At 45.1% G+C, this 57,671-nt stretch carries 49 protein-coding genes and 5 tRNA genes (1 of these 54 running past the window's edge); 26 read left to right on the forward strand and 28 right to left on the reverse strand.

What is annotated here, in order from left to right; all coding sequences use genetic code 11:
* Window positions 1-759: 759 nt before the first annotated feature.
* The 8 genes from F891_RS12450 to secA form a co-directional block, all read right to left on the reverse strand.
* Window positions 760-836: transfer RNA gene (locus F891_RS12450), tRNA-Pro, on the reverse strand.
* Between the two features lie 17 nt (window positions 837-853).
* A tRNA-His gene (locus tag F891_RS12455) sits at window positions 854-929 on the reverse strand.
* Window positions 930-962: 33 nt separating this feature from the next.
* Window positions 963-1,039: transfer RNA gene (locus F891_RS12460), tRNA-Arg, on the reverse strand.
* Window positions 1,040-1,073: 34 nt separating this feature from the next.
* Window positions 1,074-1,150, reverse strand: a tRNA-Pro gene (locus F891_RS12465).
* 151 nt (window positions 1,151-1,301) lie between these two features.
* Window positions 1,302-2,369 carry a quinolinate synthase NadA gene (nadA, locus tag F891_RS12470; protein ID WP_004281677.1) on the reverse strand — a complete coding sequence of 356 codons (1,068 nt, stop codon included), beginning with the start codon at window positions 2,367-2,369 and terminating at the stop codon, window positions 1,302-1,304.
* A gap of 153 nt (window positions 2,370-2,522) precedes the next feature.
* Window positions 2,523-3,743: a bifunctional glutamate N-acetyltransferase/amino-acid acetyltransferase ArgJ gene (gene argJ / locus F891_RS12475; protein WP_004281676.1), complete on the reverse strand. Its 1,221-nt coding sequence runs from the start codon at window positions 3,741-3,743 to the stop codon at window positions 2,523-2,525.
* Window positions 3,744-3,902: 159 nt separating this feature from the next.
* A complete protein-coding gene (locus tag F891_RS12480; protein ID WP_004281675.1) occupies window positions 3,903-4,256 on the reverse strand; it encodes a hypothetical protein in 354 nt (117 codons plus the stop codon).
* Between the two features lie 138 nt (window positions 4,257-4,394).
* Window positions 4,395-7,121: a preprotein translocase subunit SecA gene (gene secA, locus F891_RS12485; RefSeq protein WP_004281674.1), complete on the reverse strand. Its 2,727-nt coding sequence runs from the start codon at window positions 7,119-7,121 to the stop codon at window positions 4,395-4,397.
* A 332-nt stretch (window positions 7,122-7,453) separates the two neighbouring features.
* Here secA and F891_RS12490 point away from each other — a divergent pair, with 332 nt between their 5' ends.
* Window positions 7,454-8,095, forward strand: a complete 642-nt coding sequence (locus F891_RS12490) for a peroxiredoxin (RefSeq protein WP_005263669.1) — start codon at window positions 7,454-7,456, stop codon at window positions 8,093-8,095.
* A 208-nt stretch (window positions 8,096-8,303) separates the two neighbouring features.
* The gene (locus F891_RS12495; protein WP_005263670.1) at window positions 8,304-8,912 is read left to right on the forward strand and encodes a dual specificity protein phosphatase family protein; all 609 of its coding nucleotides are present in this window, start codon (window positions 8,304-8,306) and stop codon (window positions 8,910-8,912) included.
* Here F891_RS12495 and F891_RS12500 read toward each other — a convergent pair.
* From F891_RS12500 to trpA, 4 genes are read right to left on the reverse strand one after another with little or no spacing between them, the layout of a single operon-like run.
* Entirely contained in the window at window positions 8,909-9,952 is a 1,044-nt protein-coding gene (locus tag F891_RS12500; RefSeq protein WP_005263671.1) for an SPOR domain-containing protein, read from the reverse strand. The genes F891_RS12495 and F891_RS12500 overlap by 4 nt on opposite strands.
* Window positions 9,949-11,232, reverse strand: coding sequence for a bifunctional tetrahydrofolate synthase/dihydrofolate synthase (gene folC, locus F891_RS12505; RefSeq protein ID WP_004281670.1), 1,284 nt, complete (start codon window positions 11,230-11,232; stop codon window positions 9,949-9,951). The genes F891_RS12500 and folC overlap by 4 nt, the downstream gene beginning before the upstream one ends.
* The gene (gene accD / locus F891_RS12510) at window positions 11,229-12,125 is read right to left on the reverse strand and encodes an acetyl-CoA carboxylase, carboxyltransferase subunit beta (protein WP_004281669.1); all 897 of its coding nucleotides are present in this window, start codon (window positions 12,123-12,125) and stop codon (window positions 11,229-11,231) included. The genes folC and accD overlap by 4 nt, the downstream gene beginning before the upstream one ends.
* Complete coding sequence (gene trpA, locus F891_RS12515) at window positions 12,122-12,925, reverse strand: tryptophan synthase subunit alpha (protein ID WP_004281668.1); 804 nt, start codon at window positions 12,923-12,925, stop codon at window positions 12,122-12,124. Before trpA ends, accD begins: the two co-directional genes overlap by 4 nt.
* 365 nt (window positions 12,926-13,290) lie before the next feature.
* Between trpA and F891_RS12520 the strand changes: the two genes are divergently transcribed.
* The gene (locus tag F891_RS12520; RefSeq protein WP_005263678.1) at window positions 13,291-14,625 is read left to right on the forward strand and encodes a Na+/H+ antiporter NhaC family protein; all 1,335 of its coding nucleotides are present in this window, start codon (window positions 13,291-13,293) and stop codon (window positions 14,623-14,625) included.
* 49 nt (window positions 14,626-14,674) lie between these two features.
* On the opposite strand, the gene F891_RS12525 is transcribed toward F891_RS12520, so the two are convergent.
* The gene (locus tag F891_RS12525) at window positions 14,675-15,712 is read right to left on the reverse strand and encodes a helix-turn-helix domain-containing protein (RefSeq protein ID WP_005263679.1); all 1,038 of its coding nucleotides are present in this window, start codon (window positions 15,710-15,712) and stop codon (window positions 14,675-14,677) included.
* 142 nt (window positions 15,713-15,854) lie between these two features.
* Here F891_RS12525 and F891_RS12530 point away from each other — a divergent pair, with 142 nt between their 5' ends.
* On the forward strand, window positions 15,855-16,733 hold the full coding sequence (locus tag F891_RS12530; protein WP_005263680.1) for a metal-dependent hydrolase: 879 nt from the start codon (window positions 15,855-15,857) through the stop codon (window positions 16,731-16,733).
* Window positions 16,734-16,794: 61 nt separating this feature from the next.
* Here the strand turns inward: F891_RS12530 and F891_RS12535 are convergent, their stop codons facing one another.
* Entirely contained in the window at window positions 16,795-17,787 is a 993-nt protein-coding gene (locus tag F891_RS12535) for a DUF2804 domain-containing protein (protein WP_005263681.1), read from the reverse strand.
* Between the two features lie 137 nt (window positions 17,788-17,924).
* Window positions 17,925-18,434 (reverse strand): DUF1543 domain-containing protein, encoded by a 510-nt coding sequence (locus F891_RS12540; RefSeq protein ID WP_005252819.1) that lies wholly within the window; start codon window positions 18,432-18,434, stop codon window positions 17,925-17,927.
* A gap of 485 nt (window positions 18,435-18,919) precedes the next feature.
* Between F891_RS12540 and F891_RS12545 the strand changes: the two genes are divergently transcribed.
* Window positions 18,920-21,151: an NADP-dependent isocitrate dehydrogenase gene (locus F891_RS12545; protein ID WP_005263682.1), complete on the forward strand. Its 2,232-nt coding sequence runs from the start codon at window positions 18,920-18,922 to the stop codon at window positions 21,149-21,151.
* Between the two features lie 262 nt (window positions 21,152-21,413).
* Here the strand turns inward: F891_RS12545 and F891_RS12550 are convergent.
* Window positions 21,414-21,500, reverse strand: a tRNA-Leu gene (locus tag F891_RS12550).
* A 167-nt stretch (window positions 21,501-21,667) separates the two neighbouring features.
* Here F891_RS12550 and queA point away from each other — a divergent pair.
* The 8 genes from queA (at window position 21,668) to secF (ending at window position 29,946) form a co-directional block, all read left to right on the forward strand.
* Window positions 21,668-22,702 (forward strand): tRNA preQ1(34) S-adenosylmethionine ribosyltransferase-isomerase QueA, encoded by a 1,035-nt coding sequence (queA, locus tag F891_RS12555; protein ID WP_005263683.1) that lies wholly within the window; start codon window positions 21,668-21,670, stop codon window positions 22,700-22,702.
* A 16-nt stretch (window positions 22,703-22,718) separates the two neighbouring features.
* Entirely contained in the window at window positions 22,719-23,747 is a 1,029-nt protein-coding gene (locus F891_RS12560; RefSeq protein WP_005106091.1) for a hypothetical protein, read from the forward strand.
* A gap of 49 nt (window positions 23,748-23,796) precedes the next feature.
* Window positions 23,797-24,366: a LemA family protein gene (locus F891_RS12565; protein ID WP_004645163.1), complete on the forward strand. Its 570-nt coding sequence runs from the start codon at window positions 23,797-23,799 to the stop codon at window positions 24,364-24,366.
* A 113-nt stretch (window positions 24,367-24,479) separates the two neighbouring features.
* Window positions 24,480-25,322, forward strand: a complete 843-nt coding sequence (locus tag F891_RS12570) for a DUF4303 domain-containing protein (RefSeq protein ID WP_005263684.1) — start codon at window positions 24,480-24,482, stop codon at window positions 25,320-25,322.
* Window positions 25,323-25,452: 130 nt separating this feature from the next.
* On the forward strand, window positions 25,453-26,583 hold the full coding sequence (tgt, locus tag F891_RS12575) for a tRNA guanosine(34) transglycosylase Tgt (protein ID WP_005252828.1): 1,131 nt from the start codon (window positions 25,453-25,455) through the stop codon (window positions 26,581-26,583).
* A gap of 100 nt (window positions 26,584-26,683) precedes the next feature.
* Window positions 26,684-27,013 (forward strand): preprotein translocase subunit YajC, encoded by a 330-nt coding sequence (gene yajC, locus F891_RS12580; protein ID WP_004645158.1) that lies wholly within the window; start codon window positions 26,684-26,686, stop codon window positions 27,011-27,013.
* A 51-nt stretch (window positions 27,014-27,064) separates the two neighbouring features.
* Complete coding sequence (gene secD, locus F891_RS12585; RefSeq protein WP_004281655.1) at window positions 27,065-28,963, forward strand: protein translocase subunit SecD; 1,899 nt, start codon at window positions 27,065-27,067, stop codon at window positions 28,961-28,963.
* A gap of 8 nt (window positions 28,964-28,971) precedes the next feature.
* A complete protein-coding gene (gene secF / locus F891_RS12590) occupies window positions 28,972-29,946 on the forward strand; it encodes a protein translocase subunit SecF (protein WP_171054344.1) in 975 nt (324 codons plus the stop codon).
* Between the two features lie 24 nt (window positions 29,947-29,970).
* Here the strand turns inward: secF and F891_RS12595 are convergent, their stop codons facing one another.
* From F891_RS12595 to cysM, 5 genes are all read right to left on the reverse strand, one after another.
* A complete protein-coding gene (locus tag F891_RS12595; RefSeq protein WP_004281653.1) occupies window positions 29,971-30,654 on the reverse strand; it encodes a S24 family peptidase in 684 nt (227 codons plus the stop codon).
* Window positions 30,655-30,754: 100 nt separating this feature from the next.
* On the reverse strand, window positions 30,755-33,064 hold the full coding sequence (locus F891_RS12600) for a RelA/SpoT family protein (RefSeq protein WP_004281652.1): 2,310 nt from the start codon (window positions 33,062-33,064) through the stop codon (window positions 30,755-30,757).
* 32 nt (window positions 33,065-33,096) lie between these two features.
* Window positions 33,097-34,485 carry a 23S rRNA (uracil(1939)-C(5))-methyltransferase RlmD gene (gene rlmD / locus F891_RS12605; protein ID WP_004281651.1) on the reverse strand — a complete coding sequence of 463 codons (1,389 nt, stop codon included), beginning with the start codon at window positions 34,483-34,485 and terminating at the stop codon, window positions 33,097-33,099.
* Window positions 34,486-34,491: 6 nt separating this feature from the next.
* Window positions 34,492-35,310: a 3'-5' exonuclease gene (locus F891_RS12610; protein ID WP_004281650.1), complete on the reverse strand. Its 819-nt coding sequence runs from the start codon at window positions 35,308-35,310 to the stop codon at window positions 34,492-34,494.
* An 18-nt stretch (window positions 35,311-35,328) separates the two neighbouring features.
* Window positions 35,329-36,258, reverse strand: coding sequence for a cysteine synthase CysM (cysM, locus tag F891_RS12615; protein ID WP_005263689.1), 930 nt, complete (start codon window positions 36,256-36,258; stop codon window positions 35,329-35,331).
* A gap of 362 nt (window positions 36,259-36,620) precedes the next feature.
* Between cysM and F891_RS12620 the strand changes: the two genes are divergently transcribed.
* The 5 genes from F891_RS12620 to rsfS all read left to right on the forward strand — a co-directional run bounded on the left by F891_RS12620 (window position 36,621) and on the right by rsfS (window position 42,547).
* Window positions 36,621-39,428, forward strand: coding sequence for a GacS-like sensor histidine kinase (locus F891_RS12620; protein ID WP_005263690.1), 2,808 nt, complete (start codon window positions 36,621-36,623; stop codon window positions 39,426-39,428).
* Window positions 39,429-39,535: 107 nt separating this feature from the next.
* Window positions 39,536-40,324 carry a crotonase/enoyl-CoA hydratase family protein gene (locus F891_RS12625; protein WP_004645147.1) on the forward strand — a complete coding sequence of 263 codons (789 nt, stop codon included), beginning with the start codon at window positions 39,536-39,538 and terminating at the stop codon, window positions 40,322-40,324.
* A 36-nt stretch (window positions 40,325-40,360) separates the two neighbouring features.
* On the forward strand, window positions 40,361-41,230 hold the full coding sequence (locus F891_RS12630) for an NAD(P)-dependent oxidoreductase (RefSeq protein WP_005263691.1): 870 nt from the start codon (window positions 40,361-40,363) through the stop codon (window positions 41,228-41,230).
* A 39-nt stretch (window positions 41,231-41,269) separates the two neighbouring features.
* Window positions 41,270-42,058, forward strand: coding sequence for a hydroxypyruvate isomerase family protein (locus F891_RS12635; protein ID WP_005263692.1), 789 nt, complete (start codon window positions 41,270-41,272; stop codon window positions 42,056-42,058).
* Between the two features lie 81 nt (window positions 42,059-42,139).
* Window positions 42,140-42,547 (forward strand): ribosome silencing factor, encoded by a 408-nt coding sequence (rsfS, locus tag F891_RS12640; protein WP_005263693.1) that lies wholly within the window; start codon window positions 42,140-42,142, stop codon window positions 42,545-42,547.
* Window positions 42,548-42,813: 266 nt separating this feature from the next.
* Here the strand turns inward: rsfS and F891_RS12645 are convergent, their stop codons facing one another.
* From F891_RS12645 to F891_RS12655, 3 genes are read right to left on the reverse strand one after another with little or no spacing between them, the layout of a single operon-like run.
* Complete coding sequence (locus F891_RS12645) at window positions 42,814-44,259, reverse strand: NAD(P)(+) transhydrogenase (Re/Si-specific) subunit beta (protein WP_005252850.1); 1,446 nt, start codon at window positions 44,257-44,259, stop codon at window positions 42,814-42,816.
* A gap of 3 nt (window positions 44,260-44,262) precedes the next feature.
* Entirely contained in the window at window positions 44,263-44,586 is a 324-nt protein-coding gene (locus F891_RS12650) for a proton-translocating transhydrogenase family protein (protein WP_004281642.1), read from the reverse strand.
* An 11-nt stretch (window positions 44,587-44,597) separates the two neighbouring features.
* Window positions 44,598-45,725 (reverse strand): Re/Si-specific NAD(P)(+) transhydrogenase subunit alpha, encoded by a 1,128-nt coding sequence (locus F891_RS12655; protein WP_004281641.1) that lies wholly within the window; start codon window positions 45,723-45,725, stop codon window positions 44,598-44,600.
* Window positions 45,726-46,708: 983 nt separating this feature from the next.
* Between F891_RS12655 and F891_RS12660 the strand changes: the two genes are divergently transcribed.
* The gene (locus F891_RS12660) at window positions 46,709-47,896 is read left to right on the forward strand and encodes an MFS transporter (protein WP_005263696.1); all 1,188 of its coding nucleotides are present in this window, start codon (window positions 46,709-46,711) and stop codon (window positions 47,894-47,896) included.
* Window positions 47,897-47,911: 15 nt separating this feature from the next.
* Here F891_RS12660 and F891_RS12665 read toward each other — a convergent pair whose 3' ends face one another.
* Window positions 47,912-48,556, reverse strand: coding sequence for a hypothetical protein (locus F891_RS12665; protein WP_004281639.1), 645 nt, complete (start codon window positions 48,554-48,556; stop codon window positions 47,912-47,914).
* Window positions 48,557-48,830: 274 nt separating this feature from the next.
* Here F891_RS12665 and dusA point away from each other — a divergent pair, with 274 nt between their 5' ends.
* The gene (dusA, locus tag F891_RS12670) at window positions 48,831-49,856 is read left to right on the forward strand and encodes a tRNA dihydrouridine(20/20a) synthase DusA (protein ID WP_005263698.1); all 1,026 of its coding nucleotides are present in this window, start codon (window positions 48,831-48,833) and stop codon (window positions 49,854-49,856) included.
* A gap of 52 nt (window positions 49,857-49,908) precedes the next feature.
* On the opposite strand, the gene F891_RS12675 is transcribed toward dusA, so the two are convergent.
* Both F891_RS12675 and coaBC read right to left on the reverse strand, forming a co-directional pair.
* On the reverse strand, window positions 49,909-50,421 hold the full coding sequence (locus F891_RS12675) for a hypothetical protein (RefSeq protein WP_004281611.1): 513 nt from the start codon (window positions 50,419-50,421) through the stop codon (window positions 49,909-49,911).
* A 227-nt stretch (window positions 50,422-50,648) separates the two neighbouring features.
* Window positions 50,649-51,923 carry a bifunctional phosphopantothenoylcysteine decarboxylase/phosphopantothenate--cysteine ligase CoaBC gene (gene coaBC, locus F891_RS12680; RefSeq protein WP_004281610.1) on the reverse strand — a complete coding sequence of 425 codons (1,275 nt, stop codon included), beginning with the start codon at window positions 51,921-51,923 and terminating at the stop codon, window positions 50,649-50,651.
* Between the two features lie 113 nt (window positions 51,924-52,036).
* On the opposite strand from coaBC, the gene radC reads away from it, so the two are divergent.
* Window positions 52,037-52,738: a RadC family protein gene (radC, locus tag F891_RS12685; RefSeq protein WP_005101798.1), complete on the forward strand. Its 702-nt coding sequence runs from the start codon at window positions 52,037-52,039 to the stop codon at window positions 52,736-52,738.
* 65 nt (window positions 52,739-52,803) lie between these two features.
* Window positions 52,804-53,715, forward strand: a complete 912-nt coding sequence (locus F891_RS12690) for a bestrophin family protein (protein ID WP_004281608.1) — start codon at window positions 52,804-52,806, stop codon at window positions 53,713-53,715.
* Window positions 53,716-53,799: 84 nt separating this feature from the next.
* On the opposite strand, the gene F891_RS12695 is transcribed toward F891_RS12690, so the two are convergent.
* Window positions 53,800-54,651 carry a PHP domain-containing protein gene (locus F891_RS12695; protein ID WP_004281607.1) on the reverse strand — a complete coding sequence of 284 codons (852 nt, stop codon included), beginning with the start codon at window positions 54,649-54,651 and terminating at the stop codon, window positions 53,800-53,802.
* Window positions 54,652-54,695: 44 nt separating this feature from the next.
* On the opposite strand from F891_RS12695, the gene F891_RS12700 reads away from it, so the two are divergent.
* The 4 genes in view from F891_RS12700 to mnmC are tightly spaced (at most 39 nt apart) and all read left to right on the forward strand, a layout consistent with a single transcriptional unit that may run on beyond the window.
* On the forward strand, window positions 54,696-55,307 hold the full coding sequence (locus tag F891_RS12700; RefSeq protein ID WP_004281606.1) for a septation protein IspZ: 612 nt from the start codon (window positions 54,696-54,698) through the stop codon (window positions 55,305-55,307).
* 28 nt (window positions 55,308-55,335) lie between these two features.
* Complete coding sequence (locus F891_RS12705) at window positions 55,336-55,638, forward strand: YciI family protein (protein ID WP_004281605.1); 303 nt, start codon at window positions 55,336-55,338, stop codon at window positions 55,636-55,638.
* Window positions 55,639-55,643: 5 nt separating this feature from the next.
* Window positions 55,644-56,153, forward strand: a complete 510-nt coding sequence (locus tag F891_RS12710) for an SH3 domain-containing protein (protein WP_005263700.1) — start codon at window positions 55,644-55,646, stop codon at window positions 56,151-56,153.
* 39 nt (window positions 56,154-56,192) lie between these two features.
* Window positions 56,193-57,671, forward strand: the 5' portion of a protein-coding gene (gene mnmC, locus F891_RS12715) for a bifunctional tRNA (5-methylaminomethyl-2-thiouridine)(34)-methyltransferase MnmC2/FAD-dependent 5-carboxymethylaminomethyl-2-thiouridine(34) oxidoreductase MnmC1 (protein WP_004281603.1). It continues 420 nt past the right edge of the window; 1,479 of the gene's 1,899 nt are visible here — the first part of the coding sequence; its start codon is at window positions 56,193-56,195; the stop codon falls past the right edge of the window.

The following is a 57,671-nucleotide window of genomic DNA, read 5'->3' on the forward strand; positions in this document are numbered from 1 at the left end:
CTTAATGATCTTCTTGCTGATTCGTCACCAGCAAGCTAGGTCGGCTATATTACTCTCTATCTCTAGAAAGTCAACCAGTAATGAAAACTATTTTTCAAACTTATCAAATAAAACCCAACTCAATCAAACTTAACTAAGTCACTGTTTTATCAGAAGTTTTAATCTTCATCACCGCCGATGGATGTGCATTCTACAGCATTCCCGACCTAATACAACCCCTATTTTTAAATAATTCAGCAAAAATATCACGACTGTTTATTTATTCTACAAAAAATACAGGTTTTTCTATTTTTCACTCAAAATTTATTCAATTATTGATGTTTTAAAGTAGTTTATTTACTTATCAATGGGTATTTCTAGTTAATTTAATTGCTATATCTATCTAAAAATTTTTTATTGTCTTTATTTCAGATCAAACACAACAGATGAGTTAATAAAATATATTTACTATGGGGAATCCCTTACCCATTTTAAAAATATAATCCTCATCCATCCATTAAAATTCCATTCAACAAGATAATCACTCTATAGATAAACTCTGGTTAAATTGTTAAATGATTAAAATTAAGAGTGAAGCAATGCGAGAAGAAAGCAATCTTCAATGCACAGTTTTATTAGATGAAAAATAATTTAATAGGGATTCGAGCATTCATCATGATAGCCACCGATAACAATTGTATATTTTTTATTCACATTGAATTTCAGGCATAAAAAAACCGCTTAACGCGGTATCTTTTATCTCGACCATCTTGAAGGAGATGGTCGGAGCAGTAGGATTCGAACCTACGACCCCCTGGTCCCAAACCAGGTGCACTACCAGGCTGTGCTATGCTCCGATTTCAACTTTAAAAGTTGGGGTGAATGACGGGATTCGAACCCGCGACAACTGGAATCACAATCCAGGGCTCTACCAACTGAGCTACATCCACCATCATTTTGATTCTTAACATCAAGCGACCAAATGGCGCGCCTGACAGGATTCGAACCTGTGACCATCCGCTTAGAAGGCGGATGCTCTATCCAACTGAGCTACAAGCGCGTTACTGATGCAAACATCATTTGCCTTGAAGAATTGGTCGGAGCAGTAGGATTCGAACCTACGACCCCCTGGTCCCAAACCAGGTGCACTACCAGGCTGTGCTATGCTCCGATTCATCTCAGCTTTCGTATCGAACATCGTTCGGTACGGTGTGCATTCTAGGCGCGACGCCCGGAGACGTCAACACCTATATTTAAAAAAAACCGAAAAAACGCTTCAAGCGTTTATTTATCAATCGCTTCAGACATTTTTTATACAAATTTTAACGTTTTAGTCCGGCACTAAAGTTCAGCATGCGATCTAGAGGCAGTTTAGCTCGTTCAGCAAGTACCGGATTGACATGCACTTCCTGATCTTTATGCTGTAACACATGCAAGATACCATCCAGCTCGTTCATGGCCATCCAAGGACAATGCGCACAAGAACGACAAGTTGCCCCCTCTCCTGCGGTTGGTGCTTCAATCAGAATTTTATCCGGCACTGCCTGCTGCATTTTATAAAAAATACCGCGATCAGTAGCTACGATTAAACGCTGATTTGGCAAAGTTTGTGCTGCTTTAATTAATTGTGAGGTACTACCCACCGCATCGGCAATCTCGACCACAGACATGGGTGATTCGGGATGTACCAGAACTGCCGCATCTGGATAGAGCGCTTTCATATTGGCAATACCGCGTGAACGGAATTCTTCATGCACGATACAGGCGCCATCCCAGAGCAACATCTCTGCACCGGTTTTTTTCTGGATATAACGACCCAGATGCTGATCTGGTGCCCAGATGATTTTTTCGCCCAGACTGTCCAGATGTTCGATAATTTCCACTGCACAACTTGAAGTGACGACCCAATCGGCTCGGGCTTTCACGGCCGCTGACGTGTTGGCATAAACCACTACGGTATGATCCGGGTGCGCATCGCAAAAAGCGGTAAACTCATCGACAGGACAACCTAAGTCCAGTGAACAGGTCGCTTCCAAAGTTGGCATCAGCACGGTTTTATTGGGTGAAAGAATTTTAGAGGTTTCGCCCATAAATTTCACACCAGCTACCACAAGCGTTGAAGCTGGATGATCGCGACCAAAACGCGCCATTTCCAGTGAATCGGAAACACAGCCCCCCGTCAGCTCAGCCAGTTCTTGCACTTCAGGATCACAATAATAATGCGCCACCAAAACAGCATCCTGTTTTTCCAGCTCTGCCTTGATCTGTGCAAATTTGTCCAATTTTTCCTGCTGGCTCATTTGATGTTCTTGTGGAACACCTAAACGATCTAAATGCGCCTGCACAATCGATTTAGCTTCATTGGCTATTAATTTGGTCGGATCATTCATAACAACTCTTACTCTACCCTCATGGTTCACTATTCAATGAACCTTTCACCCTACATCCCGGTCATCTCTGGCGAAATGCTATTTTTGACCAGTCATTAAAAATCATTAAGTATAAAAAAAGCCCCACAACGGAGGCTTTATAAACAATCTGAATTATGAGCGATAATCTGCATTGATTTTTACGTAGTCATACGACAGGTCACAGGTATAAACCGTATCTTTTGCCTGACCTCGTCCAAGATCAACACGAATCGTCATTTCAGCCTGGGCCATCACACGTGCACCGGCTGCTTCAGTATAGTCTGCTGCCGCACCACCATCTTTGCAGATTTGTACATCATCTAACCAAACCTGAATTTTTGCAACGTCTAAATTTGGCACACCGGCATAACCAATCGCTGCCAGAATACGGCCCCAGTTTGGGTCAGAAGCAAAGATTGCGGTTTTGACCAGCGGTGAATGCGCAATGCTATAGGCAATATCGCAGCACTCTTGAGTATTGCCACCACCTTCTACAGTCACGGTAATGAATTTAGTCGCACCTTCACCATCACGTACAATCAGTTGCGCAAGGCGTTTCATGGTACGTGTCAATACGTCTAGCACCACTGCATAACGTGGATCTTCAGTCGAAGTGATTTCAGCACCACCGGCCTGACCTGTGGCAATAAAAATACACGAGTCATTAGTTGAGGTATCGCCATCAATTGTAATACGGTTAAACGATACATTGACTGTTTCAGTTAATAACTGTTGAACCAGTTCACGGCTGATCGGTGCATCCGTCGCAACATAGCCCAGCATGGTCGCCATATTCGGGCGAATCATGCCTGCACCTTTGGAAATACCGGTCATGGTATAAGTCACACCATCCAGCTCGAACTGTTCTGACGCACCTTTCGGAGTAGTATCTGTGGTCATGATTCCAGTCGCTGCATCGCCCCAGGCATCATCACGCAATGAATCCAGCGCAGGCTGTAAACCTGTAAGCAAACGCTCCATTGGAAGCTGCTCACCAATCACACCAGTCGAGAATGGCAACACTTCAGCAGCCTGTACGCCTGCAAGTTCAGCTAACTTGGCACAGGTGGCTTCTGCATTTGCCATGCCTGTAGGACCTGTTCCTGCATTGGCATTGCCGGTATTGATTACCAGGTAACGTGGATTTCCCGCTTGCAAATGTGCTTTGGATACATGCACAGGTGCTGCACAAAAGGCATTCTGGGTAAACACTCCAGCAACATTGGAGCCTGCAGCCAGTTCAAATATCACCAGGTCACGTCGGTTCTGATAGCGCACATAGGCTTCAGCCGAACCAATTTTAACCCCTTTCACCACATGCATCTGTGGCATAGATACGTCACCAACTGCCATTTTAAAGTCCAATATTGAAGTTTTAGAAAAATACAGCTTAGTTGATCTGGAACAAAAAATCGAGCCAAAGCCTGAGCCAGCCTGAGATTTGTTATGGGTTTTCACAATAAAAAACCAGTCATCAAGACTGGTTTCTACGTTTTTAAAATTAAGATATTTTTAATTTTGTGCAAGTTGTCCAGATTCGCTTAGCAAAGCCTGTTTCGCCTGTTGTTGACTTGCAGTAGAAAGTGCCGGATTTGTAGCAACAATACGGTCTGCATTTGCCGCATTGGCAGCTGCAATCGCAGCCGTCTGCAACACAATCGGACGATTCTGGTTGGCAAAGGTATAACGGATGCCGGTACGTGGGCTTGCTACAGTCACTTGTGCATCGGTACGTTGTACTTGAGCAGTGTTAGTACCCACCGCTTGCTGAACTTTATCAATTGTTGTGGTCGCTGCAGTTTGTGCAAAACTTAAGGCAGGCATTGCCAAAACGGCAATCATGAGCGTTTTTAATACTTTTTTCATTCAGGTTATTCCACTTTGATGTGTTGAATGAGCCATTAAATAGCATTTAATTCCTAAGACTGCAAACAGTATTCAATTTCTGAAAAATCTTCATACATAAAAAAATCAGAGCCATGTGGCTCTGATTTTTAATAGCGTTTAGATCTTGCCATGACATTGTTTATATTTCAGGCCTGAACCACATGGACAAGGCGCATTACGACTTGCCGGTGCTTCAAAGACTGGCGCCACCGAATTTGCCTGAGCATTTTGTTCAGTAGTGTTTTCATGTTCGCCTGCCAGCAAACCGTCAAACTCTTCATGAGATAACTGCAAACGCATTGCCTCAGCCTGTGCCTGCTGCTGTGCTTCCATTTCCGCCAGCTCTTCAGGTGTCGGTACGTGGATGCGCGACAGATCTGTCACGACATCTGACTTGATCGTACCGAGCATGTTTACAAACAGGTTATAAGCTTCTTTTTTATATTCCTGCTCTGGATTCTTCTGCGCATAACCACGTAAATGAATACCTTGACGCAAGTAATCCATAGCCGCCAGATGCTCTTTCCAATGACGGTCCAGAGAATTCAGCATAAAGTGGCGTTCAAGCGATGCTGCAGATTCCTCGCCCATTTGTTCACGACGTGAACGGTAGCGGTTCAGCACTTCGTCGGTAATGCGGACCACCAAGGCTTCTTCATCCAGACGACGGTCCTGCTCCAGCCATTGTCCAATAGGAAGATCCATCGAAAGATCTTCACGCAGCGCCAGTTCCAGGCCTTCAATATCCCACTGGTCATGAATCGATTCAGGTGGAATATAGTTGGCGATCACACCCTGCATCACTTCACGGATCATTTCTTCAATATAATCCTGCAGTGAATTTTCTGCCAGAATGTCATCACGCTGACTATAAATAATCTTACGCTGTTCGTTATTCACGTCATCGTATTTCAGCAAGTTCTTACGAATATCGAAGTTACGTGCTTCCACTTTACGCTGCGCATTTTCAATCGAGCGAGACACCATTTTGTGCTCAATCGCTTCATCTTCCTGCAAGCCCATGGCACGCATCATGCCGACTACGCGATCACCGGCAAAAATACGCATCAAGTCATCTTCAAGTGACAGATAGAAACGCGATACACCCGGGTCACCTTGACGACCGGCACGACCACGCAGCTGGTTATCGATACGGCGTGATTCATGACGCTCGGAACCGATAATATGCAAACCGCCTGAATCCAGCACAGCCTGGTGATTAAAATCCCATTCTGCTTTCAGACGCGTTTCATCTTCAGGAGTCGGGTTTTCAATTTTGGCCAGCAAGGCTTTCCAGTTACCACCCAACAAAATGTCGGTACCACGACCGGCCATGTTGGTGGCAATCGTCACTGCACGCGGCGCACCGGCCTGCGCAATAATATCGGCTTCACGTTCGTGCTGTTTGGCATTCAGTACTTCATGCTGGATCCCTGCCGCTTTTAGCTTATCCGACAGAATCTCAGAAGCTTCAATGGTGGCTGTACCAATCAAAATTGGTGCGACACCAGCTTCATGCACACGCTGAATTTCTTGAATAATCGCGTTATATTTCCCTTCACGATTTAAATAAATTAAATCGTTATGGTCTTGACGAATCATTGGACGGTGGGTCGGAATCAGCACCACATCCAGACCATAAATTTCTTTCATTTCCGCTGCTTCAGTATCAGCAGTACCGGTCATACCGGATAATTTTTTATACAGACGGAAATAGTTCTGGAAGGTTGTGGTTGCCAGAGTCTGGTTTTCCGGCTGGATGTCCAGACCCTCTTTGGCTTCTACGGCTTGATGCAAACCTTCAGACCAGCGACGTCCCGGCATGGTACGACCGGTATTTTCATCGACAATAATCACTTCACCATCGTTGATGATGTATTGCACATTGCGTTGATAGAGATAATGGGCACGGATCGCTGCAGTGACATGATGCAACAGGTTCAGGTTCGACGCTGAATACAAACTCTCGCCTTCTGCCAGCAAGCCCATCTCAATCAGTTCACTTTCAATGGTTTCAAAACCCACTTCAGTAATTTCAACTGAACGCTGTTTTTCATCAATCCAGAAGTGACCGCCATCCGGCACTTTCTCTTCTTTCTGTGCCTGTAATTTTGGTGGAATATTATTGATGGCTGCATAAAGCTGTGAAGAATCTTCACTTTGACCAGAAATAATCAACGGGGTACGTGCTTCATCAATCAGGATCGAATCGACCTCATCGATAATCGCATAGGTCAAACCACGCTGCTTTTTCTCAGCCAGCGAGAACACCATGTTGTCACGCAAGTAGTCAAAGCCAAATTCGTTATTGGTGCCATACGTAATATCGGCACGATAAGCTTGCGCTTTTTCCATCGGATTTTGCATGGAATAAATAATGCCGATGCTTAGACCCAAAAATTCGAATAATGGACGGTTCAACTCGGCATCACGTTGCGCCAGGTAGTCGTTCACGGTAATGACATGTACACCTTGGCCACTCAAAGCATTCAGATAGCAGGCCAAAGTACCCATCAGGGTTTTACCTTCACCGGTACGCATTTCTGCGATTTTGCCTTCGTGCAAGGTAATACCACCGATCAGCTGCACGTCATAATGACGCATGCCCATCACCCGCTTCGCGGCTTCACGACAGACTGCAAATGCTTCAGGCAGTAATTTATCGAGGGTTTCACCCTTATTATATCGTTGTTTGAATTCTTCAGTTTTTGCAGATAAGTCTGCATCGCTAAGGGTAGATATCGTCGGCTCGAGCACATTAATCTTGTCTACGATTTTACGCATGCGTTTGAGTTCGCGCTCATTTTTGGTACCGAAGATTCCTCCGATCAGACTTGCCAACATGAATAGACTCTCTAAATCTTGCTTGTCAAATGAATATGTTCTTAGTCGTTATTATGGTGCTAGAAATTTGAACTACAAGGGTTTTGCTGTAAAACCGCTAAAAAAATCTGATCCTTAGTTCTAGCCCTAAGATCTAAGGCAAAGTAATGTAGCAAATTTTCCCTGTGCAACATAGTCAATTAAGTGACTGATTTTTGCGCTTCTGGATAGATGGATATCCCACTTATGCAATTTACTCATAAAGAAAGCAAAAAACACTATTTTTAATCATAAAAAATTTGATTCATATTAAATCCTATCTCGACATTAAAAGACAAATTGAGGCTAAAAAGATGAGTTTACGTTTAGGCGATACCGCACCGAATTTTGAACAGCAATCCAGTGAAGGCCTTATTAATTTTTATGATTTTCTGGGTGATAGCTGGGGCATTTTATTTTCACACCCTGCCGACTATACACCGGTATGTACGACTGAGCTTGGCTATACTGCAAAACTTAAAGATGAGTTTACAAAACGTGGTGTTAAAGCCATTGCCCTGTCGGTCGATGATGTCGAATCGCATCATGGCTGGATTAAAGATATCAATGAAACCCAAAACACCACGGTGAATTTCCCGATCATTGCCGATCACGATCGCAAAGTTTCTGAGCTGTATGACTTTATTCATCCGAATGCCAGCGAAACGCTAACAGTTCGTTCTTTAGTGGTCATTGATCCCAACAAAAAAGTCCGTTTGATTATTACTTATCCTGCATCGACCGGTCGTAATTTCCATGAAATCTTGCGTGTGGTGGATTCACTTCAACTCACCGATAAACATAAAGTGGCCACGCCTGCGAACTGGCAGCACGGTGATGATGTGGTGATTGTCCCTTCACTGAAAGATGAAGAAGAAATCAAGCAACGTTTTCCAAAAGGTTATACCGCGGTTAAACCTTATTTACGCCTCACGCCCCATCCTGAGCAAAATTAAAAGGACTCCTTTTTAATTTTGCGAAAGACAAGCGAAGTAAAGGATAAGAGAAACTCTATTTTCCACATTTTATGCTTTATCGAATACGACATTGACGTGCCACGGATTCGATTTGTTGATACAGCCTGTCTTCGGATAGGCTTTTTTATATTCAAAATCTCGTATTCACTTTAAACTTGAAATAACAAAAACAACATCTACGCTCTGTATGAAAATCTGCATATTTCCAATTCTCATGAGTGGCTACCTCCTAACCACAGGTTGCATGACTACGCCTGCCCTGCCTGAACCTCAACGTCCTCAGCATTGGGGACAGCCCATTCATCAGAATCATAATTTTCATCAAATCAGCAATTTTGTTTATCGTAGTGAGCAGCCTTCAACTGAACTCATTCCTTTATTAAAGCAGCATCAAATCAATGTGGTTATTAATTTACGTTCACGGGATCAAGACAGCTTTGTTTTGAGCAATGAAAACTTTCAGCTACATCATGTACCCATACATACCTGGGCAATTGATCGGGAAGATTTATTGAAAATTATGCTACTGATTCAGCAAGCACAACAAAATCACCAAAAGGTGCTCCTGCATTGTTATCACGGTTCAGACCGCACTGGTGCAAGTGTCGCCATGTACCGAATTATTTTTGAACATTGGCCGATTGAGCAGGCGCTACAGGAAATGAAACATGGCGGTTATGGCTTTCATGCCATTTGGAGCAATATCGAAAAGTTATTCACGCCTGAAAATGTAAAATGGATTCGCGAGCAACTCAAGAATCCATCTACAGAAACTTTGATTAATACAAAGAATTAACGCTTATCCAGCGGCACCCAGTCATTCACCCAAGCTGATTTCATATTCAGGCTGGCATCAGACGCAATTTTCTTACGAAGTGCATCTGCAGTCTCACGGTCTTTGGACGGCCCCACCATGATGCGTACACCTTTAGAAGTTGAGCTTTTGGTGACCTTATAACCTTTGGCACGCAGTTTGGCTGCTACAGCATCCGCATTGGCTTCATTCGCTGCCAGTGCCACCTGTACCATCCATTGCTTGTCCTCTTCACCTTCCAGTAACTTACGCGCCTGCTCAGCTTCTGCTTTCTTCTTGGCTTCTTCGGCTGTAGCCTTTTTCTTGGCTTCTTCAGCTTTACGTTTTTCGTCAGCTTTACGTTTTTCCTCGGCAGCTTTACGTTCAGCTTCTTTCTTTTCAGCCGCTTTACGCTCTTCCTCGGTTTTACGTTTTGCTTCAGCCGCCTTACGTTCTGCTTCGGCTTTTTGCTGTTGCTCTAACTTGCGTTTTTCTTCAGCGGCTTTACTTTCAGCAGCTTTACGCTCTGCTTCTTTCTTGGCTGCGTCAGTAGAACTATTGGCTTTTTGTTGTACCAGCTGCTGCTGGGCTAACTTTTTTTCTTGCACCGCTTTTTCTTCAGCCAGACGTTTCTGCTTGGCCTGTTCATCTTCCACCAGTTCTGGTGGAATATTATCGGAACTTTGCTGTCCTAGGCGGTGTGCATTCAGGGCAGCATATTCTTCAGCCGCTTTACGTGCAGCATCTACTTCAGCCTGCTGTTGCATCGCTAAAAATTCGGCTGCACGCGCCTCCTGTTCTGCAACCGCTTTTTCGCGATCACGGCGTTGCTGTTCAAGTAAACGCTTTTCTGTTTCTACATCGACCGTCAAAGAACCGAGCGAATGATTGCCTGCCTCTTTATTTTCAACTTCCGCAGCCTGTGCCGGATTTTGCTGACGGTCCTGATTGATTTCATCTTGGCCTTTCAGGAGTAATGCTGCCAATAAAACACCACCACCGAGTAAAACAACACCGCCCATCCAGCGCTGTTTGTTATTCATTGACATTCTTCCAAATACTCCCATACCGCTTCTAAGGTATGAAATGATCCACATACCAAAATCAGCTGATTATTATCTGTTTGATCCAGTGCTGATTTAAAAGCTAATTTTACATTGTCAAATTGTTCTACCGCCTCACCGTTTAAAGCATCAGCCAAAACTGTGACGTCTGCCGCACGTGGAACGGATAATGGTGCAATTTTCCACAATTGCACCGTGTCTTTCAATAACTTGACGACAGAATTTATATCTTTATCTGCCAGCATTGAAAATACACAAATGACTTCATTATATTTTTGATTGTAATTTAAATAATCTCGTAATTGTTTCAGTAGAAATTCGACCCCATGCGGGTTGTGTCCTGCATCAAAAATCACGGTTTTATTCTGGATTTGACGGATTTCAAACCGTCCCGGCAATTTTGCCGTTTGAATGCCTTGTGCAATTGCCTGCTGGCTGACGTTTAATCCGCTCAGCAGAATGGCGGCCACGGCGGTAGAAATATTATCCAGTGCCAGCGAACCTGTTGGGAGTTTTAAGGTCGTACCCGATGAAGCAAAAGCCCAGCTTTGGCCATCTTCAAAGGCTTTATAGAAATAATCACGGTTGATTGCATACAAAGATGCTTTACATTCTTGGGCTTTATTTAGAATGGCTTGCGGGATCTGTTGCTGTCCACCAAATACCACGGGAATATCCGGGCGAATAATTCCGGCCTTTTCAAAAGCAATTTTCTCGATGGTGTCACCAAGCCAGTCAGTATGATCCAGACCAATATTGGTAATCACCGCCACATCCGGATTGACCACATTGACCACATCCAGACGGCCGCCTAAGCCAACTTCCAGCACCCAGACATCACAGCATTGATCTTTAAAAATCACAAAAGCAGCCAGTGTCGTGGCTTCAAAGAAAGACAGGCTCAAACCGCATTCGCGACGAGCCTGATCGACCTGAACAAAAGCATCAATCAGCAACTGATCTTCCACTTCAATGCCGCGTAATTTAACACGCTCATTGAAACGGTACACGTGGGGGGATTGATATAGCCCGACCTTGAAGCCTTGCGCATTCAGGATCGCGGCCAGCGTGGTGGTGGTCGAACCCTTACCATTGGTTCCTGCCACCGTCAGCACTTTGGCCTCTGGAGATGTCACGCCCAGCTTTTCAGCCACAGGAATAACCCGTTCCAGACCTAAATCAATACCCGTAACGTGAACATGGCTCCAATAATCGAGCCATGTATTTAAAGAATCTGTTGCTAAGGGTGCTGTGTTCAATGCAAATTCATCAACTTCGTAACGATACGATAAACTGTATCACGTAATGCATGACGGTGAACAATCTGATCGATTACCCCATGATCAAGCAAATATTCCGCGCGCTGGAACGGTTCTTCCAGTTTTTCACGTACAGTCTGTTCGATCACACGTTTACCGGCAAAGCCAATCATCGCTTTCGGTTCAGCAATATGTACATCACCCAGCATTGCCAATGATGCGGTCACACCGCCGTACACTGGATGAGTCAGTACCACGACATAAGGCAGACCTGCTTCTTTTAAACGCTGGATCGCAGCCGAAGTGCGCGCCATTTGCATCAGGGACAACATGCCTTCCTGCATACGTGCACCACCCGAAGCAGCAAAACAGATCAGGGGCTGACGGGTTTCAATCGCACGTTCTGCCGCCTGAACAAAGCGGTCACCGACCACTGTACCCATAGAACCGCCCATGAAGTCGAATTCAAACGCACAGGCAATCATCGGTACGCCTTTCAGCAAACCTTGAATTACCACCAATGCTTCGGTTTCACCAGTTTTCTTTTGTGCTTCCGCCATACGGTCTGGATAGGCTTTGCTATCGACAAATTTCAGCGGATCTTTGGCTATAAATTCCTGACCCAATTCTGTTTGCACCTGGTCAAAGAACCAGTTCAGACGTTCACGGGCTTTCATACGCAAATGTTCATCACATTGCGGACAGACATAGGCATTAAATGACATGGCAGTACGGGTCACCAATGCATGACATTCAGGGCACTCAATCGTAGGCTCGGTAAATGTCGCTTTATATACCGTTTGCTCATCGGGTACCTGAATGCCCGGAACAGTACGCTCCGTCCATGGGGTCGATGGGCTCAGAATTTTGCCTGATTTCACTTGTTGACTCATACTAACTCATCGAGCGCTGCTCGAAGCTCCTTGACTTTATTCACCGTCGCAATAACGGCTTGTTCTGGTGCGAGCGTTGCAAACTGCTTTACAAACGCACTACCCACAATAACTGCATCGGCAGCAACACCCATCGCTTTCGCAGATGCAGCATCACTGATACCGAAACCTACGCCTACAGGAACATCAGTCACAGCTTTAATCTTTTGAATGCGTGCAGCGGCTTCAGAGACATCTAAAGTTGCTGCACCGGTCACGCCTTTCAGTGACACATAGTAAATAAAGCCGCTGGCCTGTTTTGCTACATGTTGAATACGTGCATCGGTTGAAGTTGGTGCCAGCAGGAAAATCTGATCCATGTCATATTTTGCCAGTACTTCACCCAGACTTTTTGCTTCTTCTGGTGGCAAGTCCACCAGCAGTACGCCGTCTACTCCACATTCATAGGCATAAGCCACAAACTTTTCATAGCCAATCACTTCAACCGGATTCAGATAACCCATCAGTACCACTGGTGTTTCGCGATCTTTCAAGCGAAATTCTTTCACCATGTGCAGGGCATCCAGGGTATTGGTTCCACCTGCCAGAGCACGTTCAGCAGCTAGTGCAATCACCGGCCCATCTGCCATCGGGTCCGAGAAAGGAAGTCCCAGCTCAATCACGTCGACACCCGCTTCCACCATCTCATGCAGCAAAGGCACTGTGACTTCTGGATGCGGATCACCCGCCATGACATAAGAAACTAAAGCTTTACGCTGTTGAGATTTAAGTTGTCCAAATCGTGTGGCTAAACGTGACATAGAGAGGTATTTTCCTTAACGTGTTTCAAACTTGAGGCATTGACTATGTAGAAATACAAGACATCGCATTGTAACGCTATTTTTTGTCCAATGAACAGTCTGCGATACCGACCTCGAGTACTTCATTTCCTGTGCGAAGATTTCAAAACAATTCGGAAGGGTCTATTTACGATTATTTTGATTTTTTTCACAATGATCAAAGATGCCTAATTTTGCTATTACCTAAAATCTTGAATATTTAGATAAACTTATTTTTATCATATAAAAATTAATAAAAATGCAGATGTTAGCGCATTCATTTAAAGTTTTCTGAAATTGCAAAACCTGCTTTATACTAGTCCTATTCTCTTACTTTTTTATCTCCTATGCAGACTGATTCTGAGGCTACAGTGCAGGCACGCGCCATTGCACTGCTGCCGCTTATTGTATTTTTAACCATATTTTTGGGTAGCGGGATCTATCATTCCCTGATCGGAACCGAGTTCGCGTTCTATCAGGTGAAAGCGCCTGTCGCTGCCCTGCCTGCGATTATCTTGGCTGCATTAGTGTATCGCGGCAAACTCAACCAGGGCATTGAGGAATTCCTTAGAGGTGCCAGTCATCCAAATTTAATTCTGATGTTTATGGTGTTTATGCTGGCAGGTGCTTTTGCCAGCGTCAGTAGCGCCATTGGCAGCGTCGACGCCACCGTGCAGATGGGCTTGTCAGTGATTCCACCTACATTTATTCTGCCGATGTTATTTGTGATCTCGGCCTTTATTGCCACGGCGATGGGTACCTCCATGGGCACCATTGCAGCCTGTGCGCCGATCGCTTTTGGTTTCACCCAGGTGACCGATATTGACGTGATTTATGCGATTGGTGCGGTCGTCGGTGGTGCCATGTTCGGTGATAACCTGTCCATGATTTCAGACACCACCATTGCGGCGACCACCAGCCAACGCGTACAACTGCGTGACAAGTTCAGAGTCAATGTCTGGATTGCAGTTCCAGCCTCAATCGTCACTATTTTAATTTACGTGTTAAGTATCGGCAGTAGCAACACATTGGAATACAAGGATTTTAACTGGCTTCTGGTCTTACCTTATATCGCCGTATTTATTTTGGCCTTTAGCCGTTTACACGTTCTGGCTGTACTGACCATTGGCGTACTACTTTCCGGCTTGTTTGGCCTATTTGCCACAGCTGAATTCGATCTGCTCAAACTGAATACTTCAATTTACGATGGCTTTGTCGGCATGTTTGAAGTGGCGTTATTGTCGATGTTTCTGGGTGGCCTGTCGGCGATCATGCAGCGTGAAGGCGGTTTACGCTGGCTGATCGAGCGTATTTATAGCCTGACCCGTCTGTTTAAAGTTGGGAAGCAACGTGCTGGCGAAATCGGGATTAGTTTTTTGGTGGTGTTTTCGAATATCTTTGTGGCCAATAATACCGTGGCGATTATTCTGTCTGGTGATATGGCACGTGAAGTTGCCAAAGAATACGGCGTAGATCCTAAGCGTTCTGCGGCACTGATGGATATTTTCTCCTGTGTGGTACAAGGGTTGATTCCCTATGGCGCACAGTTACTACTGGCCTGTTCCATTGCAAAAATCTCACCGGTTGAACTGATTGGTGGTGTGTACTATTGCTGGATTCTGGCCATTTTTGCGATTGCGGCGATTGCGTTTAGATTCCCTCAAATCAAAGCCAACGCTTAACCTCACCATTTTCTTCAAATAAAAAAGCGACCGATACGGGTCGCTTTTTTTAGCTGCGCTGTTTGTGTAACTGCTTTCTGCGCTCTAATAATGTCTGTCCGGTGGCTGCCTTGTAGGCCCGTGCCAATGCCGACTGGTCAGAATAATCCAGCTGCTCGGCGATTTCGGTCAGACCTAATCCCTTCTGCAACAACAGCTCGCAACGTTTGATCCGCTGCTGTTCCAGCAGTTTTTTACATGAAGTGCCATGGGTACTAAATAAGCGTTGCAAACTCCGTGTCGACATCAATAACTGCTGAGCAAGTTGTTCAACTTTAATCGCCTGATGCTGGGTTCGCAGCTGTTCAGCAATCATTTGCTGCGCCTGTTCCAAATGATTCTCAAGGGGCGACTTGGCGGCAATCGCCTGTTCTGCCTGATGCACCAGCAACTGCAACAGCATCGGATCTGCCTGCTCAGACCGATGTGCCAGTCCTTGTAGATCCAGTTCTATGCCATAGTAGGCTTGGGAAAATATCACCTCGCTGGCGAAAAACTTTTGATAATGCATTTGTCCCCTATCGGGCGCATGGGCAAAGCGTACACAACGGACTAACAGTTGATGATCCTGTAAAATGACACGTCCCAACTGTACCATCGCGGCCATGGTCAGTTCATTGAGCAGATTATATTTTTCGTCCAGATAGGCCCAAAATAATTCAATACTGTGTTCACGCTGCTTCAACTGCAAAGGTACAAACTCACTGCCATCAATCACCAGTCGTTGAAAACGCATAATATGGCGGATCATTTCCGCAACGCTGCTGCTTCGCGAAGCCATATAGCCGAGCACGCCAAAATGTTCTGGACGAATAACCTGCACGATCTCGAAAATTAGTTGTGGACAGTTTAAATGTTGCCGGGTTCTTAACAGAAGCTGATTTAATAATTCCAGCGGCACTTGCGTGGCAAAAGGCTGATCAATCAGGGGGACAAGCGCTTCATGTACATCTTGCAGAAAGTCAGCTTCCAAAGGCTCAATTTGCAGACTGCGCAGATAAGTCGCCCAAAGCTGAATATAACCATTGGATATTTTAATTTCTTGCATGCGCGCTTCCCGCTGCCTGCTTTAGGCTAAGCAGTTTTATTTTCATTTGGCATAAAATGTATAAAAATTGGCAAGCACTGTCAAAACAATTACGGCATTCCCCGACATACTGTCACCATCGTCACAAAAAAGAACTTCTAAGATGAATGCAGTATTAAAATCTTCAATAAAGCCCGTGGTCCGGACCCAGCTTGATTTTAAACTGGATGAAATTCCGCGCTACTGGTTTGGCGGCGATCCCTTTCTGACCCGCATGTTCGATGCCTTGAGCCTGACCTTTCCAGATGGCGAGCGTTATTTTATTCAAAGTGTGCGCCTGTTCCGCGACAAGATTACCAATCCTGATCTGCAAAAACGTGTAGCAGACTTTATCCGCCAGGAAGCACAACACGGCATCGCGCATGAAAAGATGAATCAGGTCATGAAACAGCAAGGTATGCCAGTAGATCAATTTATTCAGCGTTTAAACAAAATTTTTAAATTTGAACTGGAAAAACGTTCACCACAATACAACATTGCCATGACCGCTGCGGCTGAGCATATGACTGCGCTGATGGCAGAAACATTCTATGCCTATAAAGACACTTTGAGAGAAGCGCATCCTTATGTACGTGCTCTGTTTGCCTGGCATGCCATTGAAGAAATGGAACATCGTGATGTTGCCTTTGATGTAATGAAACAGGTAGGCGATGTGCCAGAAAACCTACGCAAATTTACCTTGGCATGGACCAGTGCATTGATGATTGGCTTTACCATTTATCGCGCCAATGTGATGCTCAAACATGATGGTTTCAGTCCCTTACAACGGTTACAGATGAACTGGAAAGGGCTTTCTTGGTTCTTTGGCCGCGACGGGATATTGACCCGCATGGGTCCACAATATCGGGACTGGTTTAAAAAAGATTTCCATCCCAGCCAGCATCCGATCATTGCCCAATACGATGTATGGGTGAAGACTTTAGCAGAAACCAATGACCCGATTCAGGCCGGTGAAGCCTTCTGGCAGGCCGCCAGAGATTAAGCTCAAATCAAAAAGCCTTCAGAATTGAAGGCTTTTAAATTAGGTCTTATGTCCTGCACTTTTACCATTTGGCATAATGCTGCTCAAGCAAGGCATATTCATTCAGTAAAATAATTTCCTGATCATCCTGCTGGATTGTTCCGGAAACCTTGGCCTGCCACTGACTAAACTGGCTCCCCACCAGACGTAAATTCAGATTTTCATAACGGCGCCAGCCTGTACTCACTATCAGATTCAGTTTTTCATCCAGCGACTGAATCGTCCATTGGTTTTCCGATTCCTGTTGAAACAGCACATCGGCCAGTGGATAAATTTTTCCATTGACCCATAGACAGTTCTCGTTGCCAAAACTTTCATTCACGCCCGAAGCCAGATTAAGCCCAATCCGGTTATGGTTCACATCCCAGAAATTACAGGACAGCCAGAACCAGGCGGTTTCCGGGCGTAAAAAGCCACACGTATCATCTAATGAGGCAAAGCTGCGTTCATTAAACTGGATGGTTTGCCCCTGCTTGTTAATGAAAAAGCCTTCACAGCCCAAAGTGGTCAGTTTCTGGGTATAGGTCCAGCCGTTGATGCCAGTCGGACTGCACATACTCAGCGGGTCTGTGCCAGCACAAAAAATCCGGGCACTGAGTTTAATCTCGCCATATTTGCTGACGTTGATATAACGCACGCCGTTGGCATGCTGGATATCGATCTGAAAAGGTGACTTGTGAAAATAACTATGATTAAACAGCGGCTGTTCATCCAGCACAGTGTTGCGTGACAGGAAATTAATCGCATTCCATTCCAGCACTTCATTGCTCATATGGTTATAGACATAGACAAAACCATGCCCTGCCCATGCAATATCGGCAATCGCCAGTCCAATCGTATAATGCTCGTGCTGAATACTACAGAATTTGAATTTTTTATATTTTAGATGCTTACGCCAGCCTGACAGCACATGACCATAAGGATTTTTGTATTGATATGCCTGATAGTCAATACTTTTTGGAAGCTCCTTGAAACGTCCATAACGTGGTTGTCCATTTGCCTGAATTAAATCCATTTAAGACATTCCATCTCAGTCAAAACTGTTTTTCCTTGGCAGTATTATGCCAATTATTAAATTTTGATAAAGAGATTTTTTAAACCGCTTATCGAATCATCAAGCCAGCCGCAAGTTTAATTCAATCGCAAACTGCTTTAAATCGTGAGATAGGTATTTTCCCAGCGATTGCCGCTAAAACTACCCTCTAGCAGTTGGACGTAGTGGCCATAAACCTGATCGATGGCAATACAGTCATCTACATCCAGCACGCGGTCGGTATGCTGTTTTTGCCAGTGCCGGGCGAAGTAAGCTTTACCGCGCTGTTTAGCGACCATAGCATTCTGCGCAACCACCAACACATAACGATGTAACTCACCAAACTCACGTGGATCATAACCACCCAGATTAATCAGCCAAAGTTTTTCATCGGATTGCTGTGGCTGTGCATCAGTAAATTGCAGCACATAGGACTTGCCCTCGAACTCTAGCCCGTTGATTTGCGCCCAGGCATCAATATGCAAGCCTTTCTGTTCCGCAAACCAGGCATTTTTTAATTGCGGATAGGTATCTTCCAGACTCTCCCCCACAGCCAAAACCACATCATGAACTTCTGTATTGGCACGGGCATGACGACCACCGAGCATTACAATAAACAGGCTGGGCATTACATTTCCTTGTTAGTGTCAATCTTTAAGATTCATTTCATTAATGCTTGCCAGTATAGCGCAAAGCTATTCCATGATGATGTAGCCATCTGCCAAGGACAAATTTGCATCATCAGCCTGACTGAATTTGCGCAAAACAGCATGAAGTCATTCGGTACCGATATACATCTCGAGGATCAGTTTAAGTCTATGTCGGACTCAAAAAACCATTTTCAGTGAATACAATTGGCTAGCGAATCATTTCCGATCATTTTCATCAGGATTTACAGCAGAAGATGATTATTTTTTTGTACAAAATATAAACACGGCTAAACCATACAAATCTGTACAAATTTTCACCCAAATTTCAATCTAAAGGCATATTTCGTTGACTGAAATGCGCTGAAAGACGATACTCTCAATGTTTTTATTTAAGCAAATCGGTTCAAAGAGGCTGGGCCAAAAGTTCGGTCCTCAGAAACTCAATCCAACGCAAGGGGCTATATATGGCTGGTGGAAAGTCAACTATCATTTACACACTGACCGACGAGGCGCCATTACTGGCGACTTATTCTCTGCTGCCGATCATTGAGACCTTTACTAAGCCAGCTGGCGTTGAGATCGTCAAAAGTGACATCTCTGTAGCTGTGCGCGTGCTCTCCGAATTTACAGATTACCTAAGCGAAGAGCAAAAGGTGCCTGACACTCTAGCTGAGCTAGGTCGTCTTACACAAGATCCAGACACGAACATTATCAAACTCCCAAATATCAGTGCTTCTGTTGGCCAGCTAACAGCGTGTATCAAGGAACTTCAGTCTAAAGGCTATGCAATCCCTGACTATCCTGAAAACCCGACCACTGAAGAAGAAAAAGCAATCAAGGCACGTTATAGCAAATGTCTTGGTTCAGCAGTAAACCCTGTTCTACGTGAAGGTAACTCAGACCGTCGTGCACCTGCTGCCGTTAAAAACTACGTGAAAAAACACCCGCACTCTATGAGCGAGTGGAAACAGTGGTCGCAAACTCACGTTTCACACATGGACGAAGGTGACTTCTACCACGGCGAAAAGTCGATGACTTTAGACCGCGCACGGAATGTAAAAATGGAATTGATCACCAAGTCTGGTGAAGCGATTGTTCTTAAGCCAAAAGTTGCGCTTCTGGACGGCGAAATCATCGATTCAATGTTTATGAGCAAGAAAGCACTTTGCGACTTCTACGAGAAAGAACTTGAAGACTGTCGTGAAGCAGGCATCCTGTTCTCTTTACACGTTAAAGCAACCATGATGAAGGTGTCTCACCCAATCGTATTTGGTCACTGTGTAAGAATCTACTACAAAGAAGCATTCGAAAAACATGGCAAGCTTTTTGATGAGCTTGGCATTAATGTCAATAACGGTATGGCGGGTCTTTACGAAAAGCTTGAAACTTTACCAACCTCTGTACGTGAAGAAATCATTGCTGATTTACATGCTTGTCAAGAACACCGTCCAGCTTTAGCGATGGTTGATTCTGCAAAAGGCATCACTAACTTCCATTCACCAAACGACGTGATTGTAGATGCTTCTATGCCTGCAATGATTCGTGGTGGCGGTAAAATGTGGGGCGCTGACGGCAAGCCTTACGACTGTAAAGCAGTCATGCCTGAATCAACTTTCGCACGTATTTACCAGGAAATGATCAATTTCTGTAAATGGAATGGCAACTTCGATCCAAAAACCATGGGTACTGTACCTAACGTTGGTTTGATGGCGCAAAAAGCGGAAGAATACGGTTCACACGACAAGACTTTCGAAATTCCTGAAGCAGGTGTTGCGAACATCACTGACCTAGAAACAGGTGAAGTGTTAATGTCTCAAAATGTGGAAGAAGGCGATATCTGGCGTATGTGTCAGGTGAAAGATGCACCGATCCGCGACTGGGTAAAACTTGCAGTTACTCGTGCACGCAACTCTGGCATGCCGGCAATCTTCTGGCTTGACCCGTACCGTCCACACGAAAACGAACTGATCAAGAAAGTTGAAAAATACCTGAAAGATCATGACACCACTGGTCTTGACATCCAGATCATGTCACAAGTACGTGCAATGCGTTATACGCTTGAACGTGTTGCTCGCGGTCTAGATACTATTTCTGTAACAGGTAACATCCTGCGTGACTACCTGACTGACTTGTTCCCGATCATGGAATTGGGTACATCTGCGAAAATGTTGTCAATCGTGCCATTAATGGCAGGTGGTGGCATGTACGAAACAGGTGCAGGCGGTTCTGCTCCTAAGCACGTACAGCAGTTAGTTGAAGAAAACCACTTACGTTGGGATTCACTCGGTGAATTCATGGCGTTGGCGGTATCTTTAGAAGAAATGGGTATTAAAGAAGGCAATGACGACATCAAGTTACTTGCTAAAACTTTAGACCAAGCGACTGGTAAATTGCTAGATAACGACAAGTCTCCTTCTCGTCGTACTGGCGAATTGGACAACCGTGGTAGCCATTTCTACCTGGCGAAATTCTGGGCTGAAGAACTTGCTGCTCAAGACGAAAATGCTGAATTGAAAGCGAAATTTGCACCACTTGCAAAAACTTTAGCTGAAAATGAAGAGAAAATCGTTGCTGAGCTTGCAGAAGTTCAAGGCAAATCAGTAGACATCGGCGGTTACTACGCAGTTGATCAAGAAAAAGTAAATGCAGTGATGCGTCCAAGTGCAACGTTGAATGCTGCTCTTGCTTCTATGTAATGAGTTAAAAAATCGATTTAACCTTAGGTTAAATTGATTAAAAAAACCGGCACTGACGTGCCGGTTTTTTTTTATGTCCAATTCATGCAGCGCAATCACTGAAGCAATCCATTTTTTAAGCAGTTCTATGCAGTGTTATTTTCACAAGCTATCTTTTAAATCAAGAAGATAATTTTGAAGAGCAGATAAAAAGAAACAGGTTATTATTTTTCAGACAATAAAAAACCCCAAGACTGAATGTGCTTGGGGTTTTTTAGAATTTTGGTCCCGAGGGTCGGACTCGAACCGACACGTCATCTCTGACAGCGGATTTTGAGTCCGCCGCGTCTACCAATTTCACCACCTCGGGAGTGGATGAAAGGTATAATACGCGATTTCTCAGCACTGTCAACGCAGAATATTTTCATTTGTTTATTTTTAAAACAAATGGCATTTTTTCGTTTTAAAATCGAGCAATTCCCGCCATAAAAAAGAAAAAAGTTTATACTAGCCGCAGTTTTTTTAGCGTAAATCATCATGCAACTTTCTGATTTTAATTTTGATCTCCCCGATGAGCTGATTGCTCGCTACCCACTGGAAACACGCAGTGCCTCTCGCCTGTTGCACCTCGATGCCCAAGGTCAATATCATGACCATCAATTTACCGATATTCTGGATTTACTTGAAGACGGCGACTTGTTGGTATTAAACGACACCAAAGTCATGAAGGCCCGTTTAAAAGGTAAACGTGCTTCAGGCGGTGCGGTAGAAGTGCTGGTTGAGCGTATGCAAGATCGCTTTATTGCCTATTGTCATATTAAGGCCAGCAACACCCCAAAAGCCGGTGCAGAACTTTTTATTGGCCCGGATGCAGTGAAAGTGACCGTACAAGGCCGTCATGAAAATCTGTTTATTGTAGAATTTTCACAACCAATTCTCGATGTGCTGAATCAATACGGCGCCTTGCCGATTCCGCCTTATTTCAACCGTGAAGCGGAAGAGATTGATACTGAACGTTATCAAACCGTGTTTAATGACCCAACCAAACTGGCCAGCGTTGCAGCACCTACTGCCAGCCTGCATTTTGATGCCGATCTGTTGGCAAAACTGGAAGCCAAAGGGATTCAAAAAACTTTTGTGACCCTACATGTTGGTGCAGGTACTTTCCTGCCAGTGCGTACCGATGATATTCAAAATCACATCATGCACAGCGAATGGTGCGACGTCCCTGAAACTGCGGTCGAGATGATTCGTCAGACTAAAGCCCGCGGTAATAAAGTCATTTCTGTAGGCACGACTGCCACCCGTGCAGTCGAAAGTGCAGCACAAGCACATAACGGTGAACTGGCAGCCTGGACAGGTGATACCCAGATTTTCATCTATCCGGGTTATCAGTTTAAAGTGGTCGATCGTTTGATCACTAACTTCCATTTACCAGAATCGACCCTGTTAATGCTTGTGTCTGCCTTGTCCAATCGTGACAATATTCTCAATGCTTATAAGCATGCAGTAGACAGCCAGTATCGCTTCTTCAGTTATGGCGATGCCATGCTGATTGATCAGGCGAAATAAGCGAGAACCATTGCCCATGCCGATCGAGTCTGTACAACAGTCCATTCATATTCGCCGCAAGAAAAATGCAGTGGTGTTTCAAAATATCGCTCGGCTTTGGGATCTGGGTCAACAGGCCAAAACGCATCAGCAATTGCTGGATGGGCTGCATCCCTGGAATGGCCCGATTACGCTCAAGTTTGAAAATAACCTGCCGCTTGCGCTTGCCGGAATTGGGCTTTTTCTGATTGGCAGCATTTTTATTGCGCCGGGAAATATCTGGATTCAGGGCAGTGTTTTTCTCGGCTGTCTCTGTATCTTCTGGGCCTATATTTGCTATGAACAGCAGCAGCCCTTAGAGGAAGTCATTGCTTTTCTGGAAGAACAGGCACTGGCCAAGAAATATCAGCTTGCCTTTCAAAAACAGCCACTGCATATTTCCATGCCACTCAATCCCCTGCACTTTATCCGGCATTTAAAACAATTATTTCCAGTATTCAATCAAGGTTCGTTGAGTAATGAGATTCAGCGTTATGCCAGCACGGTCTGGGAAGATGAAAATGGCCAGCAACATCAGGTGCTACTGTTCCAATACCACTATATTGATGAAGTACAGGCCCGAAATAAGGAAGGTCAGCCAGTCAAACTGATGCAGGTCCATAAAGACCTGTGGGGCGTATTTGTGTTTGATATCCAGATTCAGGGACTGGCCGTTACGACTTCCAGAAAGAAATTTTATTATCCTTATAGCCATCCCTGGCACAGCAGCGATATTCGCACCAACCAGAGATTAAGCTTTTATGGCAGTGATCCGCTGCAAACTGCCAAATTACTCAGTCCGGGTTTTGTGCTGCGACTGGCCGACTTTTTTGAACAGCGTCAGGGTGATTTACTGTTTCACCCAGAAAATAAGATGCTGTGCTATCTAGGGCCCCATGATTTATTTCAGGTATCGAGCAAGCAGCAGAATATTAGCGATATTTCCACATTGCGCGGCCACCTGAGAACGTTTAAATTAAAACAGCTCGAAAACTTACAACATGATCTGCTGCAGTTTTTAAAATAAATTTTTCGCATCATTTTTAAAATATAGATATAGCTTGGGGAGATCTCGGATGGGATTTTTGATTTTATGTTTGATCATTGTGGCGCTGATTGTCACGATTATCATGATCCGCAACAGTATTGTCCGTCATCACAACGCCACGATTCGCGCCTGGTCGGATGTCGCCAGTTATGAACGGCAAAAACTGAAAATTCTGGATGGGCTGCAACCGCTGGTCGAGCAATACTCGAGTTTTGAAAAAGGCACGCTAGAAAAAGTCACCGAACTGCGTCAGAACATCATGAACCTGAATATCAAGGATGCCGATATTGGACAATTACAACGCATTGAAAGTCTGAACAAACAGTTAATGCATAGCCTGAATGTCGTGATTGAAAATTATCCAGAACTGAAAGCCAATGACATCTATCTGAAAATGATGGCTGAAATTGAAGAACAGAATGAAAATGTCGGTGCGGCGATTACCATTTATAATCGCAATGTCGAGCTGTTTAACAACCAGATCCAGATTTTTCCGCACAACATCATTAATAATATGTTACTCAGAAAAAAAGTGGTACGTCCATTCCGTGATCAAAGCGTGACACAGAATTTTGATTACCGTCCGAACTTTCACTGAGTGAACAGCAAGATCTGATAAAATTTTGCATCCTTGGCGCATTAACTTATTATAAAAATAGCCAAGGATGCGGCTGTACCTATCTAAAACTTATAATATAAAGAATAAAAATTATGCTGGATTATTTAGAGCACTTGCAACAGACGCTGGTCGAGGAATTTTATCGGTTATACGACCATTATCAGGATGATCAAATCTATGCCTGTAGTCTGGTCTTTGACGAATTTTTACTGCTGGATGATCTGGCCATTTCGACTGAACGCAGTATTTTTAAAGATCCGGAATATCTTCAGCAATATCTGGCGGAACAGGATCGCTGGAATGTCCGGAAATGGCGTTATCGGGCACATGCTTTGCCCCACTCTGGACTCATTCCCTTTAAAACCTTGCTGGCCGATTATTTTAAAACCCAGCACAGCTTTGGCCATCCGGTATTGGCACAGCAAAAACAGCTGCACGCGACGCATCTGGATTTATTGCTGGATAGTTTTAAACAGGCCAAATATCGTCTTTCTGAGGCTTATGGTCTGGATCTGAATAGCATCCTGTTTTTCATGAGCCTGCCGACCCAAGTCGAATTTGAATGCCAATCCGCGCAGACACTTAATCCGGCCCATATTCATTTACAGAAATTTCTGGCATCCAGACAAACTACTCATTTACCTGCCATGCAGAAACGCTTGAAACTCTCGCAAAACGACAAGGATATTCTGATTGATCTGGAGCAGATGCTGGTGATGGAACCTTATGATTATCTGCAAGTGGCACAAGATGCCTATTTGCTGACCTTGGAATCCTATTTTGTCGATAGCAATATTTATATCCAGAAACTGATCCAGCATATCGCCGCAATGGCCTCGGAACCGGATGGCAGCTGTGCCCTTAGCCGGGAAGATATCCAGCAGCGCTTGCAGCAGTTTTCTGTACATCCACCCATTTCTACGGATGTTCCCTAGCTTCAGCGATAAATAAAATTACAGAGCGAATGCTCTACAATGCTGGCGTTTAGTGTAAGAATCAAGGAAAATAGCGCCCTTTAGCTATAACAATCAGCGAACTGTTTTTTCGCCTTGATGTGGAACTCCTATGAAGTTTGAAAAATTAGGTCAGTCGGGCCGTGCCCGTCGTGGTCGTTTAACGCTTGAACATGGTGTGGTGGAAACCCCGATGTTCATGCCTGTGGGTACTTATGGTACGGTCAAGGGCCTGTTGCCACGCGACATTAAAGAGATCAAATCTCAAGTCATTCTGGGTAATACTTTCCATTTGTATCTACGTCCAGGACTGGATGTAATTCGTGAACATGGCGGCCTGCACGGCTTTATGAAATGGAATAGTCCCATTTTGACCGATTCAGGCGGCTTCCAGGTCTTCAGTCTGGGCGCAATGCGTAAAATTAAAGAAGAAGGTGTGACCTTCCGCTCGCCGATTGATGGTTCAAAAGTATTTTTATCTCCTGAAATTTCAATGGATATTCAGCACACGCTGAACTCTGACATTGTAATGATTTTTGATGAATGTACCCCGTACCCTGCGACGCATGAAGAAGCGCAAAAATCGTTGCAACTTTCTTTACGCTGGGCCAAACGCTGTAAAACCCAGCATCATGACGTGCTGAAAAACCGTAATGCGCTGTTCGGTATTATTCAAGGCGGCATGTATGAAGATTTACGTGATGAATCTTTAAAAGGCCTGCTAGAAATCGACTTTGATGGTTATGCGATTGGCGGCCTGTCCGTTGGTGAGCCAAAAGAGGAAATGATCAAGGTACTGGATTATCTTCCAGAAAAAATGCCTGCAGACAAACCGCGTTATTTGATGGGCGTCGGCAAGCCTGAAGATATTGTGGAAGCGGTGCGTCGTGGTGTCGATATGTTTGACTGCGTAATGCCAACCCGAAATGCACGTAACGGTCACTATTTTGTGACAGACGGCTTGGTGCGAATCCGTAACAGTAAATACCGTCATGACCAAAGCCCACTCGATCCGCATTGCGACTGCTATACCTGCCAGAACTTTACCCGTGCCTATTTATTCCATCTTGAGAAATGTGGGGAAATGCTCGGCTCTATGCTCGGTACGATTCATAATCTGCGCTATTACCTGCGTTTGACTGAAGCAATGCGTGATGCATTAGACAACGGTACATTTGACGAATTTGTTCATGACTTTTATGCCCGCCGTGGCCTGGAAGTGCCACCTTGTCCGCAAGATTAATCCATCAGCATTTGCGCTGAGGAAAAAGACAATGTAAATTGCAAGAATATGTCAATTTATTATCGAGTTGATCACCAGTTTTTTATTTTAGGAAAATGTAATGAGCCTTTTTATTTCGACTGCTCACGCTGCAGGTGAAGCTGCACAACAACCAAGCATGATGGCGAACCTTTTGATGATTGCTGTTTTTATTGCAATCTTCTATTTCTTGATCTGGCGTCCTCAATCTAAACGTGCCAAAGAACACCGTGCTTTGGTCGACAGCCTTGGCGTTGGCAGTGAAGTGGTATTTGCAGGCGGATTAATGGGCAAAATCACCAAGATTGAAGGTGACTTCGCAGTGGTTGAATTGAGCCGTGGTGTAGAAGTCAAAGTTCAACGTGCAAGTGTGATTTCAGTCCTCCCTGAAGGCACTTTAAATAACCTTTAATCAAAAATAGTCGTGCCCTCGCACGACTTTTTCATTTTAAGAAGAAAACGAATGCGTTACCCAGCATGGAAATATGTACTGATCCTGGTTGTCCTGGTGATCAGTACCTTATATGCCCTGCCAAGTTTGTATCCAGATGAACCTGCTGTACAGATTTCGGGTGCCAAAGCCGGTACTCAAATTGATGCAAGCATCGTACAAAAAGCAGAGCAAATTTTAAAAACTGAAAATATTGCCACCCATGACAATAGCTTTGGCAACAATGCAGCTTTATTACGTGTAGATTCAAGTGAATCACAGCTTAAAGCTAAAGAGGCTTTACGTCGTGGTTTAGGTGATGATTACGTGGTTGCATTGAACCTTGCCCCGACCACCCCAGAATGGCTGCAAAAAATTGGTGCCAAACCAATGAAGCTCGGCCTGGATTTACGTGGTGGTGTTCACTTCTTGCTTGAAGTGGATATGGACAAGGCCATTTCCCAGCGCATGGAAACCTCTGCGACGGATCTACGTCGTCAGTTACGTGATAACAACCTGAAATTTAATAGCCTGAATTTAAGCAACAACACCATTGTGATGCAGTTTGCCAACAATGATGATCGTTCTGCAACGATGGACTTCTTGCGCCGTAATGGCAATGAGTTTACCCAGCAGGCTGTTGCGACCGAGACCGGTTCGACCTTACGTCTAAACTATACTGATGTGCGTAAGCAAGAAATTGAATCTTATGCTGTCAATCAGAACTTGACCACTTTACGTAACCGTATTAACGAGTTAGGTGTGGCAGAAGCACTGGTTCAAACTCAGGGCAGCAACCGTATTGTGGTTGAGCTTCCTGGTGTGCAGGATACCGCTGAAGCGAAACGTGTCTTAGGTCGTACCGCGAACCTCGAGTTCCGTCTGGTGTCTGACCTGAATGATCAATATATTGATCCATATACCGGTCAGGCAACGGGTGCATTGCCACCAGGCACAGAAGTCTTTGCTTATGAGTCACTGGACAGTGGTCGTCAGCTCCTCTTGAACCGTAACCGTATCTTAACCGGTGAACGTGTTCAGAATGCATCAAGTGGCTTTAGCCAAGACACAGGCGGTGCTGAAGTTAACATTACCTTGGACAGCGCAGGCGGCAAACTGATGTCGGATGCCACCCGTAATGCGGTCGGCAAACGTATGGCCGTCTTGTTCATCGAGAACAAGCAGCGCATTAATTATGTGGAAGACCCTGCGACCGGCACTCAGACTGAAGTTCGTACCCCGTATACTGAATCTGTAGTCATTAACGCTGCAACCATTCAGGCAGTACTGGGTTCTCAGTTCCGTATTACTGGCCTGGACTCGCCGCAAGAAGCTGCTGAACTTGCCTTGATGTTGCGTGCAGGTGCGTTGGCTGCGCCAATGTACTTTGTAGAAGAACGTGTAATTGGTCCAAGTCTGGGTCAAGAAAACATCGATAAAGGTGTACTTTCAACTCAGATCGGTTTCCTTCTGGTTGCCATCTGGATGGTGGTATTCTTCCGTGTGTTTGGTGTGATTGCTAACTTTGCGCTGGTCTTTAACCTGGCGATGATTCTGACAGTCATGTCCTGGATTGGTGCTTCCCTGACCCTTCCGGGTATTGCCGGTATCGTGATTACCATCGGTATGGCGGTCGATGCCAACGTACTGATCTGTGAACGAATACGGGAAGAAATGAAATGGGGGGCTTCGCCAAAACAGGCGATTGTTGCTGGTTATGATCGTGCCTATAACACCATTTTCGACTCGAACTTAACCACATTCCTGGTGGCATTCATTCTGTTCGCGATTGGTACAGGTCCGATCAAAGGCTTTGCCGTAACCCTGATGATTGGTATTGTCTGCTCGATGTTTACTGCAATTACAGTAACGCGTGCCGTGGTACAGCTCATTTATGGCAAAAAACGTAACTTGAAAAAGTTGAGCATTTAAGGAGATCACTGATGACTGAAAATACTCAACTGAATCAAAAACAGTACGGTCGCCCGGAAGACGAACGCATTATTCCGTTTATGAAGATTGCGATGCCTGCGGCATTGTTTTCAATTCTCTTAACCGTTGCGAGTATCTTCTTTATTGCTACTAAAGGCCTGAACCTCGGTTTGGACTTTACCGGTGGTGTGGCAGCCGAGCTGAACTATACCAATCCGGTCAAACCTGAAGATGTCTCCAAGGCATTGAACCAGGCAGGCTTTAATGATGCTGTGGTTCAGACTTTAGGTTCTGAACGTGATCTGATGGTGCGTATGCCGGTTCAGGAAGATATCGAAGCTGAAGACTTGACCAAGGCTGTTACAGCAGCGGTTCAACTGCCAAATAATGCGGCAGAAGTACCCAAGGTCGATGTCGTCGGTGGACAGATCGGTAACGAGCTCTATGTCCGTTCTGGTGGTGCTGTGGCATTGGCACTCCTGCTGATGCTGGTCTATGTCACTATCCGCTTTGAGTTCAAGCTGGCCATGGGTGCCGTGTTGTCACTATTCCATGACATTATCGTCACCCTCGGGATTTTTGCGATGATGCAGTGGCCATTTGACCTCACTGTACTTGCAGCACTCCTTGCAATCATCGGTTTCTCACTGAACGATAATATCGTGGTCTCTGACCGTATCCGTGAGAACTTCCGTAAGATTCGTGGTGCAGAACCGGTCGAAATCATTAACATTGCCCTGACTGAAACGCTGCGTCGTACCATTCATACCTCTATGACCTTATTGCTGGTGGTGCTTGCCATGATGCTGATGGGCGGCGATGGTCTGAAATGGTTCTCGATCGCGATGTTTGTTGGTGTCTTTGTCGGGACCTATTCGTCCATCTATATCGGTACAGCCTTTGCCTTGTGGCGTGGTCTGAACCGTCAGGACTTTATTGTTCAGGTGAAGCCAGAATTTGAAGACGAGAACCAGATTCCATAATCTGTTCTGTTTCATGTTCATCGTTCAGCCCGTCTTATGATGGGCTGAATTATTTCTGCCGTTTGAATATATGGCAGTGGGAATAATCGCAATGACTGGATGGATTTTCTCAATATCAGTTTTTTGGAAAATCACCTGTCGATGTTCATCCAGGCTTTGGAATTCATAATGATCTTGAGCTTCGCTCACCAACTGCAAAATGAGCTGCAGGCCATTAACCAGATACACACAGAGTATGCCTGCAGTGGATAACTCGGCCTGTTTGTCACAGATCAGCCACCAGCCCGGTTTTAAGCTGGGAAAATAATACGGCCCTGCTACCTGAATTGCATAATGCTGTGCTTGCAGATGAAAAATATCCTGATTGAATGAAAATGCAGAATCTATAGGAATAAGTGCAAATGCCTGCTGTTGCACCACCTGCATCTGAAATAATACGCCTTGCTCTGGAATTGGAGCTAATTCAACTTTTGGCTCAGCCGACTGATCTAAAATAAGAGTATCCAGACCCAGTTGTTGTTCCAGTTCCCTTGCTGCCTTCTCCCCGATCTGGCGTTTGCTATTCAGCAATTGCGCAATATATGAAGCAGATAAGCCAAAATGTTCACAGATCTCTTTGCCGGTTTTAAATTGCTGGGTCTCGATCAGCAGATCAATCACCTTGGCCAGATTATTCCGTCTACGTTCAAATATTTCGGTCGCACTCATCTTGGGTTTCTGGTCTATTTTTTATGCATGTGATTCAAATACCTTACAATAAAAAAGCCCACAATTAAATTGCAGGCTTTTTAAACTTACATAACGGGAATTAAGTGCCCTGTACCAGACGGCGTGCACTGATAATTCCCGGTTGCTGCTCAAGACGGGCCAGCAGTTTGGAAAGTTGTGCCAGACCTTTGACTTCAATCAGCAGCTTCATATTGGCAATCCCGTCCGCTTCCGAAATGGTATTCACCTGACGGATATTGATCTGATCCGAGAAAATGACTTGAGTCAGATCCTTCAGCAAGCCGCGTCGATCATAAGCTTCCACTACAATCTGTACGCTCTGACCGCGAGTCGGCTGCATTTCCCAATCAGCTTCTACAGCACGTTCAGGCTCTTGAGTGATCATGCGAACATAGTCCGGACAAGCGACCTTATGAATGCTCACTCCACGATTCAGAGTGATATAGCCAGCGATCGACTCACCATGCACCGGTTGGCAACATTGCGCGACATGCAGTTCCACGTTATCCAGACCGTCGATCAGAATCCCGTGCGCTGACAGTGTATGACTGGCACGCGGATTCAAGGCAGGTTTCAGCACCAGTTCAGGTTCGTCCTGATCCAGATGCATGTGACGGTTCACCTGATTAATCAGGGCATGCAGGCTGATATCACCATTGACCAGATTCACCAGAATGTCATCACCGGTTTTGACATTGAAGTGGTTGCAATAATCACTCAGATCAATCGATTTCGGGTGAATTGCCAGACGTGACAATTCTTTGTTCAGTACTTCACGGCCAACTTCCAGGTTCTTGCTACGATCCTGCTGACGGAACCAGTGACGCAGCTTGTCCCGCGCACGGGCAGTCTTGATATAACCTAGCGAATTAACCAACCAGTCCCGATTAGGTTCCCGGTCTTTTTTGGTCAGAATCTCAACCTGTTCACCGGTTTTCAGGGTGTAGGTCAGCGGCACATAGCGCTGATTTACCCGTGCGGCATAGCACTTGTTCCCGACTTCGGTATGCACATGATAAGCAAAGTCGAGCACGGTCGAATCACGTGGTAGCTCTTTGATATCGCCATCACGGCTAAACACATAGATCTTTTCAAAGCCTTCAAAATCTTGAATATGCTCAAAATTCTCTATTTCATCTTCAGATTCTTTATGTGCACTGCTTTCATTGCGCTCTTGATAATGCTCAAGTACCGCACGTAGGGAATGCAGACGATGGTTAAAGGAGCGATCTGTGGTTTTTGCGCCTTCTTTATAATTAAAGTGTGAACATACTCCCAGCTCTGCTTCTTCATGCATGCTATGGGTACGAATTTGCACTTCAAGTGACTTGTTCTCGGCAATCACCGCAGTATGTAAAGAACGATAACCATTGGCTTTCGGATTGGTAATATAGTCATCAAACTGATGCGGAATATGGCGCCAGATCTGATGCACAATACCTAAAGTGTGATAACACTCCGGTACACTTTTCACCAGTACCCGTAAAGCACGAATATCATAGAGCTGGTCAAAGCTCAGGTTCTTGCTTTTCATTTTTCGATAAATCGAATAAATGTGTTTCACCCGGCCATTAATTTCAGCTTCGATGCCATGCTCGGCCAATTCATTGCGTAATTTATCAATCACAAACTGAATATACTGTTCACGCTCGAGACGCTTTTCATTCAGTAAGGACGCAATTTCTTTATAACGTTCCGGCGCAAGATAACGGAAAGCCAGATCTTCCAGCTCCCACTTTAACTGGGCAATACCTAAACGGTGTGCCAGTGGCGAGTAAATGGTCAGAATTTCTCGGGCCACCCGTTCCTGACGCTCACGTGAGGAATTGGCCAGTTCACGCAAGGCATAGGTACGTTCGGCCAGCTTGACCAGAACAACACGTACATCTTCGGTGACCGAGATCAGCATTTTGTAAATGCCAGACAGATGTTCACGCTGGTTATTATTGAAATGATCTTCCAGGCGTTTATTTTTTTCGATCAGCTCAGACAGCTTACCCATGGCAAGCGTACCTTTGACCAGGCTATGCACCTGTTCGCCGAACTGTTCCAATACTTCACTGAGTGGCATGACGCCTTCACGAACAGCACGATACAACATGGCTGCGGACAAAGTATCTTCATCGACGTGCAGATGCGCCAGAATATCCGCCATCTCAATACCGGTATAAAAGGTATTGGAGCGGTGCTGAACCGTACTTTGCAGCTCTCTTTCTAATGTTAAGTGGGCGACTTCTTCGAGCTGCGTTAAAGGTGCGCCATCTAATATGCCACGAACCCGATCCAACCATTCAGTCAGATCCTGGTGTGCTTGTTCGGCATGTTCTACAGTCGTCTCCTGTGACAACTCATTGAGTCGCCCAGGGAGTTGCTCACGTACTGTGACCATACCCGTCTCCTACTTTTAAAAACATCATTTCTTTAATCGTTTATTTGATTTTCTTTTTCGAACAATGCGATTGATTCAACATGTCCAGTATGTGTAAACATATCCATCACGCCCGCTTGGGTGAGACGATAGCCCTGTTGTACCAAGAGTCCTGCATCTCTGGCGAGTGTCGCAGGATTACATGACACATAAACGATTCTTTTAGCTCCAAACTGAGGGATATAATGCATGACTTCTTCTGCCCCGGCACGTGGCGGGTCGATTAATAATGCATCAAAACCTTGATTTGCCCAAGTGTGGTGCGAGAAATCTTTGGTTAAATCTTGTGAATAGAACGATATTTGTGCAATACCATTGTTTTTGGCATTTTCCGCACCACGTCGAACCATTTCATCACTTCCCTCGACCGCAATCACCTGACCCGACGCACCAACACAGCGCGCCAGCGGCAAAGAAAAGTTTCCTAATCCACAAAACAGATCCAGAACCCGTTCACCCTGTTGTAGCTGAAGCAAATCACATGCCAATCGTACCATTTGCGGATTGATGCTTGAATTTACCTGAGTAAAGTCCAGAGGATTAAAGCCGAATTTCACATCAAAGTCATCAAGACCATAGTGTAAGCGTGCAGATGCTTCTGGATCATCTATCCGCGAGAGCGTTTCTTTGCCGGCAGGCTGCAGATACAGTTGCCAGCCTTTCTGTAACGTAAATTCGCGCAATTGGTTGACATCATCGGCAGATAATTTTGCAGTTTCACGCACTAGCAGCGCAATGTCCTGATCCCCCATGGCCAATTCTATATGACCGATGTCAGCCTTACCATTGAGACCTTGCAGCAATTGTTTAAGACCTGTAACCGAGCCAAACTCGCGATCCAAGATCATACAGCGATCAATCGACGTGAGTTTGTTGGACTGATTTTCACGAAAGCCCACCACCAGCTGATCCTTGGAAGGCAGATAACGCACCCCGATTCGCGCTTTACGGCGATAATCTTCACGTTGTGAACGTAAAGGCGGTAGCCATTGATCGGGCTGGATTCCAGCAAAATGCTGAAGATGCGATTTCAGCACATTCTGTTTCAGTTCAATCTGCGCATCCGCAGCGATATGCTGCATATTACAGCCACCGCAAATCCCAAAATGTGGACACACCGGCTTCACGCGAATCTCAGAAGCATCGCTCAACAATTCAAGACTGTCGGCTTCTTCTAGCTTCTTAACTTCGCGGGTAATGCGGGCACGCACGGTTTCACCCGGCAAGGCATAACGGATAAAGACTTTCTTGCCATGTTTATGCTGCGGATGATCCGGATGTGAACCATAATGAGCGATGCCACGTCCCTCATGCGATAGTGACTCAACCTGAAAAATGTACTCGGGTTGCTGGATAGGACGTGCTTGTGCTCGATGTTTCATGAAAACCTAGGGTGTGGAGATGGGAAAATCAAATTGGGTAAATTCAGTTCGTTGCGAAGTCTCACGCCAAACTGATAAAAAGTCCGCATGCTGCGGTTGAGTATGCAAATATTGAATCGTGCTTTGCAGCAGATGCTGATAATCCGGCAGTAACAGCTGGCCTTTTAACAGCAACCAGCGGATATACACCAGCCAGGTATTCAGGACATCACCTTCACAATAAGACGTCAGTTCGGTCCATTGCTGATTGCGGACATATTCCGGAACCCGATAGGCTCCGTCACCGCGCTTGCCTGGATAGCCCAGCAAATGTGCAACATCATCCAGCTTCTGGAAATGACGGGCATGAAACATGGCCATCACATCCATCAGGTCAACATGACGATGATGGTAACGATTCTGGTAGTTATTATAACGCTTTTGCGTATCAATTTCGCCCTGATCGAACAGACTCGGTGCAGAGAGCCCATGATACATGGCGCGGTATAAAATCACTGGTAAATCAAACTGTGAGCCGTTCCAACTCACTAGAGTCGGATGGCGCTTGTCAAAAATCGACAAGAATTTTTTCAAAATTTCTGCTTCAGAATGCTGTTCTCGGCTAAACGAAAACAGCTTGATGCCCTGCTCATCCATCCACAAACCGGAAATACAGACGATTTCATGCAGCGGCAAACGCTGAAAATCCGAGCCTGAATCCTGACGGCGTAATTTGGTCAAGGCCTGATCCAGATCTGCTTCGGGCAGGTCCAGACCAAACAGATGCGCGCCTGATTTGAGATCGGTTTGGGTTTCAATATCGAAAGTTAAAACAGGCAGGCGCATAAAACAGTGCTCAAATAATTATTCAGGATCTTGTACAGAGAATAACCCTGTAGACAAGTAACGGTCACCACGGTCACAGATAATACACACAATCACTGCATCCGGATGTTCTTCCGCCAGTTTAATCGAGGCCCACACTGCCCCACCAGAAGAGGTTCCGGCACTAATGCCTTCTTTCTGTGCCAGCTTACGCATGGTTTTTTCAGCTTCGATTTGTGGAATATCAATAATGCGATCGACTCGGCTGCGGTCGAAAATGGTTGGCAGATATTCTTCTGGCCAGCGACGGATTCCGGCAATGCTTGAACCATCAGATGGCTGTAAACCGACGATCTGAATATCAGGATTCATTTCTTTCAGGTATTTCGACACACCCATGATGGTGCCGGTGGTACCCATAGAACTGACAAAATGGGTAATTTTGCCACCGGTTTGCTGCCAGATTTCTGGACCCGTGGTCAGGTAATGCGCTTCGACATTGTCCGGATTTCCGAACTGATTCAGCACCAGACCCACACCATCATTCTGCATTTGAGCAGCAAGATCACGTGCACCTTCCATGCCCTGCTCTTTGGTTACTTCAATTAGCTCGGCACCATACGCACGCATCGCGTCCTTACGTTCCTGACTCATATTATTCGGCATGATCAGCTTCATTTTATAGCCACGCATTGCTGCGACCATCGCCAATGCAATCCCCGTATTTCCGCTCGTTGCCTCAATCAGGGTGTCACCCGGTTTGATCTGCCCACGCTTCTCGGCCTGCATGATCATATTATAGGCCGGACGGTCTTTGACCGAACCTGCTGGGTTATTGCCTTCGAGTTTCGCGAGTACTGTAGCTTGAGTGTGACTTGCCAGACGCTGTAAACGCACCAGCGGCGTTTTGCCTACACAATGGTCTAACAAAAATTCATCTGCTTGAAAATCAGGGATGGTATTACTCATTATTTGCACCTATATCGAGGTGCGGCTATTGTATGAAAAAATGCTTTTCCCTGCACCCATTTAGCAAGGCTTTTTCAGAAAACTCACTAAAACTCACACACTATCAAGCCATAAACTACATTTCCCGATAATTTAGCCAGGTGAAGCAGCTCGCTAATGAAGATGAAAATACTATTTCAGTCTGGCACTTTTACAGATTGAAATTTCGTGCGTCTTAGTCTTGCTGTACCTGAGCAAAATTAACTGAAATCTCTTGTATTTTTAACTGCTAATCCGAAGCTTTATAAAAATTATGCTTAAATTTTAACTGTCGATTTAAAGCATGCTAATATGCCAGGCATAAAGAAAATACTGCTTAAATCATGTCAACGATCAACAAAAAGCTGTTTAAACGCCTACACTTAAATCATGCCTATGGACAGCTGATTGCGCTGATTTTTGTGCCGATTACCATTTTGGCCTGTGTCGGTGCCATGCTGGTGTTGACTGAGACCTCGAATGCCGCACGTGCCCAGCAGAAGCAGATGGCCATTGCGATTCTCACCCGTTTTCAAGGCACCTCAGAATATGCACTGGATATCTTGAATCTGTATCCATGGCAATATGACCAGGCTCACAACGCCATGCAGAACATGCTGAATGAAAAGCATCTGGTTCGGGCAGCAGTTCTGGATGAAAATGGCAAGAGCCGTTTGGGCATTGGTTTTCAGGAACAGGCGCCTTGGCCAGAATTTGAGAAAAGCGGCAATTTTGTTGGTCCGATTCTGCATCAAGATAATCATATCTATGCCATTAAAGTGAATGAAAACACTTTTTCTACCGGCTGGCTGGCGATCGAACTGGATAACCAGCCGCTAGCAATTGCCCGTTACCGGGTACTGATCGTACTGATTGCGACCGGATTACTGACCTTATTATTGTTATTACTTTGCTTGAATTTCTACTCACGGCGCTGGATCGCCCCAATGTATGAGATTCGCATGCAATTGCAACGCCTGAATGCCGATACCCTCGGCCAGCATATGGTGATTAATAGCACCGGAGAGCTACGCTTATTGCAACGTGATATCGCCAATGTGGTGAAACGTCTGCATTTCAGCTTTTTGGAACTACGTGAACATACCGAACAGACCGAAGATGATTTGCGCCGTACCCTCGACACTTTAGAAGTCCAGAATATTACCTATCGTCAGGCACGCGACCAGGCGATCTCGGCTAACCAGGCCAAGTCGGTGTTTCTGGCCAATATTTCCCATGAACTGCGTACCCCGCTGAACAGTATTGATGGTTTTATTCATCTGTTATTGCGTCAGGGCAATCTCAGCAACGAGCAGAGCCTGTATTTGCAGACCATTCGTAAGTCTTCGGCGCATTTGCTGGCACTGATTAATGATGTCCTGGATTTTTCCAAGATTGATGCCGGCAAACTGGAATTAGAAACTGCACCTTTCGATCTGGAAGAAGCGATTTTTGATGTGATGGACATGCTCTCGCCATTGGCAGCACAAAAACATATTGATATGGCCTTCTATTATGCAGATGGTGTGCCAAAACACATTATTGGTGATGCGCTACGATTTAAACAGATTCTGACCAACCTGATTTCCAATGCGATCAAATTCACTCCGGATGGAGAAATCATTGTCCGGGCACGCATGGAACATGATGGAATGGATCAGTGTGTGCTGCATTTTAGTGTACAGGATAGCGGCATTGGCCTGAGTGGTACCGACCGTAAAAAGCTGTTTGAGTCCTTCTCGCAGGGTGATACCTCGGTGACCCGTCAGTTTGGCGGTACCGGTCTTGGTCTGGCAATTTCCAAACAGCTGGTCAGCCTGATGCATGGCCAGATTGGTTTTGAAGACAATCAGGAACGTGCTCCAACCGAAAAAGGCTCTACTTTCTGGTTTACTGCCCAGTTCCTGGTCGATGAAGATACCGTGATTGAGCATCCAGATTTTAGCGAATTGACCGTGGTGTCTTATCTTGCACATCCGGCAACTGCGAATGTGCTGCGGCATTATCTGGAAAATTATCAGGTTAAACATATTGAATGTGCATCAATTCTGGATCTGTTTAGCCGTCTGAATCATTTACAGAATAGCGAAAATACCTGGCTGATCGTCGATCATAGTGGTGACAGTGAAGTCTTGTTACGCGAAATCCGTTCACGTTATCAGGGTCATCTGGCTGTCTATGGTTATCAGATGCAACTGGATCCAAGCATGCTCAATGACCATCGTGCCCGTGCCCTGCATCAGCCACTCAGCCGCAGCGCGCTGATTCAGTTACTCGGCAATCAGCCGGTCTTCGACCAGGAACAGCATGAAGAATTTAATGGTCAAGGCCTGCATATTCTGGCCGTGGATGATCACTTACCCAACCTGATTGTTCTGGAAGCCCTTCTGGGCGAACTGAATGTCACCACGACCAAAGCCCTCAGCGGACAGGAAGCGATCGATATTATTCAGCGCCGTTATGAACAGGAACAGCCGGCGTTTGATCTGGTCTTTATGGATATCCAGATGCCAGTCATGTCCGGGATCGATACCACCCGTGCTATTCGCTCGCTGGAATCGACCTTTGAAAATCATAGCCGCCTGCCGATTATTGCCCTGACGGCGCATGCACTTTCTGATGAAAAGCATAAACTGCTGCAAAACGGTATGGATGATTATGTCACCAAGCCGATCCAGATCGAGCAGATTATCCAAATTTTGACGCACTGGACCACCGAGCATTTTAAACGGATTCCGGTACTGGAACGTGCCAATGTGATTGATGCCCTAGATCCAAATATTCTGGACTGGCAGCAAAGCCTGCAACTGGCAGCCAATAAGGAAGATCTGGCAGTAGACCTGTTACGCATGCTGGTGGACAGCTTTGCAGATGAACTCGATGAAATGCAGCAACTGATTGAACTGGAAGATTTTCCACAACTGGAACATGTACTGCATCGTCTCTATGGCGCGACCCGCTATGTCGGTGCACCGACTCTGCAGAAAGTCACCGGTGGCTTTGAGCAGTTCGTTTCTACCTTGCGTAAAGAGCGCCGTAAGGCCGATGAAAGCTTTGTTCAAGAGGTACTGAAATATTTTGATGAACTCAAAGCCGTGGTTGAACAGGTTGAACAGGCTGCCCAGCAAATTTTGAAGCAACATTTAAATTAAACCTCTGAAGCTGCTCAGTTCTTAACTTACTCAAGTGTGACTGAGCTGTCATGCAAGCCTAAAGGCTGCATGCTATGCTCAAGCCAGGAAAAATAAGGAAGAATGACATGTCACTCGTGCGCTTGGAAAAAAATAACGGCATTGCCACTGTCACACTGAATCGTCCGGATAAACGCAATGCCATGAGCTTTGCCCTGCTGCGCGAACTGGTCGCGACTGCACAAAAAATCAAAAAAGATAAAAGCATCCGATGTGTGATTTTAACGGGTGAAGCTCAAGTCTTTAGTGCCGGTATTGATCTGGCCGATTTAAATAATCCTAAAAATCGTGCTTATGCTGCCTGGGAGCTGATTCGTCCGGGTCAAAGCCTGTTTCAAAAAGCATTTCTGGTCTGGCAAGAATTGCCCGTTCCGGTGATTGCCGCGATGGAAGGCTTCTGTTTTGGTGCCGGGATGCAGCTTGCCCTGGCCGCAGACATACGCATTGCCCATCCTGAGACTAAAATGTCAATTATGGAAACCCGTTGGGGACTGGTGCCAGACATGGGACTCAGCCGCTCACTGAAAGGCCTGATTGGTATTGATCTGGCAAAAGAGCTGACTTTGACTGCCCGGATTTTTGAGGGCGAATATGCCAAAGAAATCGGTCTGATCACCCATGTCGATGAACAGCCACTGGCAAGAGCACAAGCCTTGGCTGAAGAAATGCTGCAACGTTCCCCAGATGCGCTGATGGCCTCTAAATTTGTACTGGATGCCATGCAGCATCGTCCGAACAAATCCCTGCGTATGGAAAAAATCTGGCAATTGAAATTGCTGCTGGGTAAAAATAGCCAGCTGGCCCGTAAAAAAGACAAGAACCCAGAGGTTCAGTTTGTACCGCGCCAATATAAATAAGTCGAGTCTGAGTCAAAGCAAGGAATAAGAGAAAGTATGCAGTTGAATCGCGATACTAAAATTGCCTTTTTAGGTATGGGGCTGATGGGCACTCGTATGGCCACACGTCTGCTTCAGGCAGGTTTTCAGGTGGCGGTTTGGAACCGTACGCCAGCGGCCTGTGATCCCTTGCTGGATCTAGGAGCAACTGCACTGTCTTTAGACCAGATTGCGAATTATCCAGTGATTCTGACTTGTCTGGCAGATGATCATGCGGTGCAATCTGTTTTTGCTCAGATCGAACCGTATTTGGTTGCGGAGCAAGTGATTGTGGATTTTTCCAGTCTTTCGGTACAGCAAACTCAAACACTTGCCGCGCAAGCACAGGCCAAGAAAGTAATCTGGATTGACTCTCCGGTTTCAGGCGGTACCGCCGGAGCTGAACAAGGCAGTCTGGTGATTTTTGCCGGTGGTGATGCCGCGACGATTGAAAACCTTGATCCGATCTATGCAGTACTTTCACAGCGCGTGACCCGCATGGGTGATACGGGCACCGGTCAGGCGACCAAAATCTGTAATCAGCTGATTGTGGCTGCCAATAGCACCCTGATTGCAGAAGCGGTTGCCTTGGCTGGACTTGCGGGGGTGGATACCCGTTTACTGGCGCCTGCGCTGGCGGGTGGTTTTGCCGACTCCAAACCTTTTCAGATTCTGGCACCGCGTATGGCCACGCAAACTTTTGAACCGGTGCAATGGAAAGTACAGACCTTATCCAAGGATCTGAATAATGCCGTGCAACTGGCACAAAGCTTTGACCTGGATGTTCCGGTGGCGACTCAAGCTTTAACGCAGTTACATGCTCATCAAGCCCAAGGCTTTGCCGAAGCAGATCTGGCTACTGTAATCCAGCAACTAAAACATTCATAACGCTTGATTGATGCGGCCTTGAATATTGAAGAGAAAGACATGATTAAACTTGCCGTCAACCTGTCGATGATTTTTACCGAAGTGCCGCTGATCGAACGTTTCGCGCTGGCTCGTGCACAGGGCTTTAATCATGTGGAAATCCAGTTTCCTTATGAACTTACGATTGGCCAGATTCAAAACCAGCTCAGCACCCATCAGCTAAACTTGTGCCTGATTAATGTACCGGCAGGTGATTTAATGCAGGGCGGTCATGGTCTGGCTGGCATTCCAGGACAGGAAATCGAGTTTCGTCATGCGGTTGAGCAGGCCATCCAGTATGCCACGACGTTGAATGTACCCCGGGTCAATATCCTGGCAGGAAAACAGCCCTTGGACTGTGATCTGTTGCCCTGCCTGAATACGCTGGCGAGTAACCTGAAAATGGCCTGTTCAATGCTGCTTGAGCATCAAATTGAACCGGTCTTTGAAATGATCAATGGCATCGATATGCCACGTTTTTTGATTCAAAATGTTGCTCAAGCACAGGAAATGCTGGAAGCGGTACATCATCCGGCCTTAAAAATGCAGTACGACTGTTACCACATGGCAATGATCGGCGAAGATGTCTTAGAAACTTTGCAAGAAAATATTGCCTCGATTGGTCATATCCAATTTGCGGATTGTCCGGGACGACATCAGCCCAATACGGGCTCAATTCGATATCATGATATATTTCAGTGGTTAAAACATAGTCAATATCAAGGTTATGTCGCTGCCGAGTATAAACCCAGCGGACATTCCAACGATTCCTTTGACTGGAAAGCTGAGTTCTTTCCGGAGCATGACTGAGTGGACTGCGGCTTCATTTGAAATTCAGGACTAAAACCGCTATATTAGACCATGCATAATTGTTAGGAAATTACACTCCCCATGAATTTAGAACCATCGCCCAGCGCTTCTAATTCTCACGATCTTACTATGAATTCAAATTCTCAAGCTGTACAGGACTGCTTAAAAGTCGTACATGCTGCACTTGAAGATGTAAAAGCAAAAGAAATTGTTGAGCTTGATGTCAGCGGTATCAGTAATGTGGCTGATGCTATGGTCATTGCAAGCGGTTCATCGACACGTCACATCAAATCATTGGCCAATAACGTTGCTGAAGAAGCACGTAAAGCTGGCTTCCGCCCTCTTGGTATTGAAGGCGAACGTGATGCTGAATGGATCCTCATCGACCTTGGTTATGTTGTGGTTCATTGTATGCTTCCAACAGCGCGTAAATTCTATGACCTAGAAAGCTTATGGCGCAATCCTACAGATACTGACTCTGTAGCGTAAAAACCAAATATTCAAAAAAGCGACCTGTGTAGGTCGCTTTTTTATTGCCTGTTCATCTAACTTTATAAGCATTAATACAACTCAATCTGTTCGCTATTTTTTAATTTTCATCTTGTCTTATGCACCGATTTGATTGGTTTTTTAGGATCAATTCATCATAAACATAGACGTTCGATGACCACTCAATCATCTTTTTTCCAAGATATAAAATAAAAAATCCCCCTTTATTAAAGGGGGACTTAGGGGGATTCTAATGATTTAGATGATTAGTGACCTGTACCATTAATGGCTTTGGTCATATCTTCCACCACTTTCTTGGCATCACCGAAGATCATCATGGTCTTGTCATTATAGAACAAGTCATTGTCCAGGCCCGCATAACCGGTTGCCATAGAACGCTTGATCACCATAATCGTACGTGCTTTATGCGCTTCCAGAATTGGCATACCATAAATTGGCGATGTTGGATCATCTTTCGCTGCAGGGTTCACTACATCGTTGGCCCCAATCACCAAAACTACATCTGTTGCCGGGAAGTCCGAGTTGATCTCATCCATTTCCAGGATGTCTTCATACGGTACATCCGCTTCAGCAAGCAATACGTTCATATGACCCGGCATACGACCTGCCACCGGGTGAATCGCGAAACGAACCGTTACGCCCTGCTCTTTCAGCAAGTTAGCCAATTCTTTTACCGCATTCTGTGCACGGCCTTGCGCCATACCATAACCCGGTACAATCACCACGCTGTCTGCATTTGACATCAGGAAGCCTGCGTCATCTGCCGAGCCAGAACGGTGATTACGTTGAACCTGTTCACCAGCCCCTGCTGTTGGCGCAGCTGCACCGCCCATCGCACCGCCAAACAAAACGTTGATGATTGAACGGTTCATCGCTTTACACATGATGTAAGACAGAATGGCACCTGAAGAACCCACCAGTGAGCCTGCAACGATCAACATGTTGTTTTCCAGGGTAAAACCAATACCAGCTGCTGCCCAACCCGAGAATGAGTTAAGTAGAGATACCACCACTGGCATATCACCACCACCGACTGGTGCAATCCACACCCAGCCGAATGCCAGTGCAAGACCTGTCATTGCCCAGAACGAGGTCATATTGCCAGTCAGGAAGAAGTGAACACCAAAACCTAACATTGCAATAAAGATGATCGCCTGAACCGGTTTCACCCACGCACCTGAAATGGTTTTTGCCCATTTCTTTGCAGCCAGTTTGCCGTAAGCAAAGACTGATGCAGTGAAGGTAATCGCACCTACGAAACAGCCCACAAACAGTTCAAATAAATGAACACGGCTCATTTCATGGAAATTCACACCATTGGCAGCCAATAGGTCTGGACCAAGTTCAATCAGTTTGTTGTTATGAATAATCGCCGCTACTGCAATCAGGACTGCAGCCAGACCGACCAGTGAGTGCATAAGTGCTACAGTTTCTGGCATCTGGGTCATTGGAACTGTACGTGCACGGGCAATACCCACGATTGCACCCAGCACCATTGCGCCAATGATCATCCAGACGACTGGATTCTCAGCCACAAAGAAAGTAGTCACGACCGCAATGGCCATCGCGATCATCCCGTAACGGTTACCGGCAATCGCAGTTTTAGGACCTGATAAACCACGTAGCGTCAGGATAAAAAGAACGGCACCAATCAGGTAGAACCAATCCGCATATTCTCGAATCATTTCCATGGATTAACCCTCTTTTTTCTTTTGCTTAGGTTTAAACATTTCCAGCATACGTGCAGTCACTGCAAAGCCACCAAAAATATTGATACTGGCCAGGAACACCGCAATTGCACCAAGCACGCTCACCACATTAATGGTCTGGAAATCTACGCTACCTTCAACGCCGATCACCGGCAGGCCAACGGTCTGAATCATCGCACCGACAATAATAATCGATGACAAGGCATTGGTGACCGCCATCAACGGCGTATGCAATGCTGGCGTTACACCCCACACCACGTAGTAACCTACGAAAATGGCAAGGACAAAAATCGTAATTGTTTCAACCATGAGTCTTCTCCTTAACCACGTTTCAGCAGCACTTGGCCGCCATGAGTGACAAGTAGGGCTTTTTGAATTTCTTCTTCTTGATTCAGGACAAAATTCTTATCTGCATCAAATAGTGTTTCAACGAAGTTAAATACGTTACGAGCGTATAAAGCAGAGGCTTCAGTTGATACAGTCGATGGAATATTTGGAATGCCGAGAATTTTGACACCGTTGTCGGTATGGACTGTTTCACCACATTTCGAACCTTCGACGTTGCCGCCAGACTCTACTGCCATGTCCAGAATCACTGAACCTGGTTTCATTTTCGCAACTGTTCCAGCACGGATTAAACGCGGTGCATCACGGCCCGGTAAAAGCGCTGTGGTAATCACGATGTCAGCATTTGATACCGCTTTATCAACAATTGCAGCCTGATCGCGGATGTATTCTTCACCCGGCATCCAGCCATAACCATTTTTGGCAGCATCTGCAGCTTTTTGCTGCTCTTCAGCAGACATCGGTACGTCTAACCATTTACCGCCCAGAGATTCAACCTGATCTTTGGCAGTTGGACGCAAGTCCGTGGCTTCAACGATGGCACCTAAACGTTTTGCTGTTGCAATCGCTTGCAGACCTGCTACGCCGACACCCATGATCACCACACGAGCCGGTTTAACCGTACCCGCAGCAGTCATCAGCATCGGGAACATGCGCTGGTATTCAGCCGCAGCCAAAAGCACCGACTTGTAACCTGCAAGGTTGGCTTGAGAAGACAAGACATCCATGTTCTGCGCACGAGACAAGGTTCGTGGCAAAAGTTCCAATGCAAATGCAGACACGTTTTGTGCCGCGAATTGGTCAAGCTCAGTATTACGGTAAGGATCAAACATTGCCACGATAGTGGTGTTCGGGTTGAGTTTTTGAATTTCATCACCTTTCGGTGCACGAACTTTTAAAATCAACTGACTGCCGGTATAGGCATCATCCGTAATTTTGGCACCAACTTGTTCATAGGCACTATCGATATAGGCAGCTTTAACCCCTGCACCACGTTCGATAATCACGCTATGTCCTGCGCTGATCAATTTCTTTACTGTCTCTGGCGTCGCAGCGACGCGATTTTCACCGACAACAGTTTCGGCTGGAATTCCGATCTGCATGAGCGTTCCTCAAGCTAATTTTTCTTAAGTAAACATCGTGTAAACGATGCTTCCCCTCAGGATGTGTTCTTGTTGAATTTTTGGATTCTAATCAAACTGTTTGAAATTACCACCTACTATTTATTTAATAAATACCTATATTTTGAACTGATGATTCATAAAAATGATGCTGTGATAGCACATTTATTTAATTCAATGGCTATTCATATTAGATGCTTTCATAAACGATATTCATTCCGCTGAACGAAATATCTAGATTTTGCTGGCGTAAATAAGCGCAGATTTCTGATTTATTTTGTTACATTGATGATTCTGACAATGATTGCTGTATTTCTTGATTCAGAAGTAGATTTTCAATTTCTCTAGTCCCTATAGATAGCGGCACTTTAGCTGTGCTGTTTTTTTAGCTTTGACTTTTTTGACAGATTGGGCACTCAAGCAAGATCACTGGTTTTAGATGTTAAAATCTTATTTTATGAAATGATAGAATTTGTTTTGAGCAGATCTTCATCAGACAAAATTGATAGATCTGACAAAAAATAATCGCCAAAATTTTATAAGACTCAGGTCTCAAACAGTCAGATAAAGGGTAGAAAAAAAGCTGGAGGACTATTTATTATATTAATGTACTGAACTTGATTCAAAATGGAGAATCCTATTTTCGCACCAAATTTGCGCAACAAAATAGAGTAAATATTCCGCTTTTTTAGCCTGAATGCTCCTTTTTTATTGTTTCTACCTCGAGCTGCGCTTTAATGAAGCAACCCCATCATCAAAAGATGAAAAGTTCTGCAAACATTCACTCATATTTTCTATTTAAAATTGCACTTCTTTCTTTAAGCTGCCTGAGTTCTGACAATTTTCAATGCTGGCAATATTTCTCTACTTTTAAAGCGGGAACTTCTGGCCTATAGTGCCCTCAATTTGAACATTATTCTCATTCCTCATTTAAGTTCTTCTGGTCTGAATACAAGGTTAGCCCTATGTACACGCCTCTCGATATTAGTCAAAATAAGCCCTTATTATGGCTGATGGCGATTGCATGCGGTTTATGTGCTGGTGCGAACTATTATTGCCAACCATTGATTTCATCGATTCAGCAGTATTATCAGGTACCTGAATCACAAGTGGCGCTTACCGTCACTTTTGCTCAAATCTCTTATGCCTTGGGCCTGCTGTTTATTGTGCCTTTGGGGGACATGCTGAATAAAACCAAACTGATCCCTTTCCTCATGTTGGGTGCAGCAGCAGGTTTATTTATTTGTGCCAGTGCGGTAAATCTGCCAATGCTCTGGGTCGGCACTATCATTGCCGGACTGTTTTCCGTAGCTGCACAGATTCTGATTCCCTTGGCCACCATGGCGGTCAAACCGGAAAAAACCGGAGAAGTGGTGGGCTTCCTGATGAGCGGATTACTGGTTGGCATTCTGCTCTCGACCAGTATTGCTGGATTACTTTCCGACCTGTTTCACTGGAAAATGATTTATATCGTCAGTGGCATAAGCATGCTGGCCTTAAGTTTTTATTTGAGAGGAAAACTACCGAGCCTGCCACGTCTGAGAATCAGCTATGCAACAATTTTTAAATCTATGGGGATATTACTCAAGCAGGAACCACGACTGGTTTTGCGTTCACTTACAGGTGCGTGTGCTTTTGCTGCCATGAGTATGTTGTTCTCCACCATCGCTCTGCTGTTGACACAGGAACCTTTTCAGCTTTCTGATGTCATGGTCGGACTGGTCACGCTGGTCGGTGTATTTGGCGCACTTTCTACGCAGTTCATTGGTAAATGGGCCGATCGTGGCCATATCAAAATACTGAGCTGGATCGGCTGTTCTATCCTGATGGGGAGCTGGCTGTTTTTATACTTTGGTGCGGTATCCTTGCTCAGTTATATTCTCGGTTATGGACTGATAAATCTCGGGCTCGCAATTACGCACAGCTGTAACCAGAACGTGATTTTCCGCCTGCGCCCGGATGCCAAATCACGGGTCAATTCACTGTATATGACCTTGTATTTTATTGGTGGTGCATGTGGTTCAGCCTTAGGGGTTTATGCCTGGCATCACGGTGGCTGGAGCATGACCTGTCTGGCAGGACTCGGGCTAGCTCTGTGCGCTACCTTATTTGCCCTGCTGGATCAATGGTATCAGGCCCGGACAACTGCATAAGTATTTTGACTATATTTAGCTGACTTGCGCCGCCGGATAATAAGGCTTATTCAGATCAAGAGTTTGTGAATTTTCCAATAAAATACAGATAAAAATCGGCAATAAGGCTGCCAGAATCCGGCAGCTTTCCTCTAATGATTTATAATTCAGCGAGCTGTGATACGTGGCGCCACCCTGCATTATCTGATGGTGCAAGGTAGATAAACGCTGAAATATTCCAGCTAAAATTTCAACAGAATTTCGTTCTTTTAAAGCATTCTCTATATTCTGTTTCTGTGTTTCCAAGTCAACCTGACAGCTTTCCAGGCTAATTTTCTGATGACGATAATCCCAAAAGCTTTGTTCCACATAGGGATTGGCCAAGAGTGAGCAGATCGGCTGGCTGTATTTTTCCCAAAGAATATGATTAATTTTCTGATCCAGATCCTTTTGGCAGAGTGTTTCCAGAAACTGCTGCAGCTTGCTTTGATCTTGAACTAGATCACTCTCATCTGCATAAATCGCCTGAAAGCTGATCCACAGGCTGATAAACTTAAAATCCAGATCCTGATCCAGATCTAGCGATTTTTTAAACCAGCCTAAGCCCCGATGAATTCTTAAATTAAAATGTGCCGAATTTTGTGCTTTATGGCTTTTATAAATTTCCTCCAATAACAACATGATTATTCTCCTTATTTCTAGCGTTTTTATCTTCATCTTTCTCCTATCAAAATATACCATTCCAACCTGACTGGGAATTCCAATTTTATTTCTTGTTTCATTCCCTGGATTTACCGGGCTAGCTCAAGTTCGCCGGGTGGTTTTTCTGATTTTATGCTAGTATTACGCCCTCTTTTTGCGACGTCAGCCGATCCAGTTTAAGCCAAAAACCAATAGCTGAGTGATCGCATGAATTGCTTCTTCTTTCTTCCATTTCGTTAAGGCGTGATTTTGAATGACTGATCTGACCACCATTGAAAATAAACTTCAACCACGAATCAGTGTTGCGCCAATGATGGATTGGACCACCAAAGATTATCGTTTCTTTGCACGTCTGTTTAACCCGAATGTGATTATGTACACTGAAATGGTCACCACAGGTGCGATCATTTATGGTGATGCCAAACGTCATTTGGACTTTAATGCGGAAGAGCAGCCAATCGTTTTGCAACTCGGCGGCTCGAATCCAAAAGATCTGGCAATCTGTACCAAGATGGCGCAGGACTGGGGCTATAACGAAGTCAATTTAAATGTAGGTTGCCCAAGTGACCGGGTACAAAATAATAAAATTGGTGCCTGTCTGATGGCGGAGCCTGATCTAGTCGCAGAATGTATTGCTGAAATGCGTCATGCGGTGGATATTCCAGTGACCGTAAAACACCGGATCGGAATTGATGATATGCAATCTTATGAAGAGATGCTGCATTTTGTCGATACCGTAGCCAAAACCGGCTGCAATAATTTTATCGTGCATGCGCGGATTGCCTTATTAAAAGGTCTATCACCTAAAGAAAACCGCGACGTGCCACCCCTACGTTATGAAGATGTCTACCGTTTAAAACAGGAGCGTCCTGATCTGCTCATCGAGATCAACGGCGGGATTAAAACCTATGCCGAAACCTTGAAACATCTCAAACATGTGGATGGGGTGATGATTGGCCGCGAAGCCTATCATAATCCTTACTTACTGGCTGAACTGGGCCAGTTATGGAATCTGAATGCACCAGACCGTTTTGACATTATGCAACAGATGCTGCCTTATATTGCCCAGCGCATGGCCGAAGGTGCGCCATTATCGATTATTACCCGTCATATTTTAGGACTGTTCCAGAACTTGCCAGGTGCACGTAAATGGCGTCAGGCTTTAAGTGGTGGTAATGCTAAAACCTTGAAAGATGTAGAAACTGCACTCTTTAATATTCAGGAAGCCATGCAGCGTACCGAAGATTATGTACGTGAGCATCAACAAGTGGAATCATAAACAAAAAAAAAGCACCGATGATCGGTGCTTTTTTATAGCGATTGCGCATGAGTTATTGCGTATACGCAGTGATATTACCGACCGGAATCGGCTCTTCCTGATAAGAAACATCTTGTAATGCGGGTTCAGCCACGGGTGTGATCAGAGAGCCAGAGACATTCTGGTTTGGTTCATCTACAGGTTCCAGATCATCCAAGGCTGAGGCCAGTTGCTGTAATTCTCGATCCAGTTGCTGACGATATTTTTCAATTTCAATTTCATCAATAAAAGCAAAGGCATCATCTTCAATCGACCAACTATATCCCCCATCCACCTTAAAGACTTTTACATGAATGGGATATTCTTCACCCTGATAATTCAGATGAGAAATGGCCTGAAACTCATTCCCCTGACGCTGGACAATTTTGACCTTTTTCACGGTAAAACGATAGTGTTGATAATCTCGATTGGAATTAAATTCACGTTGCATCTGCGTTTGAATATTTCTGGCCAGTTCATCCATCGAGACAAAATAACTGCATCCAGCCAGACAGGCGACCATCCATAACATCATGATTTTTTTCATAGCGCCCCCTCTTTTTTCTTTCCACTTCCTGCTTATAGCTGATATATGCAGTATTTTTATCTTTGCTTATTCTGTGATCCATTTTATACTTTTTTGCAAAAACAATAAACAAACAGCGCTTCGATTAAGATTAAATATTTATGGTTTCTATAGTTTTTTTGAATTAATGATAAAAAATTAGCCATAAAAAACCCTGATGAATTCAGGGTTTTTCGATACAGATCGTTTTAAAAATCATCATCACTGGATGGATCACGATGCAGGGCATCATGAATAGCTTCGATCAACTGCTGGGCAATCTCCTGCTTGGAGGCTTTTTCCAGATCACGTTTGTCTAGCTGATAATGCTCGGCAAAGAATACTGTCATGGCATTTTCATCCGAAGCAAATCCGATATCTGCACGTGATACATCATTGCAGGCAATCATATCCAGCTTTTTCGCGACCAGCTTTCCGGCAGCATATTCTTCAATATTGCGGGTTTCTGCAGCAAAGCCAACCATAAATGGACGTTTTTCCTGCTGGGCAATGGTGGCGACAATATCCGGATTTTTCACCAAGGCGACATTCAGTTCATCACCGGCTTTCTTGATTTTATGCTCGGCTACTTCTGCCACACGATAATCGGCTACTGCAGCCGTCGCAATAAAGATATCGCAACCATTTTCCAGCATTTGCATGCTTTCATTCAGCATTTGCACGGCAGAAGAAACATTCTTACGTTTCACGCCATTTGGAGTGTCCAGACTGACCGGCCCTGCAATCAGGGTCACATTGGCTCCGGCTGCATAACAGGCTGCAGCCAGTGCAAAGCCCATTTTCCCGGTACTGTGATTGGAAATATAACGCACCGGATCAATCGCTTCGCGGGTCGGGCCTGCGGTAATCGTGACTTGTTTACCCGCAAGCAGGCCAAATTTTTCCGCAATCGCACGTTGAGCTTTGTGAAAATATTCAGTCACCTGTCGGGCTAAATCTTCCGGCTCAGGCATCCGGCCCAAACCTACATCACCACAAGCCTGTGATCCCGCGTCCGGCATGATCACATGCACACCATCTTCGATCAGTGTCGCAAGATTGCGCTGCGTTGCTTTCGCCGCCCACATTTGCTGGTTCATGGCAGGCGCCACCCAGACGGGTGCTTTCGTCGCCAGATATAAAGTACTTAAGAGATCATCAGCCAGACCTGCGGCAAATTTTGCCAAGGTATCACAGCTGGCCGGCGCTACCAGCAACAGATCTGCCCAACGTGCCAGCTCGATATGGCCCATGCCGGCTTCTGCTTCAGTATCCAGCAATTCGGTATGTACGGGATTGCCCGATAAGGCTTGAAAGGTTAAAGGTGTAATAAAAGCCTGTGCACCGTGAGTCATGACGACCCGCACATCAAATCCGGCATCTTTTAGACGGCGGACCAGAATTGCACTTTTATAGGCAGCAATACCGCCAGTGACGGCCAAAATGATATTTTTATGAGGAATTACACTTAGATCAAAGCTCACGAACAGATTACCTTGCTGTTGCAGTGGGGCTCACAATAGCATTAAATAATCGCATCCCCAAGAGATCAGCTTGCGGGAAAACTGATAATTCATAATAAATAAGTCTAATAACTATGCAATTTTCTATTAAAAACTGGCCGGAACAAGAACGGCCGCGAGAACGCTTAATTCAATATGGCGCAGAAAGTCTGTCCGATGCCGAGCTACTGGCTATTTTTCTACGCTCCGGTTCCCAGCAACATTCGGCAGTTGATCTGGCGCGTTTGCTGATTCAGCATTTTGGTCATTTGACTGCGTTGCTCGATGCACCTTTACAGGAAGTCAGCCAGTTTCATGGCATGGGCATCAGTAAATATACTCAACTGATGGCCGTCAAGGAACTCGGACGGCGTTACATAGCCGAGCACCTGAAACAGGATGCACTGGAACTTACCAATTCCAAGCGGCTGAGAGATTACTTACGTTTTGAACTGCTCGGTGAAACTCAAGAAGTGTTTGCCGTGCTGTGTCTGGATGCCAGTTTAAGAAAAATTGCCTTTAAAAAACTGTTTTATGGCTCCATCAATGCATGTGATATTTCCATTAATCAATTGCTACGTTATGCGATTAGCCAACAGGCGACCTCAATTGTCATTGCACATAATCATCCGCTGGGCCGGCCCTCTCCCTCCAAGGCTGACCTAGTGTTAACCCGTCAGATTCAACAGGCCTGCCAGCTAGTGGATATCCATCTGATTGACCATTGCATCATCGCCTTGGAAGGCAGCTTTTCCTTTGCTGAGCAGCAACTCATCAAACCGGAAATGCAGTATTGAATAGCACTTGACAAAGCAGGCACAACTCCACAAGATCATGAAAAAAATTGTGATGATTCCAATAAATGATCGTACGTGACCAGCCGACTGTTTTTAAACTGCTGTTTTCCTGGCGGGGGACGATTTTACCTAAAGTTTTGCCACCTTTAGGCGTAGTGATGCTGATGTCAGCCATCATCGGTGGCTTATCACATATTGGTTATTTTCATTTTCCAGAATTACCCCTGGTCGGCTTTACCCTGATTGGAGTGGTACTGTCGATCTTTCTCGGATTTAAGAACTCGGCCTGTTATGACCGCTGGTGGGAAGCGCGCAAACTTTGGGGCATTTTGATTGCCAATTCACGTCATTTTGACCGTGATTGCCGGATGCTGTCTCAAGGTCGCCGTGAACGTGTAATTCAGCATGTGATTGTCTTTGCCAATGTCCTCCGTGACCGGCTACGCCATCAGACAGCCAATCCGACGGAACTTGTGGAAACCAGCGGCATGAGCCAGCAGGCTGTGACCCAGCTCTATCAGCAGGCCAATGCGCCGCAATATACCTTAAGCCTGATTCAATGGGAGTTAATGCAGGCGCTCAAAGAAGGTGAAATCTCCGACATCATCTATATGCAGATGAATAATCATGTAGCAGAACTAAGTATTGTCCAGACTGGTTGTGACCGGATTGCAACAACGCCTTTGCCTTTTGCCTATTCGGTCTTGCTCAACCGCACCGTCTATTTTTTCTGTTTTATTTTGCCTTTTAGTCTGGGTTCAACGCTTGGTCTGTTTACGCCTTTGCTGGTCGGAATTTTGGCCTATACCTTTTTGGGACTGGATGCTTTAAGTTCGGAAATTGAAGAGCCTTTTGGTACTCAAAGCAACGACTTGCCTCTGGACTCGATGGTGCGTACCATTGAAATTGAACTATTAGGAACGTTGGGTAAACCAACGCCACCACCGATTCAGGCCAAAGATCATAATTTGCTATAATTTATAATTCTTTCCTCGCCCTTTGCTATTAGTAGCGAAGGGAAAATCTTCTCTCAAATGAAAAAGATCGAGGTAAAGGAATGACTAAACAAAACTCTCCCAAATTCCGACCTGCCCCGGTTTAAGACTCGGGACATTACCGAGTTTAATCCAGGGCATATGATCGCCATGAAAATCACTGCCAATCGAAACTTTAAGATCATGTTCAGCAATCATTCGATCCACCATCTGCCGGGTGGAACTTGGCTCAATTGCCGGGGGTAGTTCCACCGCATCTCCACCGAACTTGGCAAAGATTTCAATCAGGTAGCGGATATTGGTCGCAGATAAATCATATTTGGTCGGATGTGCCAGCACGGCGAAGCCGCCACTTTCATGAATCACCTGAATCGTGTCTTCAAGACTCAAGCCATCAAATTTGACATAAGCTTTCTTGCCTTCCTTGATGTATTTATCAAAGGCCTGTTGCGGACGGGTCACAATCCCCTTTTCTACCAGCGTTTTGGCAATATGTGTCCGTGTCACCCGATCAGGGATATGGTCGACTTTGGTCAGTACATCAGCATAAATATCCTCCCCAATTAAAGGCACCAGCAGATCACAAATCTGTTTAGAGCGTTCAGCCCGGATTTTCTTTTGCTGATTGAGGGCTTTTTGTAAAGGCTCAGGATTTTGCATATTTAGCGCGACGATATGCACGCCATAGTTTTTTTTGGTGGCAGGACGTGACCACTGGCTGGATATTTCTACCCCAGAAATGATCTTAATCTCATGATTTTTAGCGGCTTCCTCAGCCAATGCCAAACCGTCCATGGTGTCATGATCCGTCAGGGCCAAAGTATGGACAAGTTTTTCCACAGCCGCTTCGACCAATTGCTGAGGACTGAAAGTTCCATCAGAAATATTACTATGTGTATGTAAATCTACGCCGTGCATCTCTATACTATGACATTTATTTGATCAGATTTAGATACTCTAACATGAAAGCACTTTTAGACTTTGTGCCACTCATTATTTTCTTTTATTTATATAAAACTGTAGATCCAAAAGACACTGACCATCAATTGCTGCAATTGATCGGTTCTGCGGGGGGTGTCGACAATAATAATATTCTTGTTGCAACCACAGGTCTGATTATTTCCATGTTGGTCGTCTATGGTGCGTTATTTGTCATACAAAAATTCCGTCTGGACAAGCAGCAATGGATTGTCTTGTTTATGACGGTGATTTTTGGTGGCATCACTCTGATCCTCAGCGATGATTTCTATATTCGTCTGAAAGCCGTGTTATTGAATCTGGTCTTTGCAGGTGTATTCTTCCTGTCCCCTTGGTTTAGCAAGGATAAAAAGCCTCTGATCCAGCGGTTATTTGGTCCAGTATTCAATCTAAGTGAAAAAGGCTGGTTCAAGCTGAACTATGCTTGGGTTGCCATGTTCGTACTGATGTCATTTCTGCATACCTTTTTCGCCTATTTGTGGATGGATGGAAAATATTGGGGCGAATTTACCGCATTCGGTGACATGATCGTGATGTTTTCCTTTATCATTATTCAGTTTATTGTATTGCGCAAATACTTTAAGACCGCTGAATAAGTCCAACTACAAACGATTGAGAGTCATCATGCCATTATTCGTCGTTAGCTGTACCGATCGGGAAGGTACAGTTGAAAAACGCCTCGCGATTCGTCCACAACATCTTGCACGTCTGGAACAGTTAAATGCTGAAGGCCGCCTGATTGTTGCAGGTGCCATGCCTAAAGATCCGGCCAATCCACAGGCCGGTTTTTATGGCAGTACCATTATTGTCGATTTTGACAGTCGTGAAGCGCTGGACACATGGCTACAGGATGAACCTTTCTTAAAAGAAGGTGTGTACGAACACATCGATGTCAAACCATTCAATAAAGCATTCCCTCAAGGATAAGGTTCATGCGTGTTGTTACTGCCAGTATCATTGGCCTATGTTTTATGATTTCTCCAGTATGGGCAGTCGAAGTTGCGCCTGCTCCTGTGACTCAGGAAAATCAGACAGCACAACCTCAAGGGACAGCGGCGACTGCCCAAACCCAGTCTACGCCGAAACCTGCCATTATTCCTGCCGTAGCGACTTCTGCCCAGCCAGTGCCACCTGCCGAGAATAAACCTTTAACTGCAGAAGAAATCGCCAAGCTGAAAGCCCAGCAAGAGGCCAAGGTCAAAGCCTTGGTCAAAGATCAGGCCACCCGTTTGCAGCAACTGGAAAAAGCCAATCTGGAAGCACTATCGCAAAATCAGGAATTGCAGCTCAAGAATGACAACCTGGGCGTTCAGGTACAGGTGCTGCAAAGTGAACGCAGTGCGCAGATGTTCCTCTACGGTGCAGCAACATTGGCTGTCGGTGTATTGCTCGGCTTCCTAATTGCGAGCTATGTTTATACCAAACGTCGTCGTCAATGGTAAGCTATAGCCCTTCCCGATATCTTTAAGGTTGTACCCGTTTTGTCGCACGCAATTCAAACTGCCGATCTGGATTGGCAATTGGTGGATGGCATTGATGTGCCTGTGTCCAAGCAATTTGGTGATGTGTATTTTTCCAAAGACAACGGCTTGCTGGAAACCCGGCATGTCTTTTTAAATGGCAATGATCTCACGACGCGTCTGGCAGATTTAAAACCTTTTGAATATTTCTGTGTCGGTGAAACGGGTTTTGGTACTGGTTTAAATATTCTGGCGCTGTGGCAGCTCTGGCAACAGGTGCGTCCGGATAATCACAGTCATCTGCATGCGATTTCAGTTGAAAAATTTCCTCTTTCCAAAGTTGATCTGATTCGGGCCTTAAATGCCTGGCCAGAACTCAAGCCTTTAGCTGATCAACTCATCTCTCAATATCCGATGCCAATTGCCGGCTGTCATCGTCTCAGTTTTCCTAAAGAACGATTCAGTCTGGATCTATGGCTGGGTGATGCACATGATGTTTTCCCGGTGATTGAAAAAACTGCGCCGGTGAACGCTTGGTTTCTGGATGGTTTTGCGCCTTCCTGCAATCCGGACATGTGGGAAGAAAATGTTTTAAATAATATTGTACGTTTATCCGAGATTGGGACAACTTTCGCCTCTTTCAGTGTTGCTGGCGTTTTAAAACGTGGCTTAAAAAATCATGGGATTTCAATTTCCCGTCCACGTGGTTTTAAGCATAAGCGTGAAATGCTGAAAGCGATCTGGAATCCGGCTGAAGAGACTGAAAGTTCATTAATACAAGAAATCACTCAAAAAAAAACTGAGCGAGATACAGAGACCAATATCAGACCTAGCCAAATCGCTGTGATTGGCGCTGGAATCGCCGGTTTAAGTACAGCCTGGGCATTCGCTCAACGTGGTCATCAGGTTACGATTTACGACCAGTCAGCGCCACTCTCCGGAGGTTCTGGCAATCCACTGGCCTTACTCAATCCTAAACTTTGTCCGGTTGAGCAAAGTGCAGAGCATTTAATGACATTGGCCTGGCAACATGCCTTAAATCATTACCAAAAATTTAAAGCTTTCCGCCCGATTCAGGTCAATCAGCTTGCCTTAAAAAATCCTGAACAGCTTTTAGGATTGGCAGATGAATATCCTGAAGAAATTCTTGCTGTACAAGATACAGAGTCGCAAGAGCTTCAAACTGCATTTCCAAGTTTAAAATTACTAGAAGCTGGCGCGGTTTCTCCTCATCAATTGCGTGATGAAATTCTACAGAATGTAAATATCCGATATAAACAGGCCAAAATTAGCCATATTGAAGCGGCTACAAAACCTCAGCTATTTTCAGATGAACAGGATCTAGGTGAATTTGATCATGTCATTGTCTGTACTGCGCGAGAAACAGCACAATTCTTTGCAGATTATCCGGTTTTGAAACCGATTCGCGGACAGGTCAGTTGGCTAAACAATAAAACTCAGCCTTTAAGTCAAAATATTGCCTATAGCTACGGCGGTTAT

This window comes from Acinetobacter sp. CIP 101966 (assembly GCF_000369725.1).
Classification (GTDB): Bacteria; Pseudomonadota; Gammaproteobacteria; order Pseudomonadales; family Moraxellaceae; genus Acinetobacter; species Acinetobacter lwoffii_Q.

Coding starts and splice junctions, on each gene's coding strand:
- nadA (WP_004281677.1), bottom strand. CDS start 2,369: ATGAATGATCCGACCAAATTAATAGCCAATGAAGCTAAATCGATTGTG.
- argJ (WP_004281676.1), bottom strand. CDS start 3,743: ATGGCAGTTGGTGACGTATCTATGCCACAGATGCATGTGGTGAAAGGG.
- F891_RS12480 (WP_004281675.1), bottom strand. CDS start 4,256: ATGAAAAAAGTATTAAAAACGCTCATGATTGCCGTTTTGGCAATGCCT.
- secA (WP_004281674.1), bottom strand. CDS start 7,121: ATGTTGGCAAGTCTGATCGGAGGAATCTTCGGTACCAAAAATGAGCGC.
- F891_RS12490 (WP_005263669.1), top strand. CDS start 7,454: ATGAGTTTACGTTTAGGCGATACCGCACCGAATTTTGAACAGCAATCC.
- F891_RS12495 (WP_005263670.1), top strand. CDS start 8,304: ATGAAAATCTGCATATTTCCAATTCTCATGAGTGGCTACCTCCTAACC.
- F891_RS12500 (WP_005263671.1), bottom strand. CDS start 9,952: ATGAATAACAAACAGCGCTGGATGGGCGGTGTTGTTTTACTCGGTGGT.
- accD (WP_004281669.1), bottom strand. CDS start 12,125: ATGAGTCAACAAGTGAAATCAGGCAAAATTCTGAGCCCATCGACCCCA.
- trpA (WP_004281668.1), bottom strand. CDS start 12,925: ATGTCACGTTTAGCCACACGATTTGGACAACTTAAATCTCAACAGCGT.
- F891_RS12520 (WP_005263678.1), top strand. CDS start 13,291: ATGCAGACTGATTCTGAGGCTACAGTGCAGGCACGCGCCATTGCACTG.
- F891_RS12525 (WP_005263679.1), bottom strand. CDS start 15,712: ATGCAAGAAATTAAAATATCCAATGGTTATATTCAGCTTTGGGCGACT.
- F891_RS12530 (WP_005263680.1), top strand. CDS start 15,855: ATGAATGCAGTATTAAAATCTTCAATAAAGCCCGTGGTCCGGACCCAG.
- F891_RS12535 (WP_005263681.1), bottom strand. CDS start 17,787: ATGGATTTAATTCAGGCAAATGGACAACCACGTTATGGACGTTTCAAG.
- F891_RS12540 (WP_005252819.1), bottom strand. CDS start 18,434: ATGCCCAGCCTGTTTATTGTAATGCTCGGTGGTCGTCATGCCCGTGCC.
- F891_RS12545 (WP_005263682.1), top strand. CDS start 18,920: ATGGCTGGTGGAAAGTCAACTATCATTTACACACTGACCGACGAGGCG.
- queA (WP_005263683.1), top strand. CDS start 21,668: ATGCAACTTTCTGATTTTAATTTTGATCTCCCCGATGAGCTGATTGCT.
- F891_RS12560 (WP_005106091.1), top strand. CDS start 22,719: ATGCCGATCGAGTCTGTACAACAGTCCATTCATATTCGCCGCAAGAAA.
- F891_RS12565 (WP_004645163.1), top strand. CDS start 23,797: ATGGGATTTTTGATTTTATGTTTGATCATTGTGGCGCTGATTGTCACG.
- F891_RS12570 (WP_005263684.1), top strand. CDS start 24,480: ATGCTGGATTATTTAGAGCACTTGCAACAGACGCTGGTCGAGGAATTT.
- tgt (WP_005252828.1), top strand. CDS start 25,453: ATGAAGTTTGAAAAATTAGGTCAGTCGGGCCGTGCCCGTCGTGGTCGT.
- yajC (WP_004645158.1), top strand. CDS start 26,684: ATGAGCCTTTTTATTTCGACTGCTCACGCTGCAGGTGAAGCTGCACAA.
- secD (WP_004281655.1), top strand. CDS start 27,065: ATGCGTTACCCAGCATGGAAATATGTACTGATCCTGGTTGTCCTGGTG.
- F891_RS12595 (WP_004281653.1), bottom strand. CDS start 30,654: ATGAGTGCGACCGAAATATTTGAACGTAGACGGAATAATCTGGCCAAG.
- F891_RS12600 (WP_004281652.1), bottom strand. CDS start 33,064: ATGGTCACAGTACGTGAGCAACTCCCTGGGCGACTCAATGAGTTGTCA.
- rlmD (WP_004281651.1), bottom strand. CDS start 34,485: ATGAAACATCGAGCACAAGCACGTCCTATCCAGCAACCCGAGTACATT.
- F891_RS12610 (WP_004281650.1), bottom strand. CDS start 35,310: ATGCGCCTGCCTGTTTTAACTTTCGATATTGAAACCCAAACCGATCTC.
- cysM (WP_005263689.1), bottom strand. CDS start 36,258: ATGAGTAATACCATCCCTGATTTTCAAGCAGATGAATTTTTGTTAGAC.
- F891_RS12620 (WP_005263690.1), top strand. CDS start 36,621: ATGTCAACGATCAACAAAAAGCTGTTTAAACGCCTACACTTAAATCAT.
- F891_RS12625 (WP_004645147.1), top strand. CDS start 39,536: ATGTCACTCGTGCGCTTGGAAAAAAATAACGGCATTGCCACTGTCACA.
- F891_RS12630 (WP_005263691.1), top strand. CDS start 40,361: ATGCAGTTGAATCGCGATACTAAAATTGCCTTTTTAGGTATGGGGCTG.
- F891_RS12635 (WP_005263692.1), top strand. CDS start 41,270: ATGATTAAACTTGCCGTCAACCTGTCGATGATTTTTACCGAAGTGCCG.
- rsfS (WP_005263693.1), top strand. CDS start 42,140: ATGAATTTAGAACCATCGCCCAGCGCTTCTAATTCTCACGATCTTACT.
- F891_RS12645 (WP_005252850.1), bottom strand. CDS start 44,259: ATGGAAATGATTCGAGAATATGCGGATTGGTTCTACCTGATTGGTGCC.
- F891_RS12650 (WP_004281642.1), bottom strand. CDS start 44,586: ATGGTTGAAACAATTACGATTTTTGTCCTTGCCATTTTCGTAGGTTAC.
- F891_RS12655 (WP_004281641.1), bottom strand. CDS start 45,725: ATGCAGATCGGAATTCCAGCCGAAACTGTTGTCGGTGAAAATCGCGTC.
- F891_RS12660 (WP_005263696.1), top strand. CDS start 46,709: ATGTACACGCCTCTCGATATTAGTCAAAATAAGCCCTTATTATGGCTG.
- F891_RS12665 (WP_004281639.1), bottom strand. CDS start 48,556: ATGTTGTTATTGGAGGAAATTTATAAAAGCCATAAAGCACAAAATTCG.
- dusA (WP_005263698.1), top strand. CDS start 48,831: ATGACTGATCTGACCACCATTGAAAATAAACTTCAACCACGAATCAGT.
- F891_RS12675 (WP_004281611.1), bottom strand. CDS start 50,421: ATGAAAAAAATCATGATGTTATGGATGGTCGCCTGTCTGGCTGGATGC.
- radC (WP_005101798.1), top strand. CDS start 52,037: ATGCAATTTTCTATTAAAAACTGGCCGGAACAAGAACGGCCGCGAGAA.
- F891_RS12690 (WP_004281608.1), top strand. CDS start 52,804: ATGATCGTACGTGACCAGCCGACTGTTTTTAAACTGCTGTTTTCCTGG.
- F891_RS12695 (WP_004281607.1), bottom strand. CDS start 54,651: ATGCACGGCGTAGATTTACATACACATAGTAATATTTCTGATGGAACT.
- F891_RS12700 (WP_004281606.1), top strand. CDS start 54,696: ATGAAAGCACTTTTAGACTTTGTGCCACTCATTATTTTCTTTTATTTA.
- F891_RS12705 (WP_004281605.1), top strand. CDS start 55,336: ATGCCATTATTCGTCGTTAGCTGTACCGATCGGGAAGGTACAGTTGAA.
- F891_RS12710 (WP_005263700.1), top strand. CDS start 55,644: ATGCGTGTTGTTACTGCCAGTATCATTGGCCTATGTTTTATGATTTCT.